The organism is Bacillota bacterium (genome assembly GCA_023511455.1).
Classification (GTDB): domain Bacteria; phylum Armatimonadota; class HRBIN16; order HRBIN16; family HRBIN16; genus HRBIN16.
In genome coordinates this window covers 1-57,671 of the sequence record JAIMBJ010000018.1, presented here as the reverse complement: position 1 = coordinate 57,671, position 57,671 = coordinate 1, and the positions used below count along the sequence as shown (strand labels likewise).

Below are 57,671 nucleotides of genomic sequence, written 5' to 3'. Positions count from 1 at the left end.
CCGGTCCTGCACGAACTCCGCGCCGAACGATTCCGCCTGCTGGTGCATCCGCCGAACCAGCTCTTCCCCGCTGATTTCGCCCAGAACGCCCGGGTAGTTGGCGATTTTGCTGGTGATACCCAGCGCGCCGTTGGCGATGCCCTTGTCAATGACCAGCGTCTTCAGGTTTGCCCGAGCAGTATAGATGGCGGCAGTGGCTCCCGCAGGCCCACCACCGATGATGGCTACATCATACACCCCTTCCTCCTGGCGAGGGGGCGGCATCAACTGAATGTCGAACTTCATCACATCACCTCGTTATCCGTTGCTGAGTTTCGCCAAAATGTTACCCGATTCCAGAATCAAATAAATGACTCGTGACTGAGTATCCACAGGCTTCGCGTCCTCTGTGTGTTTTGCCACAATATTAGATACGCAGGGATTGGAGGCAGATTCTTCAGTAACCGCTGAGCAGGCAGGTGGATTACACCACCACTCCTATCCCGCTGACCTTCAAGCCGGGAAACACCCTCGCCACGTTTGGGTTGCCCAGACGCTTCTGCACCACCTCCGCCAGCACTTCGCGGTAATCGGTGGTGACTCTCAAATCGCCGGGTTCCTCCAGCTGATGCGGTTCGAGACCCGGCCAGCGGGCAAACACTTTGCCGCCCCGAACGCCTCCACCCAGCACCAGCATCACGCCTGCCCGCCCGTGGTCGGTGCCCAGTCCGCTGTTTTCGCGCACACGCCTGCCGAACTCGGTCATCGCCACCAGCACGATATGGCGCATCGCGTCGCCCATATCGGTGGCGAAAGCTGCAAGGCTCTGGGCAAGGTCGGCAAGGTTGCCCGCCATCCAGCCGGTGGTGCTTCCCTGCGCCACATGCGTGTCCCAGCCCCCCTTATCCAGGCAGGCCACCTCCAGCCCCACCTGTGCTTTGATCAGGGCGGCGACCTGTTTCAACCCGCGCCCGAGGCCGCTATCCGGGTAAACGGCTCCGCGCGCTGGCTGGTAGCGCGTCGGGTCGACGCGCTGCAACGTTCGAAGCACCTCCAGGGTATCCTGAGCGGTCTGGCTCACCCCGCGTCGCCTGTTCTGCGCATACATCTCGTGCAGGATGTGCTGCATCTCTTCTGCCTGCGTGATGCCCATTGTCTTGGGCATGGCAAGGCGGAAATCGGAGAGGGTCTGCAGCACCACAGCATCGGTGCTACCACGCAACGACTCAGGCAATACGCTACTGAAGGCGACCGCTCGCAGGGGCGAGGACTGCTTGCGGGGTACACTCAACAGGTGGCGTGCAATCCAGCCGTTATTGATGCCCGCTTTCGCCTCGGCGACGCCGCGCTCCATGGCGGACATGGCTTCGAAGTGCGAGCGCGATTTCTCCATCGAACCGCAGGCGTGGACGAACGCCAGTTTGCCCTGCTCGTACAGCGGGTAGAGCGGTTTCAGGGCGGGGTGCAGGGCAAAAAGGTCATTGAGTGCGATGGCGTGTTCCTTCGCAGGGCGTCGGCGGTCGTTGGGGGCGGGTATCGCCAGGGAGGGTCGGTGACGGTAATAGGCGTCCTCTGCGTAAGGGATGACCATATTCAGACCATCCGCGCCGCCGCGCAGAAACAGGCACACCAGCACATCGCCCTTGCTCTCGGCGCGGGGTGGCTTAAAGGCGACTTGCGCCAGCGCGCTGTTCCCTCCGAGCAACCAGCCCAGCATGGCAGAGAAGCCACCAAGCAGGATTTGTCGCCTTATTGGTGAGTGGTCGTCGTCGCCCAGATACCTTTCCATCTCTACCCTCCGCTGATTCCGTCCTGTGCCAGGTCGTCATCATCGCCACTGAAACTGTGGCGACGCCAGGATTAACGCCGCCTGCTGCGCCAGTGTACCGTGCAACCTCTCCCGCAAGAGACGCAACGGCGGTGCGTCCGGCGGCAGGCAGAAAACGGTCTGCAGCAAAGCGTCCCCCGCAGGCATCTTACCCACCAGCGCAGGCAAGTCCACATACGTCCCGCGTATCTCGTTGGCGCACAGCGCAATCACAAAGTTCCACCTTGCCAGCAGGGTTCCCTTCCACGTCTCTTCGCCCTGCGGGTAGCCATCTGGCAGCGGCCACTGGTAGAGCGGTTGCCCCATCTTGTCCAGATGTTCCTGCAGGGGACGGTTGCCGTCGGTCAGGGCGTAAAGCGCGCGCAGCGCGGATACCATGTAGTCGAGAGGACGCTTGAACGCCGGCGGCGACTGCAAAAACTCCTCCGAGAGCAGTAACTCGCGCAGTACCTCGCTGATATCACCTCCGGTGCTCAGATACACCTCGCTGAGACGGCGTACGGTTGCTTCGGGGACTTGCGCTACAAAGTGCGCGCACAGCTTGGCGCAGAGATGTCGTGCGGTGGAGGGGTGCATCGCCAGCATCTGCAGTACCTGCTCGCCCTCATCTTCCCCACCACCAGCTGGAATACGCCGCCCCAGAATGTGCTTCTCGCCGTCATCATGCCAGGACGGGTCAAAGCGGAACCTGCCGCGCGGGCGCAGGAAACGCTCTTCCACCGTCCACCCGGTGAAGCAGCGGGCAACTTCCTGCACGTCCTTCTGGGTATAACCGCCATGCACGCCCAGCGTGTGCAGTTCCATCAGCTCGCGGGCATAGTTCTCGTTTGGGACGCCGCGCCGGTTGCGGTAGTTATCCAGATAGAGGAGCATGGCGGGGCTGCGAGCGGTTGCTTTCAGCAGGTCGGGAAACTTGCCCAGCGCGTGCCGCCGCAGCACGTCCCGCTCATACTGGGGCAGGTAGTACGCGCAAAGCCCTTTGCGGGCGTCCACGTTGAAATGGTCGCGCCAGAAGTCCACCATGCGCTCTTGCAGCTGGTAGCGGCTGTAAACAGCGCGCAGGATGGCGTGTTGCTGCAGCTGGCGGAGCACTTCGGGAACGGGCAGGTCGCCCAGCTCGGCGGGGGCAACCTGAAATATCTCGAAACCCCGCAATCGCAGTCGCACCAGCCATTCCTCGCCCTCCTCATTAGGATGCAACTGCTGCTCGAGATAGGCGACCCTGCCCATCTCCGCCAGCCGGTCCAGCTCGGTGAGGGTCACACCGAAGGTAACGCGGTTGAGCCAGATGGTGTCGTCGGGCAGACCCCTTCGCGTTGCCAGACCGGCGACAAGCGGTGGCGGAGCCATTGCCCGACGCAAAAACGACTGGCAACCGGAGAGCAACCCAGCCCCCGCCACCAGCCCAAGATGAAGGCACTCTCTGCGGGTCAGTTGCACTGTTTTCACCTTCTTCCAGCTAAGAGACGGTGGTGTTCGCCGGTTGAGAGCGCGCTAAAGCCGCTGAGCGGGTGAACAGAGCTTCCACTCCAGCGCCCACCGATGCGAAACCCATCAGCGGCCCCACCACGAACCAGCCCAGTAGCGGTACCAGCATTGCCAGTACGCAGAACAACGCACCGCGCGACAGCGCACCGTAGGGGGTCAGCGAGGGTTCCAGCTGTTTCAAGCGCTGCGCCACCAGAGCCGCCAGTCCACTAAAGCCGATTGCCGCTGTAAGCAGTAGCAGCAGGTAAATCATCCATCCTATCAGCTTCAGCAGACCATGCGGCTGGTTCAGTAAGGCTACAACGATAATGCCCAGCACCACTACGATGAAAGCACCCAGCAGGGTTACCTTCCCCGGACAATGTTCGATCCGCTCGCGAGCACGCGCCGTACGCTCACCGAACAGCACCGACACCGCTATCACCAATGCCCACAGGGAGACTACCGTCGCCACCACAATCCCGACTACCGCGAGAACATCGCCAATCGTTGCCATTTCTCATCACCTCACTATTGTAGACGTTGGCAGGTAGAAAAAGTTTCCTGCTCTGCACATAACCACTGGGTAGAGCCCTTATCCCGCGCTTAACCATCGCTGCAGGGTGCGTGCATCCTGCAGGAACGCCTCCGCAGAATCCCCTCGCACGAACTCCAGCAGTATCCAGTGTTCTCGCTGAGATAGGCGGACGACCTGAAGGAAACGGCTCCACGCCTTCTCGCCTTCCTGCAGCGCGCAACGCTCGCCCGAACTGCTCCACCAGAAGGCATGGACGTTCACCAGCCAGGGCATTAGCCTGCGCAAATCGCGCAGGTTTGGCAGAAGAGACTGTTCCACCCTCGGTTGCCAGTAGGTACGCATGGCGGGATGCGCAACTGCTTCCAGCAGTCGCCGCGCCGATTCCCCCGTATCGGTGAGTGTGTTACCGTGAAACTCATAGCAGATGGTGACCCCCTCGCGCGACGCACTTTGCGCGATGTGTTGCGAGTCCTCCACCACCTTCTGCCAGTACTCCGGCGACGCCTCATGCGAGCCCCGTTTGCCCGCCCACACGCGGATGACAGGTGCGCCCAGCTCTTGCGCAGTTGCCAGCACCTTTTCAAAGGGCAGTTCGTCCCCGTGCCCGGCGCGGTAGTAGGAACCATAGGAGCTGACCACCAGTCCTGCTTCACGCGTTTGACGCGCAACCTCACGCGCCTTTTGCAGGTCGCCGTGGGGTACGTGGATATCGCCGCCCCATTCGATGCCCTGCAAACCAGCCTGCGTCGCCAGGCGAATCACCTCTTGCGGCGGCAGCTTGCGAAAGGTGACCGAGCATACACCTGCTCGAAGCACGATACTATCCCTCCTTCTATCCGCCCGGAAGATCGCGCTCTGTCTCGTCCCCTTCTTGGGCGCGCCCTACAACCAGTTCGGCTTGACCACACCTTTGATGTAGCCATCCTCCTGCGACAACGCCATCTCGAACGCCCTGCCTATGTCCTTGAGGGCGAAGCGGTGCGTGACCATTCTCTCCATCGGGAAGATGCCTTTCTGCGCTGCCCATAAACCGCGGCGGATGTCTTCCTCCGGGTTCAGCGAGTAGGCGGGATGCGGATTGTGCACCACTGCACCGTTCGCCCAATGGCTGAGGTTATAAGTGGCGGGAACATTGTGCCACCCGACAAGCACCAGCTTGGGGCGCGGGGTACGCAACACGCGGCTGGCTATCTCCAGAGGCTCTGGTTTACCCGTGGCTTCAATGGCTACCTCCACACCACGCCCTTCCGTGATGCGCAGGGTCTCTTCGACCACATCTACCTCCTTCGGGTTCAACGTCACCGTTGCACCCAGCTCCTTCGCCAGCTGCAGGCGATGGGGGTTGGTATCCACCGCGATAATCTCCGCCGCGCCGTTGCCTACCAGTCCACACATGGTGAGCAAGCCCATAAACCCGCAACCAATCAGGAACACGCTATCGCCGAACTCGACAGCCGCCGAGCGGGCACAACGGGCGGCGCACTGCAACGGCTCGCCCAGTGCATGGTCTATCTCCAGCCCGTCGGGCACACGGGCAATCTGTGAAGGGTCTGTCGCTACATGCGTAGCGAAGCCGGGACCGGGCAAACTGGTCACCCGGTCGCCGACCTTCCATCCCCGCACGTCGCTACCTACCTCTTCGATAACGCCCGCGTGTTCGTGTCCCATCGCAAGGGGAAAGCGCATGCCCTGCCATTTGCCCAGGTAGAATACCATCTCGCTATGGCAGACCCCACACGCTTCTACCCGCACCCATACCTGATCCGGGCGTACTTCCACCTCCTCTTCCCGCAGTTCAAATCGCCGTGGTTCCACCAGCATCGCTGCCACACGTTTGCGCTTCATCTCAAACCTCCTCGCAAAAGTTGTATCAGCCGGGTTTGCCCTTTCTCTATCCGCCTGCCCACCGACCGCACGTTTTGCTCGACGACCTCCCCGGCAATCGGCTCGAATACGGTTGCAACATCCGGCAGGGAAATGTATGTCTCCTGTGTGGACTGCTGGGTACCGTGTAAGGACACGATGCCGTTCCCCGCACTCACTACCGGTAGAGCGTGTCCGCTGTACAGGTGTACACCTGCCTTCTCTGCCAGCGCACGGAGCAGATGGATACCTGCGCGTAGCGTGCCCAGGTACACTGACCAGCCCTCTCCTGTCCGTTTGATTGCCGCGGCAACATCACCGCTCTCGATGAAGGTCGCCAGTGTGTGAGCCGAAGCGTCCCGCACCACAAACCCGGGTGAGAGAGGTTCTCTCGTACCAAACTCCTCCTGGCCTTCCAGGTTCACCCCTGCTTTCTCCAGCACTGCGGCTGGTTCCGTGCGGGCTATACCCGACCGAATCTCCTCTTTCTGCACCACCTGGATACCTGTCAGGTTGGTGATGTGCCCGGCGGAGGCGGAACTGCCCCGGATGAAGCCGGGCGCGTAGAACCAGACCACCATCTTGCCCTTGCGCAGCAGGTCTTTCAGAGCACGGCGTTGCGGCTCGGTGGGAGCAAAGGCGTTGAGCATCAGATACATTCGGGCGTGCCCTGCGGCGCCCGCGCAGACATCGCTCAGCAGATAGAACCCCAGCGGTGCGCCGATGCGATACAGTTCATACCGCATTTGCGAGAGCAAGGGCAGCGTTACTGCATTACCGTAAGCCAGATGATAAAGGCTGGCTTCATCCACCACCACAGCGACTTGCGGCTGGTACGGATGTCGGTTGGGCAGCATCTTCTCATACAGTTTGTATAGACCCGCCAGATTTTCCCATATCTCCGTGCTGTCCAGCCAGCCCGCACCCATCAGGTCCATCCACCAGCACGCCGATCCCCTCGCGGCGATGTGCGCGAAATTGCGCTGGTGCACCGCCAGAGTATGTGCCAGCGTTTCGGCTCTGCCGAAGTTGTCTTCAGGCTTCGAAAGGTAAGTACGGGTGTCATCTTCATTCAGCCAGAGTTTGCCGTGCAGTTGCACCGAGTCGACCGGTGCCATGAACCCTCCAGCTCCCCCCGCTTCGCGGTCAAAATAGGAGATGGGAGAACAGAGGATATCCACGTCTTTGCATTTCAGCAGTCGTTGCAGCGCAAGGTGTCCCGATACCGCCGGTCCGCCAGGCAAGCCCGACAGTTCAAAGGTGTATCCGTAGAAAAGCACTACCAGCTTGCGTCCAGCCGTTTCCTCCTTGATGATGCGGGCAAACGCTTCGAGCGGCTCCACCATCACCTCTTGCTGGAAACGCCAGAACTGCACGAGGCGTTGCTGAGTGGCAGGGTTCAGAAACACACCGATGCCTCTGGCTTTGCGCTCCTCTGGGCTGGGTACGGTGGCATTGGGGTCGCGCAGATAGCGGCGGAAGGCGTGTCGCATTGGCGTTTCGAAGCTGGGCAACAGCCCTTCCCACACACGGTCATAGAACCACTCTGCCGTGTTCTGTCCGCAGGGGTGATAGCCAAAGATGTGGTCTCCGTAACGCGACTCCAGATGCTGAACCAGCAGGCGCAAGCGCTCGGTTGCCTCCTGTCGCCATATCCGCGACGCCATGCTCACATAACCACGCTCGCCGTTGTCGTAGAGCATCATCTCCTCGGGATGTTGTTTCGCCCACCATTCGGGCACGTAGCTCAAGCCGAAGCGAGGCAGCAGCAACGCCCGCGGGTTTTCTTTCAATATCGCCTCTATCTGTTCTTCATAAGGACGATAGTCTGGCGGCTCATGCGGTGGATTCCACGGGAAGGCGTGCACCACGAAGGAGACAAGATGTATTCCCGCCTGCGCCGCGCGGCGGATGGTGGACAAACCTGCCTCCGGCTTCTCCCCCATCAGGTTTACGAATACCATCAGTGGCGGTGTCGGCTTGCCGTTTATCAGCAAGGTGGGCACGCCTTTTCGCATAACGACTTGCGCGGTAAGAGGCATGGCTATACCTCCACTCGATGCGAAACAGTGTTCGCGACGTACGCCTGTTTTCCTGCCGCTTGCTTTCCCCGTGCAGGATGTGTTATGGTGAAAAAAACGGCAGGAGGGCACCATGATGAGGAATACACACACCTTATTGCTGCTGGTGGCCGGATTGACGCTGGCGGTAGCAACCCTGTGGGCGCAATCCAGAACACCCACACCCGCAGTCACCCGCACACAACGCATCGAGCTGGTAGACAAAGACGGCAGGATTCGCGCCGAACTGAAGACCTCCGGAGAAGATGCCCTGCTGGTGCTTTACGATGGACAGGGACGGCTGCGTACGGTTATCAACACCGAGAGCGTGGTGTTCTACGGGGTAGACGGCAAGATGAAAGCCAGGATCGACGCACAGAGCCTTTCGGAAGGAGCTAAAGAGAACCAGTGAATAGGCGATTCAGTTCGCCCACACGCTGGCTGCGCCTGTCCCTCGATGAGTACGTGGATCGGATGAAAGCCGGCTGGATTGGGCAGATGGTCGGCGTCGGTTGGGGCGGACCGACGGAGTTTCGTTACACCGGTGCCATCATCCCGGAGTAGGAGATACCTGCCTGGCGCCCCGAGATGGTCAACCAGTTCTGGCAGGACGACCTGTACGTGGAGATGACCTTTCTGCGCACGCTGGAACGGTATGGTCTCGGCGTGAACATCCGTCAGGCAGGTATCGACTTCGCGAACAGTCGCTACCCGCTCTGGCACGCCAACCGGCAGGGGCGCGAGAACCTGCGCAGAGGCATTGCCCCGCCCGATTCGGGACACCCGCAGTTTAACCCGCATGCCGATGACATCGACTACCAGATAGAGGCGGATTTCTCCGGTCTGATTGCCCCCGGCATCCCGCAGGCGGCGATAGACCTCGGCGAAGTGTTCGGCAGGTTGATGAATTACGGCGATGGGGTGTACGGCGGTCAGTTCGTGGGAGGGATGTACGCCTCTGCTTTCTTCGAAAAGGAGCCGGTAAAGATTGTAGAAGCAGGGTTGCAATGTATCCCATCGCGAAGTCAGTATGCGGAAGCCGTCCGTGATGTGCTTCGCTGGTATCGGCAGTACCCCCAAGACTGGCAACGCACGTGGCAGCTGGTGGAGCAGAAGTACAACCGCAACCCCGATTATCGCCGTTTTTCCTGTACCTGGGGCGATTTCAACATCGATGCCAAACTCAACGGGGCGTACATTGTCATGGGCTTGCTGTATGGACAGGGTGACATCGAGCGCACCATTATGATTTCCACCCGGTGTGGACAGGATTCGGATTGTAACCCTTCCAACGCCGCAGGTGTCCTGTTTACCACCATCGGCTACTCGCGCCTGCCCGAGCGGTTTAAATCGCATCTGGACACCAGAGCCTCCTTCGCCCACAGCGACTACACCTTTGAGAAACTGATAGATGTTTGTGTCAAACTGGCGCGTCAGGCGGTAGTGCGCTATGGAGGCAGGGTTGAACGTGATGGAAACGGCAGGGAAGTGTGGCAAATCCCCGTGAAGCCGCCGCGTCCCTCGCGGTTGGTGCAGTCGTGGGTACCAGAACCCCCTTCAGGCGTCCGCTACTCACCGCGCGAGATGGCGCGTATCGGCGAGTTGCCATGGGCACACGCGCTGGCGAAAAGCTTCGAGGAGTGGGCGCCGGGCTGGAGCCTGCACCACTGCGGGGAGGACATGGACCCCGGGCTGCGCCCTGAATGGAACGGCAGGAAAAACGTCTTCATGACCCATCCACTGAACAGGCAGACCCCCTGTGTCATCGCGCGTACGGTGGAGATTCCCGCCGACAGGAACGTTCTACTCAGGCTGACGGTTGGACACCATCCGGGAGGCGACTGGACACTGGTGGTGAGGGCAAGCGGCGAGGAACTGCTGAGGCAAACGGTGGGAGAGAAAACAGCACGAAACGGCTGGCTGGACGTAACGGTAGACCTTTCACGTTACGCAGGGCAGAACGTTCTCATAGAATTACTGAACGAGCCAAACGGCTGGAGCTGGGAAGCGGGCTACTGGGCAAAGATAGATCTCGAAACACGTTAACAGGGGGAGCCTTTAAGCTCCCCCTGTCCGTCACAACAGCCGTGTTCGCTGACAGACCTTACATCCTGTTCTGCAGGGCAAAGCGGAACTGATAGAGCTTCACAGTGGTGCCCCCTGCACCGCCAGCGCCGGGGCCGGCAGTGCGCTTCACATTGGCGGCATGTCCGTCGGCAAACGTGACATTCGCCGTCATGTTGTGGCGGAAGCGCAGGTTGCCCACCTTGCCGACCGCACTCCAAATCTGGATGGGGTTCGGCGCATCAGCATCGATGTTAGTGCCGTCCGGCAGTCTCCACAGCAGCACCGACTGCGGGTTCACCTGGTTGTCGTCCCAGTAGTTGGGCGGCGGAATCTGCCCGGTGGCAGGATCCTGCCACACTTCGGGCGTCCACCAGTTCCAGAAGGTGGAGGAGCAATAGCCGGCCCACTCGGGAACCTGACCGGTGTCGCCCTGCAGGATGGTCTCCGCGGGGCGCGGCATCGCTGCCTGCGACTTATAGTTGAGCAGGTCGTTGTAAGCGTACGCCCACGCATGGCGATACGTTGCAGAAGGGCAGGTGCGAATTCCGCCCTCGTTCAGGTCCTTGAGATACGGGTAGAGCAACTGCATGTACCAGACAGTGGTATCGCCCCCCTGACGGTAATCGTAGCCCGGCGGCATGACTTCGTCATAATCCTGAATGTACATCATGCACGCCAAACCGATTTGCTTGGTGTTGGAGAGGCACTGCGTCTGCCGAGCCTTCTCGCGTGCCTGCGAGAAAACGGGGAACAGGATCGCCGCCAGTATCGCGATAATCGCGATGACAACCAGCAGCTCGATTAAGGTAAAAGCCCTTGTGCGTTTCATGTTGCGAACCTCCCTGATAGAAATGGTGTTGTCAAATCACCGCCCTACCACTACAGGACGCGGCTAAGGGAGCGCGAACACGGCTGTTATGAAACGATTAAGTATTGTGCTTTTAGTATACATAAGGTTTCCAAAAGAGTCAATAGGGTGAAGGGTATTCTCAGTAAGATTTTTCTAAAAAAGCGCGCCGTAGTGCGGCAAACAGGTACAAATACTGCATAATGCGTTGGGCGTGGTATAATAAAAACCCAAAGGAGGTTGTTGCACGATGCCCACGCTGTTCGAGAAAATCTGGAACGCGCACGTCGTCCACGAAGAGCCCGGACGTCCTGCTTTGTTATACATAGACCGTCACCTGGTGCATGAAGTCACCTCGCCACAGGCTTTTGATGGCTTGCGCGAGGCGGGACGTCGGGTGCGCCGTCCCGATTTGACCTTTGCCACCATGGACCACAACGTGCCGACCGACAACCGGCTGGTCATCGAAGACCCCATCTCGCGCAAGCAGATTGAAACCCTGCGGCGCAATGCTGAGGAGTTTGGCATTACGCTTTTCGACCTCACCAGCGAGGATAACGGCATCGTTCACGTCATTGGACCCGAGCTGGGCATTACCTTACCCGGGCTGACCATTGTATGCGGTGACAGCCACACCTCCACGCACGGCGCGTTTGGCGCGCTGGCGTTCGGCATTGGCACGTCGGAGGTGGAACACGTGCTGGCCACACAGACGCTGCCGCAGATGAAGCCACGCACAATGGCGGTTCGTCTCGACGGCAAACTTTCTGTGGGCGTTACTGCGAAAGATATTATCCTGAGTATCATCGGACGCATCGGCACGGGCGGAGGCACTGGCTGCGTCATTGAGTATATGGGTGAAGCCATCCGCGCGCTGAGTATGGAGGAGCGGTTGACGATATGCAACATGTCTATCGAGGCAGGCGCACGTGCGGGCATGATCGCCCCGGACGAAACCACCTTCGCCTATCTGGAAGGCAGGCGCTTCGCCCCGCAGGGCAAGCAGTTCGAACGCGCCGTCGCCTACTGGCAAACGCTGCCCTCTGACCCCGACGCACGGTTTGACCGCGAGGTGCAGTTCGATGTTTCCACCCTCGAACCGCAGGTCACCTGGGGCACCAGCCCCGAGCAGGTGGTCGCCGTAACCGGATGCGTCCCCGACCCTGCTTCCTTCACCGACGAAACGAAGGCAAAGGCGGCGGAACGCGCCCTGCAATACATGGGGCTGAAGCCGGGCACGTCCATTCAGGAGATAAAGATAGACCGCGTGTTCATCGGCTCGTGCACGAACGGACGCCTGAGCGACCTGCGTGCAGCGGCGGCAGTGGTGAAGGGCAAAAAGGTGGCGCCGCACGTGCGGGCGATGGTGGTGCCCGGCTCGCAGCGCGTGAAAAAGATGGCGGAGGAGGAAGGACTGCACGAGATTTTCATCGAGGCGGGCTTCGAGTGGCGCGATTCGGGGTGCAGCATGTGTCTGGGCATGAACCCCGACATCCTGCAGCCGGGTGAGCGATCCGCCTCCACGAGCAACCGCAACTTCGAAGGCAGGCAGGGACGCGGTGGACGCACGCACCTCGTCAGCCCGCAGATGGCAGCTGCCGCCGCGATTGCCGGACACTTCGTGGACATTCGCGAGTGGTACCGGCAAGGCAAAATCGCTGAGGAGGTCCTGCGCCAATGAAACCGTTCGAAAAGATGACCGCGCTGGTAGCACCGCTGGACCAGCCCAACGTGGACACCGACCAGATTGTGCCCAAGCAGTTCCTGAAACGTGTGGAGCGCACGGGCTTCGGGCAGTTTCTGTTTTTCGATTGGCGTTTCCTGCCGGACGGGACACCGAACCCAGACTTCGTGTTGAACCAGCCTCGTTATCGGGGAGCGCAAATCCTGCTCACCCGCGAGAACTTCGGCTGTGGTTCCAGCCGGGAACATGCACCCTGGGCGTTGCTGGACTATGGCTTTCGGGTGATTATCGCCCCCTCCTTCGCCGACATCTTCAGGACGAACTGCTTCAAGAACGGGATTTTGCCCATCGAGCTATCGGCAGAGGTGGTCGACGACCTGTTCTATCGCGTGCAGAATCAGGAGGGATATCAGATTACGGTAGACCTGGAAGCGCAGACCATCACGGGGAGCGACGGTTTTACGTGCCGTTTCGAGATAGACCCGTTCCGCAAGAGGTGTCTGCTGGAAGGGCTGGATGACATTGGCTTGACGCTGCAGCACGAAGACAAAATCGCCGCGTATGAGGCAACCCACCGCGAGCCCTGGCAGGCGGCGGTCGCTGGACGGTGAATGCGCCATTGCCGCTGTGGTACAATTTAGCGTAGCAACGGCGCGGAGTGAGAGAATGGCATTGAACATCAGCGACATTGAGCAACTGATTGAGATTTTGCGCAGCGACCCCGACCTGCGGCGAAGGGTGTTTGTCGCGCTTGCAACAGATGAGTTCCTCGCCCTGCCTGCTAAGGTCGACCGGCTAACAGATGAAATTATTGCCTATCGGCAGGCGTCGGAGGAGCGGTTTGCGCGCATTGAGGCGGCTTTAGAACGCCAGACGGAGGAGTTAGCCGCCTATCGGCAGGCGTCGGAGGAGCGGTTTGCACGCATTGAGGCGGCTTTAGAACGCCAGACGGAGGAGTTAGCCGCCTATCGGCAGGCGTCGGAGGAGCGGTTTGCGCGCATTGAGGCGGCTTTAGAACGCCAGGCAGAGGAACTAGCCGCCTATCGGCAGGCGTCGGAGGAGCGGTTTGCACGCATTGAGGCAGCTTTAGAACGCCAGGCAGAGGAACTAGCCGCCTATCGGCAGGCGTCGGAGGAGCGGTTTGCGGATATATCCGCCGCATTGAATGAATTGATCCGCGTGGTAACGGAACACAGTGAATGGCTTCGGCGTCTCGACCAAGACGTATCGCAGTTGAAAGGATGGTATCTAGAGTACCATTACCAGAAACACATCCATGCCTACATGGGCACGGTATTGCGTCGCATCCGTGTCGTCGATCCTCCCGACGTGGAGGAACCGTTGCGTCAGGCTCTCTCCAACGAAGAGGTCGTGGACGTTTTCCGGGCGGATGTCTTAGCCCGCGGGCGACTGGCGAGCGCGCCTGACAAAGAGGTGTATTTGGTCATGGAGGTCTCTGCGGTGGTGGACACCACAGACGTTGCCCGCGCACGCCGGCGCGCCGACCTGATGAGCCGAGCGGGACTGGAGTGTCTGGCGGCTGTCGCAGGACAGGAACTCACCGAAGAAGCCCGTCTGGAAGCGCAACATTCGCGCGTCCTCTGTGTGCTGGACGGGAACGTCCAGGGTTGGGACGACGCGCAAGCTACCTTAGCGTCTCCCCAGCCGTAAACGCCCTCAGACCTGCAGGAGATAGAGCCATGCTCTCTGAAGACGCTTTTCTAAAAGCCCGTTCGCTGGCGGTGATTGGGGTGTCGCGTGACCCCGAAAAGTACGGATACAAGGTGTATAAGACCCTCAAGGAGAAAGGGCTGCGGGTGTTTGCCATCAACCCGCGTGCGACGGAGGTGGACGGCGACCCTGTTTACCCTAGCCTGCACGCGCTGCCCGAGCTTCCAGAGGCGATAGTCACCGTCGTGCCGCCCGAAGTGACGAAGGCAGTGGTCGAACAGGCGTTGCAGGCAGGCATCCGCAGAATCTGGATGCAACCCGGCTCCGAACACGAGGAAGCCATCCGGCAGGCAGAGATGCAAGGCGCAACCGTCGTGTACGGTGGACCGTGCCTCATGGTCGTTGCGAAGACACACCTGCGCTAAGGTGTTTTGGGAAGCATCCGCTCGCGAATGCGTTGTTCCGCCGCCTCATCCTTCAAACGACCGCTGTCGGTTAAAATGTGCGGGGTCACGAAGATGAGCAGCTCGGAGTTGATTCGGCTGGTCTTCGTGCCCTGGAACAGCGTGCCGAGTATCGGAATGTCGCCCAGAACGGGGATTTTGGTACGCGTTTTATATTCCTGCTGCTGTGTCAGTCCACCAATGATAATGGTCTCTCCATCTTTCACGCGCACAGTGGTTTGCGCCCGCCGAGTAGAAAGCACGGGCATCCCCGTCTCGCGGTCCAGCTCACTGATATTGCTCACCTCCGGCTCGATGGTGAGGGTGATTTCCCCGTTGCCGCCAGTCCAGGGACGCACCGAGAGCTTCACGCCCACATCCACGCCCTGAATGCGCTCTTGCTTGCCTCCATACGAGGTCACTTCCACCTTGATAAACTTCGTCTGCCCAATGAAGATGTCGGCATCCTGTCCGTTCACTGCCGCCATGCGCGGGTTGGCGCGTACGCGCGCTTTACCCTGTGCCTCCAGAGCGTTCAGCTTCACCCTGAAATCTTCCGGCAGGGTGCCGATGGTGCGATAGAGGAAATCGCCGGTGCCCGAATCCGAGGAGGCGGTAATCCAGCTATCGGTGAACGACAGCCCCAGCGAGGCGTCGAGGTCTTCGGTGGAGGCAATCTCTACCGCCAGCGCTTCGATCATAATCTGCGGCGGCGGCAGGTCTATCTTCTGGAAGTCCGAGCGGATTTTGTCCAGCATCTGCGTGGGAGCGGTCACCACCACCGCGTTTTGCGCCTCGTTCACGTGCAGGTAACTGTAAAGGAAGGTGGGCAGCAGCCCCGACGCCAACTGCGCCTTGATGTATTTCATCCGGAAAGACTCCGTGCCGGACAACCGGTAAGGCGCAAGGTCGGTGGGGACGCCGTCACTCACCATGTACACCCCGTTCACTTCCGAAAGAGCCAGCCCGTATGCGCTGGCGATACCGCGTATCATCTCGTCCACAGGCAGGTTCTCCACCGACATCGACACCTCGCGGTTGCGCACCGAGTCGTCCACGGCGATGTTGACCCCCGTCTTGCGGGCGATCTCCGCGAGAAGCAGATACAGTCGCGTTTTGACGCTGTGTATCGATAGCAGACCGTTCTCGTACTCCACCTGCAGCTGAGCGGCTGCTTCTGTGCGCGCGGTGTCGTTATTGGTCGTCTGCCTCCCCACCAGCGTGCGCTCGCTGCTGACGGTGATGATGACACTCTGCTGGTCGTTGCTGCGCTCGACATTCACACGCGACGGCTCGAACAGCGCAACCACCATCGACACGCCGATTCCCTCCACCGCGTTCTGCGGCACCGAAAGCTGGATATAGCTCACGGGGAACTTGCTGACGTCGATGAAGTTCTTACCGATTTGCGACTTGGCGTTGGTAAAGCGCAGGGCGATGCGGTTGCGCCGCCCCCAAAGTCCGCCTTCCGCCTGCCATTCCAGCACGCCGTCGGCGCGCACGGTAATCTGCACCCCGTTGCTCAGCTGGTCGGCACGTATCTCCGTGATATTGCAATAGGCAGTGGTTTGCGCCAGCGATGGAACAGCCAGAGCCACACTCAGCAGGGTAAGGAGTAAGGTTCTTCTCATCGGATGCTGCTAACCTCCCTGTGTGACGATGTGATGATGCGCGGAGTGACCAAGATAGCTAACTCGGTTGTGGTGCGTCGCTGGGTTTTGGCACGGAAAAGCCCACCAATCAGCGGCAAATCGCCCAGCAAAGGCACCTTGCGCGTGATGGCATCGTGCTGCTGCAGCTTCAGTCCGCCGATGAACAGCGTTTCGCCGTCGTGCAGCAGCACGGTGGTCTCTGCCCGACGTGTGGAGACGGTGGGCAAGCCGGTGACCACATCCAGTTCCGCCACAGCGGTCACCTGCGGAATGACAGTCGCCAGAATGACGCCCTCTGCACCCACCCAGCAGTTCATTTCCAGACTGACGCCCACGTCCACTGGAAACACACGCGTGATGAACGCCTGGGACCATTCCTCGAAGTAGTCCGCCTTGATGTAGCGCTGTTGTCCGCTGAAGATGCGTGCGCTTTGCCCGTTGAGTGCGACGGCGGTAGGGGTGGCGCGGATACGTACTCTGCCTTCCGCTGCCAGCGCACGCAGTCTGGCTTCGATATCTGTTCGAGGTACGCCAAATATCTGATAAGTGATATCGCCTGTGCCCGTGCTCACCCTCACCGTGTTATGCACATCCGCTGCTACGAGGCGCAGCACGGTTTCGCTGTCGTCCATATCGGTCATCTCGACGATGAGGGCGTCTATCTGCACATGTGGCACGGGCTGGTCTATCTTGCGGATGTCCTCACGCACCTTCTGCACGAGGGGCGGGGGACCAACCACCGTCAGCGAGTTCTCACCGGCGTTGACGCGCAGATACTTGAGCAGGAACTCCGGCAGGCTGTTTCGGGCGGACGCGGCGCTGATATAGTTGAGAGGGATTTTCTCCAGCGAGATCTCCAGATAGGTATTCAAGCTGCCAACGGCTCCTTCTCCCATAAACCACGCCCCGTTAACACGCCCCAGCTCCAGCCCATATCCGGTCGCGATAGCCTGCAACGCTTCCTCCGAAGTGACCTCCTGCAAGCACAGGCTGACCGCCCGCTCCAGATCGGGGTCTACAAGCACCACGATGCCCGTTTGGCGGGTGAACTCGCGCATCAGATCGCGCAGGTCGGCGTTGAGTGCGAAGATGCTCACGGTGTCGCCGTCAGCCTCTACCAACAGTTCGGACGGAGTTGCCTCGCCGGGCTTGCGTCTCTGGACAGGGGGCAGGGTGCGTCTGTCGCTGGTCACCAGGATGATGAGCGAGCGCTGGTCCGGTGTTTGCTGCACGCTAAAGGTAGGACCGGCGTAAGGCAGTCCGCTGAAGTCCCACTCGCTGTCTCCAATCCGCCCCGATCGCACAACCGCGGCGTTAAACAGCACCACTTTGATGTCCACCCCCAGTCCGTCCGGCGTGTCCGGGGGAAGGGATACTTCTACATGACTGACGGGATAGATGCCGACGTCGATGAAGCTGCTAACCTGCGAGCGCGCATTGGTCACGCGGAAGGGGATTTCCAGCACCGGCTTGCGTGGGTCGCCAGCACCCCGTTGCGCCCGGGTTTCAGCCACGTAGCGCGAGGGATCGAACTGCAAGCGCATCAATCCGTCGGCGCGGATGGTGACCTGCACCGCGTTGCCGATGCGCCGGCTCTCCACCGCCACGATGTTGCAGTAAGGCATCCGTCGCTGCTGGGCTTGCGCAGCGACCATCAGCGCGAATAACAAGGCGAGACACAGCAGCCTACCGCGGTGCATTCTTCTCCTCTTGCAGGAAGCGTTTCTTCAGCGCTTCTTCCTGCTCGGTGGGCAAGTGTCCGGTCTGCGACAGGATGCGTGGAGTGATGAAGATAGCCATCTCGGTCACCGACTCCTTGGTATCCTCGGAGCGGAAGAACTGTCCAATCAGGGGAATGTCGCCGAGAATGGGAACTTTGGTTTTGGTGGACATCAGCTCACGCTGAACCAACCCGCCGATGATGATGGTCTCGCCGTCACGCACGCGCACGGTGGTGTTGGCGCGGCGAGTGCTTTTGTCGGGCAAGCCGGTTTTGGGGTCAGGCGCGCTTAACACACTGATCTCAGGCTGTACGTCCACAATAATCTCGCCCTCGCCACCCGTCCACGGCGTGATGTTCAACCGTACGCCCGCGTCGATGAAGTTGGTCTGGCGGAAGAAGTAGTCGCCTTCTCCCCTGCCCCCGCCGATGCTGACCGGTGTGCTGAGATACCTCTGTTTGCCGATGAAGATGCTCGCTCGCTGTCCGCTGACGGTGGCGATGCGCGGGTTGGCGTGTACGCGGGCTTTGCCCTGCGTGACCAGCGCGCGCAGGCTGGTGAAAAACTCGGTGCGCAGGGTGGCTACCGAGCGGAAGACAACCTGCCCCAGCGGCGAATCCACGGTGACACTGCGCTCGTCGTTGCTCCAGCCCCACTGCGCCCGAAACTCTCGCGCGGCGGAGTCGGTAAACTCCACCATCAGCACGTCGATCATAATCTGCGCTGCGGGGATGTCGAACTGCTTGATGTCCTCGCGGAACTTCTTCAGCACCTCCGGCGGGGCAGACAGGATGACCGCGTTCTGCTCCGCATTGGTCTTCACATGGTCCTGCAAGAACACGGGCAGCAGCGACTTGGCGTTAGGCGCCAGCACATACTGCGTGGTGATGGTGTCGATATCGCTGAGCAGGTAGGAGGAAGGACTTCTGGGAATGCCTTCGCTGAGCATGAAGATACCGTTGACTTCGCGATAGGAAAGCCCATACGCTGCCGCGATAATCTCCAGAATGCGCGTTACCGGCATGTTGACCAGATTGATGGTAACGGTACGCCGCACCGTATCGTCCACGATGAGGCGGATGCCCGTCTCTTTGGCAAGGCGGGTGAGCAACTCCTGTGCGTCTACCCCAACCGCGAACACCGATACCCCTTCCGGTCCAGCAGCCACTTCGAGCGAGGGCTGCGCGGCGTTGTTCTCCACAGGTGGGGAAGATGGCGGAGCAGGAGCGGGGGAAGTGCCCCGACGTTGCGCCACCTCTTGTGCAGACAGTGTTGTCAACAGCCCGACCAGCAATAGCAGATTGACGGCGAAGCTGCAAAGCCGAGTCCACATATCCTGCTGTACTCCTTCTGCAAACTGCAGGTTTATTTAGGCACGATGCTGCGGAAAGCCTGCTGTATTTAATGACGTCAGCGGGAGAGAGTGGTTTCGCTCAGAAAACCTTCTGCTCGATGCCCAGTCGCTCGCAGAGGCGAAGAATCTCCTCCGTAGTTAAGCCCTCGCCCTGTTCGCCGCAGAGCAGGTTGAGATACTCGTAGCGTGCGCCCGTTTCGGCGTACTCGATGCGGTCCAGGGCGCGTTTGACGGAGGCGTCCGAACGTGCCATCACCCCGTGCTTAGCCCACACCACCACGCGATGGGTGCGCAGCTTTTCCATCGTCGCCTGCATCAGCTCGTCGGAGCCGGGCAACAGGAACGGCACCAGACCTACACCCTCCGGCAGCTGCACAATGCTCTCTGGCTGCCAGCGCAGGATATGCTGGTTCAGGTAGCGCTCGTCCTGATAGCGCGGGATATGGCTCAGGTAGGTGAGGTGCAGGGGTTGCGCGTGAATGAGTGCATGGAAGTTCGTGCCGGTGCGCACTACCTGATCGCGATGCACCGCCAGATGGGAGTTGAACTCGCTGGTGAGCCGTTCGAACAGGCGTTTCGGGGAGGTGTAGAGGGTCGCGGTATGTCCGTCGGGGTTGACCTGCACCGCACCCAGGTTCGCCTCGGGGTCGGAGCCGATTTCGCGCAGCCGCCTGCCAGAGCCGGTCACCAGAAACAGTCCATCCGCCAGCTCGGGCACGGGGGTGGGTATCGAGATGGTTTCCTGTAGCGGGAACTGGCGGCGTGGGTCGATGCTCCAGCCGATGTATACCGAGATGTTTCCTGCCGCGCCTTCGCTGGCTTCGATCTCCGCGAGACGGTGTCCCGCCTCGCCGATTAAGCCCATCAGCTCGGTGAGGGTAGGAAATGGGGGTTCAACAGGCATTGCCTCAGTCTCCTATCCGTTTTACGAGGTCAAGTCGTTCTGCATACACGCGCTGGGCAAGCACCACGACACCGTTATCCATCGTTACCAGTCTCCCGGCATTGTGCTGGCATAAACCCAGCAGATAAATGTCTGTAATCTGCCCATAGCCCTGTAGGAGGCTCAGGTCGTATACGGTTTCGTTCAAAATGCTCAGCGAGTCCTGCCAAAACACGTGCGAAGCTGCGCTCGAGCGGACAGGGGCACGGAGAAGTTCTGCAGCTTGAGATACACTAATCCTTAGCCCAGGATACTGGGGGCGCGACAGCACCCGGATGGTTCCGTTTTCTGTAAGAGGACACGTTGCCCAGCCTTTCTGTCTTGCCTCGCGAAACCAAGCCATTGCCTCGCGGTGGAATTGATGCTCCGCGTCGAGCAAAGCCACAATCACATTGACATCTGGCAAATCAATCATCTTCTTCTATCAGTCTTTTGATGAGGTCCGGAGAGACAGGTTCTTTTAGACCACGCTTGGGTAGTGTGGGCACACCATTGTCCCAGACGATTTGGTCGAGTGAGCAAACTTCTTTCTCTTGCCCTGTGTCAAGAGCAGCGCTTTCTGCCTGCGTTGCCTCGGGCACGATAAGTATCAGGGTTTGATTGTGGAGGTCCTTCCGCTCTTCCAGAAACGAGATGATCTCAGCGGCGGAACCTTGTTTGACCTGTATCATGTGACTCACCACCAGAAACATCCTTCACTTTCGGTGAAATAACGTCCCGCTGGATATGCTCGCGGCTTACGACGTCATATTCAGCCGCTTCTGGAACGCAGCCTCCCAGCCCATTAGCCCTCCGTCCAGCGCGATAGCCACATCCAGCTCCCGTGCACTATCCTCCACCGCTGCCGCCAGCAAGCGTTGCCGTGCTTCCGGGTTGTCTTGCAGAGCCTGAATGAGCGCGTCGATGTCATAAAGATTGGTCTGCCATTGGGTGCTGTCTCTCTGGATTGTCCGAATGATGCCCGGTTGTATTATACCATTGGGACGGCTATCGCTCCACCAGTTCCCCAAGGAACCCCCAGAGGTGCCCCTCCACTGCTCGCACGCGCACGGTTTGACCGATGAGGTCGCGATTGCCTTCGAAGTTCATCGTCTTGTTCTGGCGGGTCAAGCCGGTGAGCTTCGATGGGTCTTTGGGGCTGGGGCCTTCCACCAGCACTTCATACACATTGCCCTCCTGCGAGCGGTTTATCTCGCAGGTGATGCGGTTTTGCAGTTCAATCAGCCGCTGCAGGCGCTCCATCTTCACCGCGCGGGGGATCTGGTCTTCTCGCTCGGCGGCTTTGGTGCCTGGTCGCGGGCTATAGGCGAACATGAAGGCGGAGTCGAAACGGATGCGCTCTACAAACTCGATCGTGTGCTGGAACTGCTCTTCGGTCTCACCCGGGAAACCAATCATCAGGTCGGTGGTGATGGCGATGTCGGGCACGGCGGCGCGTAGCTTGTGCACGATGGCTTCGTATTGTTCCACCGTGTACCCGCGCTTCATCTCGCGCAACAGGTCGTTATCCGCTACCTGCAGGGGCAGATGCACATGCTGGCACACTTTGGGAAGCTCCGCCATGGTCTCTATCAATTCATCAGTGAAGTCGCGCGGGTAGGGCGAGGTGAAGCGGATGCGCTCGATACCGGGAATATCATTAATCAGGCGCAGCAACTTCGCGAAGGGCACCTTCCCCTCCAGCAGGTTCTTGCCGTAGGAGTTGACCGTCTGCCCCAGCAGGGTCACCTCTTTGGTACCGTGTTCGGCAAGGTAGCGGATTTCCGCCAGAATGTCCTCGGTAGGACGGCTGCGCTCGCGCCCGCGCGTGAGCGGAACCACGCAGAAGGTACAGAACTTATCGCAACCGTACATGATGGGTACAAAGGCGCGCAGTTTCGGCTTGCGCTGCGTGATACGCTGCGGGATGTCGGTAACAATCGCCCCTTTGCGAGGGGGCAGTTCCAGCGCCGTCATCAGCTTCCGGGAGCGACGTACCTCCTGCACCAGTTCGGGGATTCTGGCGATGTTCGCGGTGCCGACGATAAAGTCCACATGCGGCGCCTCGCGTTTCAGCTCGTCCGCGCGCACCTGCACCATGCACCCGCACACGCCAAGGATGCCGTCAGGATGACGCTCCTTCCATTTGCGCAGTTCGCCCAGCAGGCTGAACACTTTGTCCTCCGGCTTGCGGCGCACCGAGCAGGTGTTGAGCAAAATGACCTCCGCCTCCTCTTCGTCCTGCACGGGGCGGTATCCGAGCCTCTCCAGATACAGCCCCATCTGCTCGGAGTCCTCCTCGTTCATCTGGCATCCCCAGGTGTATATCTTGTAGCCCGGCCTGGTCTTTTCCAGCACCTGCGACATCGCTTTCAACCTCTTTTTTTCTTTCTCTGGCAAAAATATTATAGCACAGGGGAACCGCAAAGGATATTTAGAGTGTATAATAATATCAAGGTCTCACAGCTTTAACAACACAACAACCACACAGGGAGGCGAATGATGCACAAGCGTTTGATGGCGATGGTCGCGGTACTGGCACTGGGAGTTGCTACCGTGCTCTGGGTGTCCGCGAACCCGCAGGAGAAGGCGTCGGTGAAGCCCGCGGTGATGAAGTCGGGCAGCTCCTGTTGCCCGAAGGAGAACAGCACGAAGGCAACCCTCGCAGCGCAGACGGATAAGAGTCAGGTGAAGCCGGTTGCTGCGAAGGAAGAAGGCAAGGGTGCATGTCCTTACATGGCAGGCAAGGCTAGCGTAGCAGCGTCCAATGGTAAGGACAAGGCCAACGTAGCGGCGTCCAATGGCAAGAAGGACTGCTCCAGCTGCCCCGAGACGAAGGCAACCCTGGCTTCGAAGGAAGGAAGCAAAGATTGCAGTGGTTGCCCCTACATGAAGTCAAACGGCAACGCTCCTGCCGCCAAGGCAAAGCCTGCTCCAAAGGCAACCCAGGCGAAAGCAACCTCCACCAAGAAGACAGCGAACAGCCTGTAGGTTTGCCCGGCACACATCCACGTTTTGGGATACGGGAGGGAAACGTCACCCCTCCCGTATCACTTTCCGCCTGTTCCGGGCTTCGCAGGCTGTGCGGATGTGTTCGGTTTAGGGGTTTCCTCTTTTTTCTTTGCCCGCTCTGCCGCCAGCTCCGCCGCACGCCGGCTTGCCTGCTCTACCAGAGGCTTCACCTGCTGCGCGGGGATGACAAAGACGCCGCCCGTGCCCGAGCTACCGCCACCCGAAAGCAGGCGCATCACCATGGTGAATCCCATCGTGTCGCCGCCCTCATCCTTCACCTCAGGGGCAATGGTGGTTAACACGCCGACCAGCTCGCCGTTCAGGGTGAACACCGGCAAGCCCAGCTGAGAGATGTCACCCAGCAACATCCAGGCGCGGCGCGGCTTGACGATTTCTCCACAAACCTGTCCCAGCGCAAAGTAGGGCGCGTAGTCGTAACCTTTGGTGAGGCGCGAAACCGTGATGACCTGCTGCCCCAGCCTGGCATCTACCCCACTGCCGAAGTCCACCGGAGTTAACTGCCTGTCGCCCAGCCCTTCCACCTTGATGAAAGCGAGGTCCAGCTTGGCGTCGGTCGCTGCGAGGAAGGCGTCGTACTCCCTGTCCTCGTTACCGAAGATAACTTTAATGGAGGTCGGGGTCATCTTGTAGTCCATACCAGCAGGCATCGCCTCTCCAGCCAGCATCTCCATCATTCGTTTTGGCGAGAAGGGCGAGTTGGAAACCATAATGAGCCCGTCGGGCGTTATGACCACGCCCTGCAGGCTCATTTTGGACTCCTCCTCCATGCTCTCTCCGCCCATTCTCATGGTGGTCTTCAGCACCACCTTGACGGTGGCAATGGAAGGCGCTACCTTCTCTACCACAGACTGCACGCTAACCGCCTCGTTTTGCGCAGTGGCAGTGCTGACCATCCACAGGCTGAGGAGCACAGCCAAAAGCCATTTGCCCATGGTAATATCCTCCTTTGTATCGTATCGTGAAAACCCCACCTACGAACGGCTCGGCAGGGTCGAAATGACTTGCCGCGAACTACGGCAACAGCTTTGCCCAGTCAGGCTCGATGAAAACGAAATGGGTGCGTCCATCGCGCCGCAGGAAGATGCGGGTCACCTTCGGACGCTCCCGCACTACTCGCGCCATCACCTCTTCGAAAGCGCGTGTGTCGGCAATGGGCACACCGTTGATGCTCAAAATCAAGTCGTCGGCACGAAGCCCTGCCAGATGCGCCCAGCCACCCATCGTGCATTCGACAACCAGCACACCATTCTGGTCGCGATTCCAGCGGTTTTCCATGCGGTCCATCGGCGTGATGTCGCGTACCACAAACTCAAACTCCTTCTGGCGCACCCGTCGGGCGGTCTCGCCAGAGGCGGGTGTCTCTTCCAGCGTCACCGATACCCTTTGTGTCTTCTCACCGCGCAGGATGGTGAGTTGTACCTGTTCACCCACAGACAGGTCTTCGATAACCCTGCGCAGTTCGTCCGCGTCCTGCGGGCGCGAAGCCTCCAGGTCGGTGTCGTTCACGGCGAGAATGATGTCGCCCACACGCAACCCTGCCTTCCCTGCCTCCGTCCACGGGTATACCTCGGTAATGCGAAAGCCTCGAGCCTCCGTCACGCCCATCGCTTTTGCCAGCTCCGCGGTCACTACCTGCGTCTTGACCCCCAGCCAGGGTCTTGCCAGCTCGCCGCCGATGGTGTCCGGGGGTGGTGTCGTTAAGCGGGCTACGGTGACCAGATGCTCCTCGCCGCGCCGGAAGTGAACTATCGCTTCTCCACCGTTTTTCACCGCCGCTGTAATCGCTTTGCGCAGGGCGGTCAGGTTGGGAGTAGCAATACCGTTGACCGAGGTGATGATGTCGTTGCGCTTCAGGTTCGGGCGCGCGCTGTCGAACGGGTAACCGGGGCGCACACCGGTTACCAGTACACCCTGCTGCGTTGCCAGTTTGCGCGCCACCATCATCGCGCGGGTAATGTTTTGCGCGGTAATGCCCGCCTCGCGAAACTCCTCTTCCTCCCCACGCGCACGTTCCCACCGCGCGGTCACAGCGGTTACAGTACGCTCCTTACCCTCACGCAGCAGGCGGATTGTAACCCGCTTTCCCATCGGCAGAGAAGCCACCTTTTGATGGAAGAGGGGTATCTCTTCAAAGAATCGAGCGTTTACCGCTACTCCATCTATGGACAGAAGGATGTCGCCCGGCTGAATGCCCGCCTTCTGCGCGGGCGAGTCGGGGAATACCGAGGAGACCAGCACGCCGGTTTTGCGACCCAATTTTTCCACTGGCAGCACCGTTACACCCAGCCAACCACGCTCGATGCGCCCCGTCTTCAGCACCTGTTGCAGAACCTGCCGCGCCAGGTTAGACGGGATGGCGAAGCCCATGCCGCTGCCACCCAGCTCGTTAATGCCCACCACCTCGCCGTTGAGGTTCACCAGCGGCCCGCCCGAGTTGCCGGGCAGTATCAGCGCATCGTGCTGGATCCAGCGCGTCAGTAAGCCGGTGCTTTCGCCCTCATCCAGCTGCAGCTCCTCGATCTCGGTCTGCGTGAAGTCGGTGAACACGCGCCTCGTGTTAGAGACGATGCCCAGCGTCGCGGACGAAGAAAGCATCAGCGGATTGCCCATCGCCAGCACGTATTCGCCCACCTTCAGCGCGTCCGAATTGCCCAGCGGCGCATGGGGAAACCGGCGTTTGGGGTCGGCACGCAGTTTCAGGATACTCAGGTCGGTCAATGGGTCATGCGCGACGACGGTGGCTTCCAGAGTTTCGCCAGTGGTCAGGGAACAGGTAATGCGAGTGGAGTTGCCCGCCACGTGGTAATTGGTCAACACGTGTCCCTGCGGCGTGACGATGACCCCACTGCCGCCCGAGGGGGAACGTTGCGCCCGTCCCTCGCTGAAGTAGCGCGTGACCGCCAGAATGTTGACCACCGCCGGATACACCCTGTCCCGGGCGCGCTCGATGTCGCGCCGAAGGGCATCAGGATATACCCGCTGAGCAGTGGTAACCGATTGCAGGCAACAGAAGCAGGCGATTAGTATAAACACTAAAGGCACACGACAGACGTTTGCAGGCATTCATACCCTCCCGCTCCAGCATCCGGGTTCTCTCGTTGAACCTCAGCTGTATTCCCAGTATTATTTTCCAGTACCCCGCGCGTGTTTCCTGTGCTTGCAAAGGATTCTACCACGCAAGGGGCTAAGCGTGAAGGGGAGCAAACGACAACTGTGGGAGGCTGACATGGATTTCGACCTGTTGAAGCGACTGTGTGAGACACCGGGCGTTCCGGGTAGAGAGGACCCGATTCGCGAGGTGGTTAAAGACGCGCTGGCGCCGCTGGTAGATAGTATGGAGGTAGACGTGATGGGCAACGTGGTGGGCGTCAAGCGCGGCAACGGCGCACGCAAAGTGATGCTGGCGGCGCACATGGACGAAATTGGATTTATAGTACGGCACATCGACGATAAAGGTTTCGTACGACTGCAACCGCTGGGAGGGTTTGATGCCCGTCAGTTGTTTGCGCAGCGCGTGCTGGTGCATACGCGCAAGGGCGAGGTGCTGAAGGGCGTGCTCGCCTACTCCACCAAACCCGCCCACATGCTGACCCCCGAGGAGATGAACAAAGCCCCGCAAATCGAGAGCTTCTTCGTCGATTTGGGCATGACCGCCGAGCAGGTGAAGGAGAAAGTATCGGTTGGCGACATGGTAACGATGGACCGCACCACCGAGTCCAGCGGCGACACCCTGTTCGGTAAGGCGAAGGACGACCGTGTGGGCGTGTTTGTGATGATCGAAGCCCTGCGCCTGTTGAAAGACAAGCGTACGGAGGTGGACATCTACGCCGTCGCCACGGCGCAGGAGGAGGTGGGCTTGCGCGGTGCAACCACAGCGGCTTACGCGATAGACCCCGACATCGGCATCGCTCTGGACGTGACGCTGGCGAACGATTACCCCGGCCCTTCCGACACCGAGACGGTGACCAAACTGGGGCAAGGGGTGGCTATCAAGATTATGGACGGCAGCCTCATCTGCCATCCGAAGCTGGTGGAGCATTTCCGCGAGATTGCCGAGCGCGAGCAAATCCCGCACCAGATGGAGATTCTGCCTCGTGGAGGCACCGATGCGGGCGCACTGCAGCGCAGCCGTGCGGGCACAGTGAGCATCACCATCAGCGTGCCCACTCGATACGTGCATACCGTGAACGAGATGGTGCACCGCAAAGACGTCGAAGCGGCAGCCACGCTGGTGGCGCGCTATCTGGAAGAGGCACACACGCGGGACTACCGCTTCTAAGAGGAAAGCGGACGAGTGGTCAATCCGCAGCCTCGCCGTCGTACATCAGCAAGCGGCGCTCGCCCTCCAGAGAACGCGCCTCGGTGAGTTCCTGCGTCACCTCCAGGGTGCCCAGGTACTCGCCCTCTTCGTTACGCACGGCGTAGTAGCAGATATATACCAGCCTGCCGCGCAGGTTAATCCAGAATCGCGCACGGCTTTGCTTGCCCGACTTGAAGTCGCTGAGTATCTGATCAACGATGTGTACGCTCTTGGGCGGGTGGCAGTACTGCACCTTGCGTCCGAGGATGGCTTTGGAACGGCTAAAGATGCGCTCCTTTCCCGGACTGAAGTAGCGCACCGTGTCGTCCTTGTCCACGAAGGTGAGGTCGAAGGGCAGAGTAGCCATCACCGCGATGAGCTCTTCCAGGGTAAAGCTGCCGGTTGGCATACGGATGCGCCCTCCAGAAGCAGCTGGTTGCCGTATCGGCATCTGGACGCCGCCCTCGGGCACCCACTCGCCCTCTGGAGCAATGAGGCAGTAGCCATACTCGTCGCTCTGCAGGTAGATTTCGTACCAGTCCTGCTCCGTTAGCAGGCTAAGAGCAACGGGGAACAGTATCTTCTCCTCCTTGTAAATCATCTCCGCGATGGCGTTTATCGCTGGCAGCACTGCCTGCTGGATACAGTCTTTTGCCTGCGCTGCAGTGAAGGCAGGCTGGCTTTGCAACACGGAAATCGCCTCGCGCAGGAGCTGACGCGCCTCATCATGCTTCCCCCACATCACCGCAGGCGGACCCATCAGGTTGTTCTTCTCGAAGTAGGGGAACAGCAGATACTCCTTTCGCAGGTAATGCTTGTGCACATCGGTCAGGTCATTGAGCTTCTGCTGAATGGCGCGCACGTAATCGGTGCTTTCCTGCTCGTCGGGCAACGCTTCCACCTGCTGCACCAGGGAGCGCACCTGCTCTATCACCTGACTCAGTGCGCGATTCTCTTGCAAGAAGGTATGCAGTGGGTGCCCAGGGGGCATCTCGATTGCCTGCTGCCTGTCCAGTTGCGCCCGCAACACGCGCGTGTGGGCATCGCACAGCTGCTGGATACTCTGCGGAGGAATGCCCTCCTGTATCAGCTGCATCTCGGCAGTGAACACGTCGCTGTAATCCAGGTCGGGAAGCAGCTGCTCTATCTTCGTCTTCACCTCGGCCTCGTCTGTGCCCTGGTGAAGCTGCCGGATCAACCCTTTGAGGGTCTCAATTCGCCTCTGGCGGTTGTTGATGAGCTCGCTCATGGGAACTTCCTCCTGTATCTAATGAGATATTCAGATATAAAGATTATTTTATCTAATAATAGAATACCACAAGATGTGTGGGAATGCAATAGCGAATCGGGGTGTTCAAAAATATAGAATGTAGCCGTGGGCTTGTGCGTTAGGGAGTTACGCAGTTACGACGGATGCCTCCGCGCACAGTGTTTTCAGTGACGACAGAGACACCTTCCTGTTATTGAACACTCACAGATTCATTGCCCGTTGCTGCCTTCGCCAGTGTGTCCGCACGCTGGTTCTGGGCGCGGGGGATGTGCTGTATCGTCACGCTTTTGAACAGCCGTAACAGCGCACGGACACGGTAGTAAAGGGGTTGCAAATGTGGGGAGTGTACACCGTACTGCCCGCTGAGCTGACGTGCCAGTAACTCGCTATCGGTATACACCTCCACGGTATCCGCACCAAGCGCACGCGCCTCCTCCAGACCGCGTATCAACGCGCGATATTCTGCCACGTTGTTGGTGGCGATGCCGACCGATTCGCTGATTTCCTTCACTGGCTCGCTGGCGTCATTGCACAGCACCACGCCGATACCCGCTTTGCCGGGATTGCCCCGCGATGCGCCGTCGATGTATACCTTCACAGCCCCAGCTCCTCCGCGATGGTGGACATGGCGTTGATGACGTGCTGCACATGCTCATCGAACGGCAAGCCAATCTCCTCTGCCCCCTTCAGCAGGTCCTCGCGGCTGACCGCCCGCGCAAAGGCTTTGTCCTTCATCTTCTTGCGTACTGCGCTTACGTCCACCTGTGCCAGCTTTTTGCTCGGACGCACCAGCGCCACCGCCGTCACGAAGCCGGTCAGCTCGTCGCAGGCGAAAAGGGTGTGTTCCATTCGCGTCTGGCGGGGAATGCCCGTGTGGTCAGCGTGCGCCCCCACCGCGCGAACCACTTCCTCCGGATAGCCGCGCTGACGCAGTATCTCCATGCCCACAAAGGGATGCTCTTCCATGGATGGGTGCTGCTCGTAATCCATATCGTGCAACAGACCGACGATGCCCCAGAGGTCCTCGTCCTCGCCCCACAGACGGGCATAGTAGCGCATACATGCTTCTACCGCCAGCGCGTGGCGGCGCAGGTTCTCGGACTGCGTGTACTCGCAAAGCAGGTTCCAGGCGTCCTGACGATTCATTCTATCCTGACCTCACCCCAGTGTGCCCAATCCCAACCGTAGTCGCCCAGCGAGTCGCCCACCAGCCGCAGAAACACCGCCTGGCCTTGCCATCGATTCAGCGGCACCTCAAACGGCATCCACCCCTCGCCGGGAAGCACGGTTCGGTTCCACATCTCTTTGCCGTTTACCTCCACGCTGAAGCGCACGCCGTTGGATTTACCCTCTGCCCCGTCCCGGATGCCCGCAAATCCGCGCAAGACCGCTGGTTGCCAAGGCAGCCTCAACAGGAAGGCGACATACGACTTGCCGTGGGGTGGAGGGTGGGCGGAGAAGCCGCGCTTGGCCACACCTGAACAGACGCCTGTGCCCACACCCGCCTGCAGGAACCCTGTCGGTGCGGCCACCGCGCCCTGCAGTTCCAGCCCGCTCTGGAATGTGACCTGCGTCAGGTCTACCGGAAGAGCAACCGGTTTCGGTTCCGCGTAGACTAAGACCAGCGCGCCTCCGTCGGCAGGCAGCACGAAGCGGTAACGCCGCGACGCCACCGACTGCCAGCGCGCCACCGCGCCGTTCAGGAACGCCAGACGCGGTTGTTGGGGAGAGTAGACCTCCACCGGCATCTGTTGCGTCGGCAGTGCCGCCACGCGCGGGCGTGTCCAGTATCCCCAGTCGAAATCGGGGGAACCTTTGGGACCTGGGTGTGCCTCCAGTCGCAGGCGGATGCGCTGTCCGCGAAGCGCACTCAGGTTCAACGTGAGTTCCTGCGGGGTGTTGCCCATGACATGCTGCTTCGCCGACAGGGATCCGCGTGTGCCAAAGGCGGTTACCGAGAAAGTGATGCCATCGCTGCGTTGGGCGGCATCCGGCGAAGTGTAGCCTATCCCACTTCGGAACACACAGGTGCGGTCGGCGGGTAGAGTGACCGTATACTCCAGCCAGACACTCTTCCCAACGTGCCGACGGTACGGTGGGTGCATGAAGATGCCATCGCCGTGGGGGCGTGCCACCGCACCCGTCTCGTGTTCCACGATGTAACCTTCGCCCAACCTACCGGCGACTTCGTGCCGTATCTGCTCGCGCAGGTCGTGGAGAACGACAAGCACCTCTTCGTGCGGCTGGAAGCCGAAGTGCGCCCACTCCGCCTGCTGAACAGTAGCGGCGGCAAGCATGAGCTTCTCCGGCATATGATGCACGTGCAAAGCGTTCAGGTCGGGCGGATTACTCACCCAAACGTAACTCGTATCGGGGTTCAAGCCCAGCATCCCCTGCTCGTTATAGGCGTGCCAGTGGGGAATAGAACCGCCAACCCGTGCCTGGCTTACGCCCTCAATACGCCGCGCGATGATGCGACGCACGCCACCCTTTTGCGCCTCCAGGCAGACGCCGGTTGGCTCGCGGCGGTAGCGGGCGATGCCGCCATCCACAGTGCGGTAAGCGAATACAGTATTCGCATCCCAGCGGGCGGGGGTGTAATCGGGCACAGGACGGTGCTGCTGGAACCATCGCGCCTCGCCCCAGAGGATTTGCATGGTGGTATCGGGCTGAGTCGCCTGCTCACGCGATAGCCACCCGAAGGTGGGCAACACGCCGAACCGTTCGTATGCCGTGCGCCACGCCACATAAAGCTGCCACATCTGCGGGCTTACCATTCCGAGATAGCCGTACAGGCGGGTGTGAGGCACCAGTAAGCTCGAGCTCACCGGGTGCGCCATACGGACGTAGCGCATCTCCGCTTTGGAGTCAGCCGCGTTGATGCCCCACGCGTGCCGTTGCGCGAACTGCTCATAGCGGAAAGAGACTTCGTTCAGCCCTTCACCGGACAGCGCCACGTCGGGCAGGGCGTCCCGCAGCTCGCGGTGCAACGCCATATTGCCCTGCATGGCGTTCATATCGTCGATAAGACCATTGCGGTCGTTGTAGATACATAGCGTTTGGTCCAGATGTAAGGCGTCGGGTTTCAGCAGGCGGCACAGATCCACCATGCGCTGCACAAACAACTCCCGCCACGCCTTCGCCGCTGGATTGATGTAGGCGAACTTGATGGGCGGCTCGGCGCGCTGCCAGTCCCAGTATAGCGGGTCGCCGGTGAACGGGTCGCGGAAGTGATAGGCTTTCATCTGTTCGTACACGGGGTTTTCCGGCGTGCAGCCGAAGTAGTTCACGTGCAACATGATTCGAAAACCCAGCCGACGCAACTGCTCCATGCGGTGCGGCATGTCCGGAAGCGGCGTGTAGTCGGGGTAGTTGCGGTCGTAGCCGTCTTTGCGCCAGTCCGGGATGTAGACTAGCGTTTGACGCGGGTTCAGCCGTTCCGCCAGCGCCCGCATTTTGTCCATGTCGTCGCCGTTGTCGATGATGACCGTCTGGATATCGTCCACCCAGCCGGGTTGCGTGCGTCGCAGCGCAGCCAGCCCGAAGGTCTCCTCCGCCCACCGCCGGTACATCGCCGCGCCGTGCAGCCAGCTGCCCGAATAGGCACAGATGCGCCACCGTACCGACTCTGCCTGCTGGATTTTGTCGAAGGGGGCGGTACACCACGTCTCGAAACCCACCCAGAACTGCCTGCTGCGGTGCTGTACAAAGAGACGCTTGAAGTGTTCCGCGTTGTCCTCCGCGTAAATCAGGAAGCCGCCCCGCTTGCCCTGTACCAGCACAAATTGCGCTTCCCACTCCATCGGGTAGTTGAACTGCATGGGCTGGAAGTCGCTGTCTGCGCTCAGGCGCAGACCGCTGTAGCCTGGTACCAGCAGCTCGCAGGTGTCGGGTATCACCAGCTCCCACTGCAAGCCCACCAGTCCGGGCAGGGTACAGTCCGCCTTCTGCGTCACCAGCACGTCGCCCTCTGGCTGTGCGCGCAGGCGAGTCTGCAACAGGTTGCCCGTGCCCTGCTCGCGCCAGCGAAGCTCCACCAGCAGCTCCTGCCCCTGCAGGCGATGTTCCACCTGCGGACGGTCGTTCCACACCTCCCCGCTTTTGAGATGACGCACACCCGTCAGCGGCGGCGCTGCCGGCACGGAGAAGGTTTCGCCCGCTTTGCGGTTGGCCAGCAGATGGATGATACCGCGCTCCACGCCGATTTCCATCTGCGGCGTGCGTAAAACATGGGTTGGCACTGTTTGCTTCCCTCCTTCCTCCCGCAAATAATGATTTCGATGCTGACGGGGCGGATGTCCTGTAACAGGAAGTGCCCCATCCTGTTGCGAATCAGTCATGCCAGAGACTACACGAAGGAGATTTCAGCGATGAACTGGCAGGCGAAATGGATATGGCATCCGGGCGAAGACGCGCCCCGTAACTTCTTCTGGGCGGTGCGCAAAGCGTTTACGCTGCCCCAGCGCTTTTCGAATGCTGTTTTGCATATCACCGCCGACTCGCGCTACTCGGTGTGGGTGAACGGCAAGTATCTCGGACACGGTCCCGTGCGGGCGTTCCCGCATCGCTGGCGCTACGATACTTACGACATCACGCCGTACGTCTGTGTGGGTGAGAACGTGGTGGCTGTGCTGGTGCACCACTTCGGGCATTCCACGTTCCAGTACCTGCAGGCGCGCGGGGGCTTGCTGGCGCAGGTGGAATGCGACGGCAAAGTGGTTGCTGCCACAGATGAGACATGGAAGGGCATTGAACACCCCGCTTACGAACGCCGAATGCCCCGCATGGCCTGCCAGCAGGCATGGGCGGAGATGTTCGATGCGCGGAAGGACCTGCTACACTGGACGCTGGCAGGTTACGACGACCGCGCGTGGCAAAACGCCGCTGTCGTCGGTGAGGTGGGATGCGCGCCGTGGAGGGAGGTGTTGCCGCGCGATATCCCCTTCCTGACGCAGGAACCGGTGCAGCCCTCGAGAATCCTGCGTATCCAGACGGTGCGCCCCCCGAAGCAGGTGTGGACCTTCGACCTCAAGCCGAACTTCCTGCCCGGAGACCTTACCGCCAACCCGCGCGGTTTCGTGGGAGTGGTGGCAACGGTTTTGCACTGCTCCCAACCGATGACCGTCCGGTTGCGTTCGGTATTTAACGGCTTCCGCGTAGTGCGCATCGACGGCAGGGAATACACGCCTCAGCAGGCAGCGGAGGGAATGTCCATCACAGAGGGCGACCACCTGCTGGTCGCCGATGTTTCCGCCTCCTTCTACCACGAGTGGTTCTTCGGTGTCGTGTTCGACTATGAGCAGGGTGAGTTGACCGTGCGTTCGCCGCTGGGCGACGCGGGCGCGTATCCTTTCGTCAGCATCGGCGCGTTCGCGTCGCCAGAAGACGCAGGCTTTCAATCCGCCTGGCGGGCGACCTCCCCCCAGCAAATCGCCGCTCATCCCGCCGCCCAGCCTATCCAGTGGGCGCACACCGCTGCCGCCAACGTGTTTGCCGAGACCGTGTTCGCCGTGCCGATGGCAGCCCCTCTGCAGGTAGAACATCCTTACAGCCTGGTTTCCGCCAATCCAGACGACACGGTGATCTACCCACCGGCAAACGGTGACGTGGAGCTGCTGATAGACTTCGGCAGGGAGCTGGTGGGCTTCTTCGAGATGGAGCTGTGCGCCCCCGAAGGGACTGTCATCGACCTGAACGCCTTCGAGTACATGGAAGACGGGCGTATCCAGTGGACATACGGACTGCACAACACCTTCCGCTACATCGCCCGCGAGGGCTGGCAGATCTGGCGGTCGGTGGTGCGGCGCGGCTTCCGTTACGCCACGCTCACCATCCGCTTCCCCCAGGGGGCGACCGAAGCGGTGCGCTTACGCGGCTTGCGCTGTTACCTGAACACCTACCCCTATGCTTATCAGGCGCAGTTCCAGTGCAGCGACGCCCTGCTGAATGACATCTGGGAGATTTCGCGCCACACGGTGCGCCTCTGCAGCGAGGATACCTTCGTGGACTGCCCGTCCTATGAGCAGACCTTCTGGGTGGGCGACGCCCGCAACGAGAGCCTGTTCAGCTACACTGCCTTCGGCGATGCGCGGCTGGCACGGCGTTGCCTGTTGCTGGCTGGCGAGTCGTTGTGGCGTTCCCCATTGGTGGAAAGTCAGGTGCCCAGCGGCTGGGAGGATATCCTGACGGCGTGGAGCCTGCTGTGGACGATTGCCTGCGAGGAGTACTATCGCTACACGGGCGACCGCGCTTTTCTGGAGGAGGTCTACCCCGCCGTGCGCCAGCAGAACCAGAACATCCACGAGCGTTTCATCAACGGGCAGGGGCTGCTGGAGATAGAAGCGTGGAACATGCTGGACTGGGCGCCGATGGACACGCCTCGCACGGGCGTGGTTACCCATCAGAACATGTGGCTGGTGGAGGCATGGCGGCGCAGTGCGAAGATGGCGCGTATTCTCGGCAACGATGCCGAAGCCGACCTTTACCTGCGCTGGGCAGAGGAGCTGAAAGCCGCCATCAACGCGCACCTGTGGGACGCTGAGAAGCAGGCATACATCGACTGCATCCACGCCGATGGCAGGCGCAGCGCGACCATCAGCCAGCAGACGCAGACGGTAGCCTATCTGTGCGACATCGTGCCCGAAGACAAGCGTGCCCTGTTTGAAAAATACCTGACCGATGTGCCCGAAGGCTGGGTGCGTGTGGGCAGCCCGTTCATGATGGCGTTCACCATCGAGGCGCTGGAGAAGGCGGGCGACATCGGGCGCATCCTGCAGCTGATACGCCGCTGGTGGGGCATGATGGTTCATGCGGGCGCGACCTCCTGCTGGGAGACGTTCCCCGGCTTTCTGGGGCAGGAATGGCTCACCCGCAGCCACTGCCATGCGTGGAGCGCGGCGCCGGCGTTCGCTCTGCCGTCGTATGTGCTGGGGGTGCGCCCGCTGGAGCCCGGTTTTGCGCGGTTCGAGGTGCGACCATACCTGGGCGACCTGGAATGGGCGAAGGGTGTGGTACCCACGCCGCATGGCGAGGTGAAAATCGCGTTGTTCCGCGAGGGTGAAGAGATACGTGTGCAGGTTACTGTCCCGCGCGGGACGGTCGCCGTGATCGCGGGGAAGGAGTACGGTGAAGGTCAGCACGAGGTCAGGATGTAACCGCCATGAAAAACCTGCCATGCATTCTCATTTTGGTCAACCTGTCGCTTGGCGCGGCTGCTGCACCGACCATCGGCATCCTGCAGTTTGGACAGGGCAAACCCGCCCTGCAGAAAGCCGTTCGGCAAGCAGTGCCGCAGGCACAGGTGGTGCTGGTCTCCGCGGAAGACTTCGCCGCGGGGCGCGTGCCTCTAGCGGTCTCGGTGCTGGTCGTTCCGGAGGCGCATCGCCTGCCCGCCATCGTGGGGGAGCCGTTGCAGCGGTGGATACAGGCACGCAAAGGGGTGTTGTTCCTGAGCGACGCGACGCCGCTGCAAACATGGCTTTATTCGGCAAGAGGACGCTGGGTGGAACGCGACGAGGCACTGAAAACCCTGTCCACGTGGCGTGCGCTGTGGCAGGCGTCCTTGCCCCACGCATCCGAATGGCGACGCAGCACCGACTCTCCACAGATAAACACCTCCTGGTCACTGGTCGATACTCCCTACGGCAAGGGCTGGCAAATCCGCGTGCCGAGGTTGACCGGCTGGTGCACCTATGACATCCGCGTCGAGCAGCCTTTCCGCGACGGCGAGAGTCTGATGCGCTTCTGGGCGAAGGGAGACGCCAATACCCGTGCCCTTTCCATCGAGTGGCGGGAGCGCGACGGCTCGCGCTGGGTAGCAACCGTACCGCTCACGTCACAGTGGCGGGAGGTGGTACTCTCTCCCGAACAGTTCGCTTACTGGCACGATAACCCATCGAAAGGGCGAGGCGGCAAGGGCGACCGCCTCCAGCCGCAAAACGCCGTCGAACTCTCAATCGGGCTGGCGCACAGCTTCGCCGCATACCCCGCAAACACGCCGCTGGAAGCGACCATCGCGGATATCCGGATCGGCAGGCAGACGCAATCGCTGCCGGCGCCGGTGGAGTTCAATTTGGAGGGCGTCGCCCCATGGTACAAGTTCTACACCGACTCACGCGGGCGATTATGCAGTGTGATGCGCTACCGCGCGATGGGCATCGGTGGAGACGCACCGGGCAGACGTATCGTGACGCCGCTGGGCGAACGCTGCTGCCTGTTCATCAGCGCACGGGGCGACACCGAAGGGGCGATATGGGCTTGGCTGCCCACCAGAGAGGCAATCGCTTCGAATCTGGCTGCGGTGCTGCGTCCCATGCTGCGAGGCTGGCATCTGCTGCGGGCGGGCACGGAGAAGTTCGGATACTGGCAGGACGAAGCGGTGCAGTACGGCGCGGAGGTGGCAAACTGGCGCGCACAACCCGTCTCCCTTCAACTGACCGCCGAGATGACCAGCAGCGGCAAGGCTACGGTGCGCCAGCAAATGACGGTGCAACTGCACCCAGGCGAACGGCGCAAGGCGCTCTTCCCTTCCACGGCTTTGCCTGCAGGCGAGTGGAAGGTGCAGATAACCGCATCGGCTCAAGATGGCACGCGCGATACGCTGGCGCACGCTTTCCACGTGATCGATAAACCCGCTTCGGTACCGCCGATTCGGGTGCAATCCGGCAGGTTCTACCGCGGCGAGGAACCCTTCTACGCGCATGGCGTTAACTTCTGGCCGCTCTGGATTGCCGGACAGGCCCCGGACCAGTACTGGGGACACTGGCTTGCCCCATACCAGTACGACCCTGAGGAGGTCGAACGTGCGCTGAAGATTGCCAAACAGGTGGGGTTTAACGTGCTGTCGGTGCAATACACACACATCTCTCACGCTCCGCAGCTGGTGGACTTTCTGGAGCGCACGCGACGGTACGGGATGTATGTCAATGTGTTTGTCACCGCGGCACACCCGTTCGGCTTCGACCCGAAGATGCTGCGCGAGTTGATCGAGGCGGCGCGCCTGTGGCAGTGGGACAACCTCTTCGCCTATGACATCGCATGGGAGCCTTCGTGGGGACAACATACCACACGCAAGCGGCACGACGAAGCGTGGCGAGCATGGATTATCGAGCAGTACGGCTCTATCGAAAACGCCGAGCGCGACTGGGGCTATTCCCTGCCTCGCGAGGACGGCGTGGTTACCAACCCCACCGACGAGCAAATCCTTAACGACGGCGAGTGGCGGCGCATGGTGGCGGCATACCGGCGGTTTCTGGACGACCATGTGAACCGTGCCTACTGGCGCGTGGTGCGCTTTATGCGCACACTGGACGACCGTCACCTGATTGGCGTACGCACCGGCTACGGCGGCAACGGCAGCCCGTGGGCAGACCTCTGGATGCCCTACGATCTGCTTGCGGGCGCGCCGTTTCTGGACTTCGTGTCGCCAGAGGCTTATTCATTGACCGAAAACTGGGAGAACTTCCGCGCCGGAGGGTTCATCACCGCCTATGCCCGCTGGGCAGGCAACGGCAAGCCCGTCTTCTGGGCAGAGTTCGGTGCGACCATCTACCCGCACACCAGCCCTGAGCGCATTGCCTACCAGCGCAATGTGTACGAATGGATGTACCGCATGGTCGAGGAATCGCGCGCGGATGGCAGTGCGGGCTGGTGGTTCCCCGGCGGCTACCGCACGACCGAGAACAGCGATTACGGCATCATTCATCCCGACGGTAGTCTGCGCCCTGCGGCGCGGGTCGCGCAGCAATGGGCGAGTCGACTGGCACAACTGCCTCGCCTTGCCGACACACGCGAGGTGCATACCATCACCATCGACCGGGATTTGCATCCGCGCGGATTCTCGCAGGTTTGGGCGCGCCACCGGCAGGAGTACCTGCGGGCGGTGGAAGCGGGCAAACAGGTTCAGGTTCGCACCGAAGGCACCGGCGCTACCAGCGAAGATGTACCCCTGATTGCCGTCGGGAACGTGCCGTGCAACGGCAGCAACCCGCCCAAGTTCCTCAACGCGCAAATCCTGCAGGTGCAGGCGGTGCTGGCAGACGGCAGAGTGCAGGAAGTGGACGCAGAAACCTCCCCTCCGCCCAACGCGCAACGCCTGCGCATCACCGTGATGAACACGGGAGACGCGGCGTGGTCGCCCCCGGGCAGGCGACGGGTAGAACTGTCCACCCCGTGGGGAGCGCAGTTGGTGACACAAGCCGTGCCGCGCTATGAGACGGTGGTGCTGGATGTGGACACAACCGCCAGAATCGCTAGGGAGCCTGCCTTGCGGATGCAGCTGGTCACGGAAACGGGGAAAGCCTTACCCTTTGGTGAGCGGCGCACCTTGAAATAGGTATACAAAAAGTGATATAATTGTAGTGCTATGGCAAGAGCCCATACGCCGGCACTGATGTCGTTGTGTGGCTGCGGGACGTCCCCATAGCGGGTGCCCCGCTGGGGAGGGATATTTCACTTTATTCAGGAGGAAGCACCAGAGATGGCTTTCAACGTCAAGCGGTACTTGATTAAGGTGCAGGGAGGGCGCTACTACCTGCCCGTAGCGGCGCGGCTGGTCTGGTTCCGCGAGGAGCATCCGGAGTGGCGCATCGAGACCGAGCCGCTGGAGATCGACGCGGAGCGCGGTATCGCTATCTTCCGGGCGCGGGTGTTAGACGAGCAGGGCAATGTGCTGGCGACCGGCACAAAGATGGAGACGCGCGAGGGGTTCGCGGACTTCATCGAGAAGGCGGAAACCGGCGCCATCGGTCGTGCGCTGGCGGTGGCGGGGTTCGGCACGCAGTTTGCGCCCGAGCTGTCGGAAGGTGGGGTCGTGCATCCGGTAGATGCGCCGGTTGGCGCGTTGCGCGAGCGGGAGGAGCGTCTTCGCGAACTGCGCTGTTCTGACTGCGGCGTCACCATCACCGAGGGCGTGTACAAGTTGTCCGAGAATCGCTACGGTCGCCCGCTATGCGCCAACTGCCAGAAGAAGCATACCCCCCTTGCTCAGCCCAGGGGGTAAGACAGCAATGCGGCATGGACAGGGAGGTCCGTGTCGCGTTGCTTGTCGTATGTTTGATACTCCACCTGTATCTCTCGCCGCTTCAGTTGCGATTTTGGCTTCTGCGACTCATCAGAGCTTGATCAATAGCATTTACCCACTTTCGGAAGTACTCCCGTATTCTCGTTCCGTGTGGGGTGTAACGCCCCAGAACCTGAATGCGCTGCGGATCTGTGGGATCCGGCTTATTCTCGACTATCCATCCTCCTTCAGCGGTGAGAACCTTGGGGTAAGCTAAGCCTACTATAGCGCGGAGCAGTTGCAAACGATGCAGATCCACATGCTTGACCGGAGGCAGCTTGTCGAACTGCCAGCGACGTTGTTTCGCCTGCAGGTAGACGCGCATAGACTCTTCCCCAAGGATGGAGCCCATCTGCTCTTCGAACATCTTGTGTAGCCCCGGCACTGGGCAGTTATCAAACAGAATCACCATGTACGGGTTTGGATCCAACTGGTATGCTTTGCGGGCGTACTCTCCCCAGCGGCGGAAAAGTGCATCACGCTTTATGAAGTCGTCAGTATCATAGGCCAAATAAAGGTATAGGATGGATGCCTTGAAGTAATCCATTGCTGTAGGGGACTGCTTCAAAACCTCCTCGTAGGAACGGGATAGTCTCTTCCGCTCCTCAGCAGTTGTTGTTTGCAGCCAACCAAAGGCTGCCACATAACTGCGGTTGTCTTTCTTGAGCAACTCTTCAAAGGCACTCCGGGCCTCTTTCATCTTACGCTGCTCGAGCCACAGGCAAGCCTGCTGCAGTTCGGCAGGCGCAATTTGCGAAAGCTTAAGAACGTGAGGTACCACCCACCCCGGTGCTGGTTGTGCCTCAACACTGTACGAAATACCCCATGTAAGCACAAGCAGCAAGAGCATCTTTTTTCTCATAGGTTATCTCCTCTCTGTTGCGCTGTTGCCACATAGCAGAAGCAGCAATCCCTCCACCTTATGTACGCAGTGCCCTCACGGTGATGACACTGGCTCCACGCGGACGTAGAGAAGGATGCGCCCACTTGCCAACTGTTGTCTGTCCCACCCGTCCCATCTCCTACGCGGAGAGGGGCTTTCCCTTTCCTTTCGCAGGGAAGGGGGCAAGGGGGTTAGGTTATCTATCCCTCCAACCACCAATTTCGAACACCGTCAGCAGTTAAAGCCGTTCTTCTCCACAAAAGCCAGCCTGCCAGAGCAGGGTGCCGTTTGCAGGGGCGCGGCTTCAGCTGCTGACGCTGACTGATCCCAGCTGCTTCTTGAGCCAGGCAAACGCGCTGGCTTGCATCTCCAAGTCGAACTTGTGCCCGCCCGGGTAGAACTCGCCCACGTAGTTTTTCGGTGCGCCCACGCGGCGGTAATGTGCGCGGATTCGGCGGTCTGCCGCACGCATGCCCTCAGGGGTAAACAGGGAGTCGTCGATATCATACTGCACCATCAGCGGCGACGGTGCACGGCAGGCGGCAATGTCTGACCAGTCGCCGTAACGTGCCCAGCCCCAAGGCAGCACCATCCAGGTGTGGGTCACCACGTTGTGGTCGAGCGTCTGTTCGAAGGTGTTCATCATGCCCACGATGACCGCGGCGCGGATATATTCGCACGTCGCCTGCAGCAGGGCGGAGCGCGCCCCTCCTCCCGATAGCCCAATGCAGCCGATAGCGTCCGACTGCACGTCTTTGCGCGAACGCAGGTAGTTCACCGCCACGCGGTCTTCGTAGCTCACCACACCCGCCAGCGTGGTACCCAGCAGGTGGCAGTACTTCTCGACGAGATGCTCGTGCTGCGCCGCAATGCTGTTGTAACGGGCAATCATCTCCGCCGTTGGGTTCTCTTCGTCCCAGCTGGACAGCAACTCACGGGCATTGGCATCGGTTTCAGCGATGGTCTCCAGCGGAAACTTTCGGCTGCCCCACAGGAAGGTGTCGGACACCAGCACCACGAAGCCCTCTTTTGCCAGCGCGTTGGCAAAAGCCCGCCCTCCGTAGTACTCCTCACGGAACGGTTGCAGCATGAGGTGCGTCTCGTCGGGGCCGTCAGCGATTTTCTCCTTACCGTAATACTTGAAGCCGCCGTGGTCATGCAGGGCAAGCACGCCTGGCAACGGCTCCTTCGCCCCTTCGGGTTTCAGTACCCAAGCCACCGTGCGCGGACCATATCCCACCGACCAGGAGACCTCCTCACCCAGCAGTCCATCGCGCTCCCAGCGGCGCTCCACCTTCACCGCGCGCGGACGTTCCTCCTCGAAGTGAAAACCCAGCATCTCTCGCAGCCGCTCCTGCGTCTCTTTGCCCGGTGGGGGGACAGGATACAGCTTGTGTGCCTTATTCGCGGCGTCGAACCAGTCGCTGTAGACACCCAGATGCTGATAAGTGCGTGCCATGACCACCCTCCTTCGGTTTTTCACGTGCATTGGAACGCGATGTATTCAGTGTTTCGGCTGATGTGGACAGTCATCCTCCATTGGAGCGCGAAGAGATAAACGGCTCAGCCGGGCGTTGCTTGACCCAGACAATGGGTGACAACCTCTTCTTAACAATCGAGACCGTCGAAAGTAGATTTTTGTGCGCCTTTTCTACGCTTGACATTATGATACAATACTCGCGACGCAGTATGGAGGAGGAAAACGGTGCGTTTGATGACAAAAGCGTTCACTCTCATTGAACTTCTAGTGGTGATTGCCATTCTCGCTATCCTCGCAGCGATTCTGTTCCCCGTTTTCTCGCAGGCGCGAGAGAAGGCACGGCAAGCCAGCTGCCTCTCCAACATGCGCCAGCTGGGCATCGCGCTGACCATGTACATGGAAGATTCGGATGGGCTGAGTTTCTTCTTCGGGCATAACAGTCGGCTGAGCAGGTGCTATCCCGCCGCCCCGCTGGGCGCAACGCGCGAGAACCGCTGGTGGAACCAGATTTTGCCTTACACGCGCATGGGCGGAGCGTTACTGGTGTGCCCTTCCGACGCAGGCAGAGTCCCGCATATTTTGGAGAACGGGCAGGACGGTAAGCCCTACGTGCCGCGCTCCTACGTGGCAAACCGCGCCGGGGAGTGTTTGCCTCAAGCAGCCATCGACAACCCGGCGGACATCGTGATTGTCACCGAGAAGGGCGACCCGTTTGACGACTCGTGGTACGAGCCCCCCAAGAACCTGTATGACAAGCCCGGCTATGGACAGCCCGTGCTGGCAATGCGTCGGCATTCGGGTGGGTGTAACGCGATGTTCTTTGACGGTCACGCCAAGTGGCTGAGTCAGGGCACATGGCTGTCGAACCCGTGTGGCGAACCCTACTCTGGCGTTGAGCTTATCCGTCGCTACCCCATTCCCGGTGGGGACTTCTGGCATCCAAACTGTCCGCAGTAAGGGTTCAGGGGGTCGTGCAGGTCTCCACGCCCGGTCACGGGAAACGTTGTGGTTGTCCCACGTAGCGTGTGCGATGTCAAGTACCAGGTGGAAGGCGAGGCTCCTGTCGAGCCGTCATATACCTCCCGGCCTGAGAGGATGTCGGCTCTCCCGGAGGTTCGCCCTCCCTGCAACATAGGAGATGCCTCCTTCTTCTCTCTTTGAGTTTCCTTAGCCCGCTGTGGTATAATCTGCGAGTGGTCAGCTTGCCGATAATAAGGGAGGGATACTCAGGATGAAGCAAGGCATCCATCCAGAATACAAAATCGCGACGGTAACCTGCGCCTGCGGGAACACCTTTACCACCCGCTCGCTCAAGGAGGAGATTCACGTCGAAATCTGCTCGAAGTGCCACCCGTTCTTTACGGGTAAGCAGAAGATTGTGGATACCGGCGGGCGCGTGGAGCGGTTCCTGCGCAAATATGGACTGCAGGGCTAGCGAGATTCCACTGCCCACAGGGAGGGCGCGATGAACCAGAATCTGCAATACGGCGGGCAAGCCGTCATCGAAGGCGTGATGATGCGCAGCCCGCGCTATTTTGCCGTAGCGTGCCGCCACCCCAATGGCGACATCGTGGTGAAACTGGAAGACCTTGCCAATTCGTGGCTGGCGCGGTTGAAGTGGTTGAATCGCCCCTTCCTGCGAGGGACGCTCGCCCTGCTGGACGCCATGGCGCTGGGCATCCGCGCCCTGCGCTTCTCTGCCGATGTCCAGCTCGAAGAGCAGACGCAAACCGTGCAGCAAAAGCGCATCAACGACCTCGCCATCGGCTCCACTATGGTGGTGGGGCTTCTGATTGGGCTGGGGCTATTTGTAGCCTTACCGACCACCCTCACCCAGCTGCTGCCGTGGAAGAATCCCGTATTGTTGAACATGCTGGACGGCATCCTGCGCATCGCGCTGTTTCTCGGATACGTGGTGGCGGTGGGGAACCTGAAGGAGATCCGGCGGGTGTTTCAATACCACGGTGCGGAGCATAAAGCCATTAACACCCTGGAAGCTGGTCTGCCCCTCACGATGGAAAACGCGAAACAGCAGTCGCGCATCCATCCCCGCTGCGGCACCAGCTTTGTGATGGTGGTTTTGATTCTGGCGATATTTGTGTTCTCGCTCACCGGTCGCCCACCCATCTGGTTGCGTATCCCGTTGCACATTGCGTTGTTGCCGCTGGTGGCGGGTGTTGCCTACGAGGTCATTAAGTTTGCAGGCAGATACAAGGAATCGCGCTGGACGCGCTGGCTGCTGGCGCCCGGGCTGTGGAGCCAGCGAATCACCACGCGCGAGCCGGAGGAGGCGCAGATCGAGGTCGCCCTGCGCGCACTGCAGGCGGTGGTGGAACAGGAGCAACGGGTGAATGAGGAGCCAGTTGCAGTGGCGTAGGCTCACTCGCTGAAAGTCTGCACCCTGAAGACATACACCTCTATCGGTTCTGCATGGCGGATACCCGCCTTTTGTCGCGCAATCGCCAGCATCCTGCGTACTGTGCGCCCCTCATGTGGAAGCACCACCGCACTGCGCTCGCCGTTGCGTACCAGAACCCCATGCTCACGTGGGCGGACGCGAGTGGGGTCGGCGGGTTCTGGAGGACTATCCACGATACTCAGGATGATTTTCAGGTAGCGCACCTCGTCCGGGCGCAGGGGCGGAAAGCGGACATCGCGGGTGCACACGCCCTGCGCCGCCGCCACAATCTCGTCCGCCAGATGGCGGTGTTGAGGTTCGAGAGTGCCCCAGCAGGCGCGCAGTTGACCGTCACGAACCAGAGTGATGAAGGCTCCTGCCCGTCGCGTGGTGAGCTCCACCGGCAGGTCGCGAGGCAGGCGGTACGCCTTGCCGCGAACGGATGCTTCCAGAGCCCCGCGTGCCAGACGCAGGGCAACTGCCCAGGACAGAATGCTCCTCAAATTCCACCCCGCAAAACCTGCATTTCTGCGATTTTTCGAAAAATTTCCGCCGCGGGGGCAAAAATTCCTTGACAAACACGGACTGCTATGATATATTGAAACTACTAAAACGCGTTACTTACATAGCACAGTAAAGAGATACCTAAGATACCACAGAAAAAGCATGAACTATTCATTTGAGTTGTAATTGAATGACAGTATTATCCTCTTTTATTGCAGTCAATAACGGCATAAGACATCTCGCCCTGCTCCAGCCGTGTCTGTAAAGAGTAGAAAGGGCTAAACAATGGATAAAACGCTTGAGTAAGGGAGGTGATATGACACACCAGATTGCTGAATAGTCATCGCATGTCTGATGTAGTTCTATTCAGCCCGTGGATGGGCCGTCGGCCCGGGTAACTGCTCAAGAAACTTCAAAACTCAAAATGCTGGGAGGGTGCAAACATGAAACGACACGCCTTTACGCTCATCGAATTGCTGGTGGTTATCGCGATTATCGCGATACTGGCGGCGATTCTGTTCCCCGTGTTCGCACAGGCACGGGAAAACGCCCGCAAGGCGAAAAGCATCAGTAACCTGAAGCAGCTGGCGTTGGCGCACCAGATGTATGCGCAGGACTACGATGAGACGCTCTGCCCCACTATAGGAGGGGGGCATCCGGATGGCGGTCTCTGGCACTGGCCGGAACTGGTGTATCCCTACACCAAGAACGGTGGTGAGAAGCGACGCAACCCGGATGGCAGCTGGTTTGACCCTTACCACCCCGATAACTGGCGAGAGTTCGCCAGTATCGTCGTGTCGCCGGCGTGGAGCAAAACCGCTCCGTCGGTGGACGGCGCAGGGGTGCGTCTGTCCGATATCTGCGGCGGCGACCCGAACAACTGCAAGACAACTCCGCAAGCGCCCATCTTTTCCTATGCTATGAACGGTTCCATCTCGCATGTCTTCTGGGCTTACGACTGGGGTTGCCCGCAGGGCTGGTACAACTGTAGCGAGGACCTGGCGCAGCCGGGACGATTGGCGAGCTTCGCCGAGCCAGCTCAGTTGATCCTGCTCAACGAATCGTTCGATGAGACCGCCAATAACACGGGTGAGTTTGGTCCTACCTTCGGCTGGCGCAAAGCACAGGACCGCTACAACGGCACCACTGTCGTGGCGCTCGTCGACGGGCATGTGAAGACGGTGAGGGGGTCTAACCGAATGTACAGCACCGAGACGTATCCCGGCCACAACGCCTGCTCCAACTCGTGGGGCAACATGAACCAGGAGATGCCTGGTTCGCCTATCGCCGGCTGCGTGAAGAACAAACCGGATGCCCAATTCTACTTTGCGCCGCGCAGTGGGCGGTAATCCGTGACTGAGAGGGGGCAGGCGTATGCCTGTCCCCTTCTCGATGGAGGCTACAATGGACAGACAGAAAATGGCGTTGCTGGTGCTTGGGGCAGTCGTCGTGCTGGCTGTGGCGGTGGCAGTGTGGAGTTTGCGGCAAATGCCGGGAGGCAAGGTAACCCCTGAGGCAGCCCGAAAAGCGACCGCGCTGGAACATCAGATTGGAGCAGTTCAGAGCAACCCCAACGTACCGCCCCAGGTCAAGCAGTGGCTGGAGTATAACGCCCGCCAGCAGCAGGCTCCTGCAGCAAACTACGGGCGTTAACACAGAGAAGAAACCCTTGCTGCTTTCGGCTGCGGTACGATAATATACAAACAGGAGGAGCCATGAGAACGGCTAAAAAGTCGCCTACGATTCGAGAGGTTGCCGAGGCGGCAGGGGTTTCCATTTCTACCGTCTCCAATGTGCTTTATGGCAAGCAGGGGTTTTACTCTCAGGAGACGGCGCAGCGCGTGTGGGCTGTGGTGGAGCAGCTGGGCTACCGCCCCAACCGCCTCGCGCGCAGCCTAGCCCGCCGGCGCACCTTCACTATCGGCGTCGTGGCGGAAAGACACCTCGGTTTCGTGTCCCATAACGCCTACTTTGGGTTGATACTGGACGGCATTCTGCACAAAGCAACCGAGCACGAGTACCAGGTGAAGATTGTCCGGGTACCCGCAGACAACCCCGAGAAGGCGATGGACTACATTGTGGATGGATCGGTGGACGGGGTGGTTCTGGTCGCCCTTTTCGCAGACAATCCCGTCCTCCGGCTGATGGAGAAGAGCGACGTTCCCACCGTAGTGGCAGGGAGTATCCCTCCGACGGTGAAGCTGCCCTGCGTGGACGTGGAAGACATCGCGGCGACCTATCAGGCGGTACGGTGGCTGATCGAGCTGGGGCACCGGCGCATCGGCATCATCACGGGCGACATGAGGCAGTGGAGCGCACGACGGCGCGAGCAGGGCTATCTGATGGCGCTGCGCGAAGCAGGCATCGAACCCAACGCGGCATGGCGTTTCGAAGGCGACTACCGTATCGAGTCGGGAGAGGTGGGCATCGTGCAGCTGTTACGCACTGACCCACGTCCGACCGCGGTGGTGTGCGGCAACGATAAGATGGCTATCGGCGCCCTGCATGTATTGCGCGAATTGGGCGTGAGGGTACCAGAGGACATCTCCCTCATCGGCTTTGACGACTCCGAAGAGTCCGCCTTTATCTCTCCGGCATTGACCACCTTTCGGCAGCCCATGTTCGATATCGGTTTGAAGGCAGCCGAACTCCTACTGCAGCAAATCGAGACGGGCACACGCATTTCACACAAGCTGCTGCTACCTGCGGAGCTGGTCGTGCGCCAGACGGTTGCGCCGCCCCCGCCCAGTTACGGTAGCTTCTCCAGTGCCTCCAGTGCTTCGCGGTAGACTTTCAATCGCTCACCGTTCCGCGTCAGCACCAGCCAGACAAGCATTTCTTTGCACTCTTCAGCCTCCATGCGCCACTCTTCCATCGCCGTCAGATGCGCCCCCTGCCTGCCGCAGTCCATCACCTCCACGTATCCTTCGTCGGATGGCTGTACCAGCAGCAGTGTCGCCCCCGTTTGACCATGCTGTACCGCCGCCCATCTGCCGCTGCGGATATCTACCGAATAGTCGCTCCGACGTCGTGTTGCTTCCTGACCACCGCGCTCGTAAATCGCCAAAGCCTCTTCACGTTGTCCCGAGGGTTGACACCAGACTGCCACGCCAAACGAGGCGCGTCTCTCAGCCGTGGTGAGGTTGTATATGCGCAGCCGCACGGCGAGCAGGTTGCTGCCGGGCAACGTCAGGTACTCGCACTCCAGGCGTAACCAGCGCCAGTCGCGGTGCCGCGGCTTTGTAGCCACCCGAACCCCCTTCCACGCGAAACCTCTTTCCCCGTTGACTTCCACCGGCTCCGCTGTGAACAGGGCGTCGTCCAGGATACGGCTCCACAACTCGTCACACACCGGATGGATGCCCCCAAACCAGGGATTGAACCAGAGGAACGGTTGCGCCTCGGGGTATGCGCTGAGCAGATGGTTTGCACCGTCCGCTTCCAGCGACACCAGCGAGCCGCCGAAGTGCGGCGCGACCTGCAAACGCATCTTCCCGTTGTCCACGACGTACACCTCGCCGTCCTGCTGAACGGAAAACGCACAGCGCGAATCGCCCGCTTTCAGCACCGGAAGAGAGAACTCGCGCGAGGTGGTCTCTGTATCCAATACCGCCTGCACCACAAAGGCATCGTTACCCGCAAGCATGGTCACCATCTGAATCCGCTCATGGAAGGGACGCTTCAGATTCACGTTTTCCAGCACGAACTGCGCTTTCCGGAAGGTAGCCAGCGGCGACTGTAGGCGGAGTGTGCCGGTCAGCGATTTCAGTCGCCGGTGGTACACGCTCAGTGTCACGTGTGCCTCATCTTCCAGTAACAGCAGGGGTACAGGTTCGAGCCGAACCTCGGTAAGCGGAACCACAGGAAGCGCGGAAGGTATGTCATCCTCCAGTTCGGCAAGCCTCCCCCACCATCGGCGTACGTCCTGCCAGCTTCCGGCTTCCGGCAGCAGGTACATGGCAGGCAAGAAGAAGCCATTCTGTGGAGGCACATCCGACACCATGAGGTCTTGAGATATCTGCTGGGGATTTATCTCCTGTTCATGGCACTCTTCCCATATCACTCCCACAGCGCGCCCATCTTCCTCCCACGCAATCCACGGCTCAGCGTACTCTGCCTCGCTTAAGGGCAGGTCGGTATAGCCCAGCGGGAACTCGCCCCAGCCCTCTATCGGTTCGTGAAGGATGCCCTCTTTCAGAGGGATGGCTATCCGACGGCTTCGTGGAGCACCCGTCGTAACCCGCACCTTACCGGAGAAGGGCTTTTCGCCGATATTGACCACTCGCCACTGCACCCGCAGCACCGACGATGCAGTGAGGGTAATCCACTTCTCCAGTATCAGCTGGGGATCGTCGGCGGTCGGCATCTCGATGACGAGGGTCGACGCCCCGGCAGACTCCTTCAGGCGTGCGGAGAAGGTTCTCGGTATCTGCTGCCATCCTTCGAAAGGCGGTCCGAGCGAACCTGCATCCTGCCATATCACCTCCCTGTCCAGCAGGCGGTGACGAACCCGCAGTGTACCTCCCTGCAACGAAATGCTGACCGTCAGTGTGGTGTTCTCCAGCACTGCCTCATTCGATTCGGGCAGGATACTGCCCAACACTTTGCCGGTATCCAGCACTCGCAGGGCAATCTGTTTGGGGCGACAGCGAAGAGGTGCTTCAAAACCGACTTCCCGCGCCTTCTGCTCGTCCAGCGCCTCTTCCACCATAACCTGCAAACGAGGGGTGAGAACGCCGGATTCGTAAGGGGTTACCACCATGGTGACCGCGCTCCAGCTCTCTGCCTCTATCTCAAAAGGCATCTGCGGGGTTCCTGTGATTAGCCCCGGAAACTGTTCCAGCAGTACTCGCCCCCTGATGGGGAAAGGCAGGTAGCTGCGCAGGTTGACCGTTACCCTCTCCGGCTTTCCAAAGCGAAGACCGCAGCCGTTGAACAGGATGTCTATCGCAGGCAAGATGCGTACGCCGCTGCCCAGCTCTATCGTCATACCATCCAGCAGAAGCGTGGAGCGGATTTTAGAGGCGGGGCGGTTCGCATCAGAGGGGCGAGCCTGTGGGTGCAGACGGTATTCACGCTCCAGTGTCAGACGCTCCCGTATCACTGCTCCCTCCTGTACCTCCAGCAGGATGCCTTCCTCGCCCCGTGCAATGATACCCACTGTCATCGGGTGAGGTTGTCTGTTCTCTATCTCCCAGCGTGCTGTGGCTCTCAGTCCCGCCGCCAGCCTTGCGCAACCTGTGGAACACGAGACCGACAGCCGGTTGGTTTCCACCGCCGTTACCGCTTCCGCCTCGCGGTCTATCACCACCCGCAAAACCTCGTTGTCCGCTTCCCACTCGTAGATATAAACGGGGACGTCCTTCCATCGCTGGTCATCGGGTTGCACCGACAGGTCGCGCCGGAAGGTTCTGTACCAGTCGTGTCGGGCAAAGAACTCCTGAGCGATGGGCAGAGTGAGGATAGTCGGGATGAAGTTTTGCATGTACACGCTGGTATCGGGCTTCCAGAAGAAGCCGGTCTTCTTGTAGAGCGGCACCGCCTGCAAGTTGCCAGGCCAGGTGTGCAGAGTCAGCTGCTTGTAGCCCAGCTCCACGGTACGCTTCAAGATGGTGAGAATGAGGTCACGCCCCAACCCCTTACCTTGATGCGCCGGGGAGACGTTCAAAAGGTCGATATATGCTACCTCTTTTTGCCCTTTCTGGGCATAGAGGTCGCCATAGCCGACGAGCCGTCCGTCATATTCCACCACGAATATCGCCAAACGCGAAGCGTTTCCCATCCAATGCTGGACGTGCTTCGCAGTGAGAGGTACTCCGTGAGTGAAGCCCTCGGGCCAGGCTTTGTCCGATTCGTTCCACATCTCGGCGAGCTTGCGGGCGTCTTCAGGGTCATCCCGCCGATATTCACGGATGAGGTATTGCATCTGTGTGCCTCCGGACAATCTGGCGAAATCCTGTGGATTCAAACCTTTAGCAGTGTATCGGTTACCGGGGAGATTGTCAAGGAGAGGAAGGCAGTAATACCCAGCCGGTCATCGCAGGCACCCTGAGGGACAGCCGTCCGTTGCGCTCCACCGCAAAATGGGATGATGTCTTGCTTTCATCAGAGCGCAGCACGATGCGAAAAGCGCGTACCTCAGTGGGCACTTGCAGTCGAACGCTGGCTGGCTTCTCTCCGTTATTGATAACCACCAGCACCTGCTGTTTGCCCTGCCTGCGCAGGTAGGCGTACACGTTCTGTTTATCATCGGTGAGCAGGGTGTTCCACTCGCCACGCCGCAGGGCAGGCAGCTGCTTGCGCAGGCGGATCAGGGCGGCGACGTAATCGCGCAATGCCCTGCCTTCCGCAGAGGGGTTCCAGTCCATCGGGCGGCGGTTATCGGGGATGTTGCCGCCTTCCATGCCCACCTCATCGCCGTAGTAGATGGCGGGTGCGCCGGGCAAGGTCATCTGCAGCAGGAATGCCAGTCGCACCGTGCGCCAGTCACCGCCGCACGCGGTTCGCAAGCGATGTGTGTCGTGGCTGCTCAGCATGTTGTACATGCCGCAGGTCACCGCGCGAGGATAGGTCATCGCGAGCAGGCGCAGCTTCTCATCCAGCACGGACGGCGCAATGCGCCGGTATGCCACCCAGTCCAGCACCACCCCGCGCCAGGGATAGTTCATCACCGCGTCGAACATGTCTCCCCGCAGCCAGTGGGTGGCGTCGCCCCAAATCTCACCGATGATAACGGCATCGGGACGCACCCGCTTGACCTCCCGCCGAAACACGCGCCAGAAGTGGTCGGGCACTTCGTTCGCCACGTCCAGCCGCCATCCATCCAAGGGGACTCGTCGCATCCATCCGGTAATTATGTCCAGCAGATAGCGGCGCACCGCGGGATTCTCGTGGTTCAACTTGGGCACATAGGGGATGTTCCACCAGGCGGAGTAAGGAGGCGGGTTCTCAATCCTCACTGGAAAACGGTGCACCGTGAACCAGTCGCAGTAGGGAGACGCTTCCTGCTTCTCCAGCAGGTCCCGAAAGGCGAAGAAGAACACGCCCACATGATTGAACACTCCATCCAGCACCAAACGCATTCCCCGTCGTTTCAGTTCACGCGAGAGGGCGAGGAACGCTTCATCGCCGCCAAGGTGGGGGTCTACCCGGGTGTAGTCGTCGGTGTCGTATTTGTGGTGGGTCACGGAGGTAAACACAGGCGTGAGATACAGCGCGGTCACGCCCAGCGCGTGCAGATAGTCTACCTTTTGCACGATGCCCCACAGGTCACCACCGAAAAACTCGTCCGTGCGTCCCGTCTCGTCCAGCGGCCGGGTGGGGTCGGGGTCGTTGGACGGGTCGGCGTTCAGGAAGCGGTCAGGCACAATCTGATAGAAGATAGCATCCGCCGTCCACGCTGGCACCTGCACACGGGGCACGCGATTCGGCTGGAGCAGAAACCACCGGGCAGGCTTGCGGTCGGTCGCCCCTTCGGGAGACAGCCAAACCCGACGCGCGCCGTCCTGCACCCAGAACAGATACTCCGCCGGGCGCATAGGCACACCGAGCCGATAATACTCGAACAGCGTATCTCGCGCCACGCGGGGCATCTGCCGGGTGACGAAGCGCTTGCCTTCCCGCAGGGTTATCTGCACCTTCTGCACGTCATTGCGGCGCGTGCGCAAGGTGATTATGGCGTTCGCCCCATCTGCGTGCAGGTAAAGCAGTTCCGTCGGCTGATGTCGCAGCGCAGAGCGCGTCACGTTGCCGTCTCCCAGGAGAGCGGGCGGATTGACCACCCTACCCTCGACGATGAGCAACGAATTGATGTTGCCCATGCCGTCGTCCACATTTTGGGTGGCGTTGGGGTCGGTGCGCCAGTCAGTGCCGTTGACCACGAATTTGTACTGGTAGACGCCGGGCATCAGGTGCAGGGTGAGCGTCCACAGTTTGCCATCGTCGCTGCGCATGGGGTTACGCTGGAACTGCCAGTCGTTGAACGTGCCTGCCAGATAGACGATTTGCGCGGGCTGCTCCAGCTTCAGGCGGAAGGTGACGGGGATTCCTTCCTGTGCCCATACACAGGAAACAATCAGCAACCAGAACAGGGTGGCGAGAAGGCGGTATCTGCTTTTCATCTTCTACGTGGTCTGCCTTTCCACCAGATGACAGGGCACGATGTAGCGGCGCTGAGGCACTTCCCGTCCTTCAACCAACTTGACCAGCACATCGGTCGCCATCTGCGCGAGGGCGCGGATATCCACCGCCACCGAGCTGAGTGGGGGATCCACGTACTGGCAGAATGGCGAATCGTTAAAGCCGATGATTGCCAGCTGCTGCGGGATGCACACGCCTCGTTCCTTCGCTGCCCGCAGCGCACCGATGGCGACCAGGTCATCTACCGCCACCACCGCCGTCGGAGGGTTGGGAAGGCTCAGCAGTCGGCTCATGGCACGGTAGCCATGCTCCTCGGAGAAATCGCCCCACACCACCAGGTCAGGAGAGTACTTCAACCCAGCCTCTTCCAGCGTGCAACGGTATCCCGCATGGCGGTCTTCACAGACGAATATCCCGCGAGGTCCGCTGATGTGGGCAATCCGCTCATGCCCTTTGCGGATGAGGTGCTCCGTCGCCATCCGCCCCGCTCCCACGTTGTCGTTATCCACCGAGTAGACGGCGTCGGTGGGTTCGTAGCGACCGATAAGCACGAAGGGGAAGCCCTCCTGCAACAGACGGGGCATGCGTTCGTCCTGCGTCTGGGGTTCCACGAGGATGAGCCCGTCCACTCGCCGCGTCCGAAGCAGTTCCTCGTAAATGGCGCGTCGGGACTGGATGGCGCGGGCGGCGTCGACGCAGAGATGATAGCCCGCTTTGCCACCGAATTCGATGAGCGCGGCAATCAGTGCGCTGAAGAAGGGGTCACCAGCAAGCCGTCGGGGCGAGCGGTGCACGACCAGCCCCAGAATGCCGCTGCGCTGGGAACGGAGCGACTGTGCGCGGGCATCGGGCACGTAGCCGTGCTTCTCGATGACCGCCAGCACCCGCTGGCGCAATTCCTCGTTGACGCGCGGGTCTCCACGCAGCACCCGCGAGACGGTCGCCTGCGACACCCGCGAGAGCCGGGCTATCTGGTTTTGCGTCAGTTCCGGCATCGTTCAGGATTGGAATACGTATTCCGCTAAACAGTATATCCAGGTCAGGGCAGCATGTCAAGGCTTGCTATCGGTATAATATTCCTGTTATCAGCAGCGCGGAGGAACTGGCATGATCGAACGCTATACCCGCCCCGAAATGGCGAGTATCTGGGACATCGAGCACCGCACACAGAAATGGCTGGAGGTCGAGCTGGCGGTCTGCGACGGGCTGGCGGAGTACGGCTACATCCCCCGCGAGGCGGCGCAGACCATCCGCGAGCGTGCCCGTTTTGACCTGCAACGCATGGCAGAACTGGAGAAGGAGACCCGCCACGATGTGATGGCGTTTGTGCGCAATGTGGAAGAGAACATCGGACCCGAAGGGCGCTACGTGCATTACGGCATCACCTCGTACGACGTGGTGGATACTGCACTGGCGTTGCTGCTTCGCGATTCGTGCGACCAGCTGCTGGCGCGCGCCCGCCGTCTCGCGGAGGTGATTGCCCGTCTCGCTAAAGAACACAAATATACTCCAATGATTGGGCGCACGCACGGCATCCATGCCGAACCCATCACCTTCGGTTTCAAACTGGCGGGCTGGTATGACGAGATGCAGCGCAATCTGCAACGGCTGCACTTCGCCCGTGAGATGGTGAGCATGGGCAAGGTGTCGGGAGCGGTAGGCATCCACGCCAATGTGGACCCGCGCGTAGAGGAATACGTTTGCGCGAAACTGGGGCTGAAGCCTGCGCCCGCTTCCACGCAGATTATCTCCCGCGATGTGCACGCCACCTATCTCAGTACGCTCGGCATCCTCGCCGCCTCGCTGGAACGGTTCGCCACCGAGCTGCGCAACCTGCAGCGCACCGAAATCCTGGAGGTGCAGGAGTACTTCGCGCCGGGGCAGACCGGTTCGTCCGCCATGCCGCACAAACGCAATCCCTGGAACTGCGAAACCGTGTCGGGGCTGGCGCGGGTGGTGCGCGGATATCTCATCCCCGCACTGGAAAACATCGCCACCTGGCACGAGCGCGACCTGTCCAACTCCAGCGTGGAGCGCATCATTCTGCCCGATGCCAGCATTCTGGTGGACTGGATGATGTGGAAGTTGACCGATATTCTGGAACATCTGGCGGTTTTCCCCGAGAACATGAAACGCAACATGGAGAAGTTCGGCGGGCTGGTGTTCAGTGAGCATGTGATGCTGGCGCTGGTCAGCAAGGGACTGTCGCGGGAACAGGCGTACAAACTGGTGCAACGCAACGCCGCGAAGGCGTGGGAGGGTGTAGACTTCCAGCAGAGCCTGAAACAGGACGAGGAGGTGCGCCGGGTGCTGAGCGAAGAGGAGATTGACCGTTGCTTTGACCTGCAGCACCACCTGCGTCACCTGGATGTTACCTTCCAGCGTCTGGGGCTGGAATAGACGGTCGGTGTGTGGAGGATCCATTGGCCATGGTCGGTTGCCGTGCTTCTTTTGCCATCACAGAACGTCCCGGCTAAACGGAAAAGCCCCCTGACCGTTCGGTCAGGGGGCTTCATTAGCTCCTGGCGACGTCCTACTCTCCCAGCGGGTTGCCCCGCCAGTACCATCGGCGCTGGAGGGCTTAACGGCCGTGTTCGGGATGGGAACGGGTGTTTCCCCTCCGCCATGGTCACCAGGAAACATCTGGTGTGAGCCACTGGAGAGCTGCACAGGGGTTGGCATCACGGGCAAAGCGTGAATATGGTCAAGCCCTCGGACTATTAGTACCGCTAGGCTGAACACGTTACCGTGCTTACACCTGCGGCCTATCCACCCGGTTATCTTCCGGGGTCCTTACCGGGTTACCCCGTGGGAGGTCTCATCTTGGGGCGTGCTTCGCACTTAGATGCTTTCAGCGCTTATCACGACCCGACATAGCTACCCAGCGTCTGCCCCTGGCGGGACAACTGGTACACCAGAGGTCGGTCCGTCCCGGTCCTCTCGTACTAGGGACAGCCCCCCTCAGACCTCCTGCGCCCACCGCGGATAGGGACCGAACTGTCTCACGACGTTCTGAACCCAGCTCGCGTACCGCTTTAATAGGCGAACAGCCTAACCCTTGGGACCTAATCCAGCCCCAGGATGCGACGAGCCGACATCGAGGTGCCAAACCTTGCCGTCGCTGTGAGCGCTTGGGCAAGATAAGCCTGTTATCCCCGGGGTAGCTTTTATCCGATGAACCCTGGCCCTTCCACTCAGCGCCAGAGGGTCACTAGGCCCTGCTTTCGCATCTGCTCGAGAAGTCTCTCTCACAGTTAAGCTCCCTCTCTACCCTTATGCTCTCCGTGTGATTTCCAACCACACTGAGGGAACCTTTGGACGCCTCCGTTACCTTTTAGGAGGCGACCGCCCCAGTCAAACTACCCGCCTGTGACTGTCTCCGAACCGGATGACGGTTCGGGTTAGCGTTTCAGATGGTCCAGGGTGGTGTTCCATGGGCGCCGAAGCTCCCACCTACGCTCTACAAGACAACCCAAAACGCCATCACAAGGTGTAGTAAAGCTCCACGGGGTCTTTCCGTCCTACTGCGCGTAACCTGCATCTTCACAGGTACTACAATTTCACCGAGCATCTCGCCGAGACAGTCCCCAAGTCGTTACGCGTTTCATGCGGGTCGGTATTTAGCCGACAAGGCATTTCGCTACCTTAGGACCGTTAGAGTTACGGCCGCCATTCACCCGGGCTTCCATTTGGGGCTTCGGGGTTGCCCCCTGACCCCTCCTGTTAACCTACGGGCATTGGGCACGCGTCAGCCCCTATACATCGGCTTTCGCCTTAGCAGAGACCTGTGTTTTTGGTAAACAGTCGCCTGGGGTGCTTCGCTGCGGCCTCGGCTCATCACCAAGGCGCCCCTTGTCCCGAAGTTACGGGGCCCGTTTGCCTAGTTCCTTGGCGGGAGTTCTCTCGCGCGCCTGAGTATCCTCTACTCGCCTACCTGTGGCGGTTTGCGGTACGAGCGGATGAAGTTCAACGACCGTCAGGGCTTTTCTCGGCTCCCCTCCGTTCCAGTTCGTTCACGCCGAAGCGATCCCTTCCCGCCTAAAGCGCGATCCTGCGCGTTTTCGCCGCGCCACGCACTCTAAGCGCCCACAACAACCAACGGTGTGGGATGGAACTTCAAGAAGCGTCCCCCTTGGTCTCCCTTCATCCGGGGACGGAATATCAACCGTCTTCCCATCGGCTACGCCTTCCGGCCTCACCTTAGGTCTCGCCTAACCCCCCGACGACGAGCGTTGCGGGGGAAACCTTAGGCTTTCGGCGCACGGGATTCTCACCCGTGTTCTCGCTACTTATGCCTGCATTCGCACTCCAGTGCGCTCCAGCAGTCCTCACGGTCTGCCTTCACGGCACACCGGACGCTCCCCTACCGCGCCCCCGAAAATATCGGAAGCACCCACGGCTTCGGGACACGGCTTAAGCCCCCTTACATTGTCCGCGCAGGATCACATTCGGCCAGTAAGCTGTTACGCACTTTTTAAAGGATGGCTGCCTCCAAGCCAACCTCCTGGC

Annotated in this window: 46 protein-coding genes, 2 rRNA genes and 1 pseudogene (1 of these 49 running past the window's edge); 19 read left to right on the top strand and 30 right to left on the bottom strand. The window is 60.3% G+C overall.

Annotation, left to right across the window (positions count from 1 at the left end):
• From K6U75_10785 to K6U75_10755, 7 genes are all read right to left on the bottom strand, one after another.
• Nucleotides 1-237: the beginning of an FAD-dependent oxidoreductase gene (locus tag K6U75_10785; protein MCL6475522.1), read on the bottom strand. 702 nt of this gene lie to the left of the window's left edge; only the first 237 of its 939 coding nucleotides appear in the window; it begins with the start codon at nucleotides 235-237; the stop codon falls past the left edge of the window.
• A gap of 226 nt (nucleotides 238-463) precedes the next feature.
• Entirely contained in the window at nucleotides 464-1,768 is a 1,305-nt protein-coding gene (locus K6U75_10780; protein MCL6475521.1) for a DUF1501 domain-containing protein, read from the bottom strand.
• 39 nt (nucleotides 1,769-1,807) lie between these two features.
• Nucleotides 1,808-3,247, bottom strand: coding sequence for a DUF1800 domain-containing protein (locus K6U75_10775; GenBank protein ID MCL6475520.1), 1,440 nt, complete (start codon nucleotides 3,245-3,247; stop codon nucleotides 1,808-1,810).
• 19 nt (nucleotides 3,248-3,266) lie between these two features.
• A complete protein-coding gene (locus K6U75_10770) occupies nucleotides 3,267-3,791 on the bottom strand; it encodes a hypothetical protein (protein ID MCL6475519.1) in 525 nt (174 codons plus the stop codon).
• 78 nt (nucleotides 3,792-3,869) lie between these two features.
• A complete protein-coding gene (locus K6U75_10765) occupies nucleotides 3,870-4,628 on the bottom strand; it encodes a sugar phosphate isomerase/epimerase (GenBank protein ID MCL6475518.1) in 759 nt (252 codons plus the stop codon).
• A 66-nt stretch (nucleotides 4,629-4,694) separates the two neighbouring features.
• Entirely contained in the window at nucleotides 4,695-5,657 is a 963-nt protein-coding gene (locus K6U75_10760; protein ID MCL6475517.1) for an alcohol dehydrogenase catalytic domain-containing protein, read from the bottom strand.
• Nucleotides 5,654-7,717: a hypothetical protein gene (locus K6U75_10755; GenBank protein MCL6475516.1), complete on the bottom strand. Its 2,064-nt coding sequence runs from the start codon at nucleotides 7,715-7,717 to the stop codon at nucleotides 5,654-5,656. The genes K6U75_10760 and K6U75_10755 overlap by 4 nt, the downstream gene beginning before the upstream one ends.
• Nucleotides 7,718-7,829: 112 nt before the next feature.
• Between K6U75_10755 and K6U75_10750 the strand changes: the two genes are divergently transcribed.
• Genes K6U75_10750 through K6U75_10740 form a run of 3 tightly spaced genes read left to right on the top strand, consistent with a single transcriptional unit; the run spans nucleotide 7,830 to nucleotide 9,781 of the window.
• Complete coding sequence (locus K6U75_10750; protein ID MCL6475515.1) at nucleotides 7,830-8,147, top strand: hypothetical protein; 318 nt, start codon at nucleotides 7,830-7,832, stop codon at nucleotides 8,145-8,147.
• The gene (locus K6U75_10745) at nucleotides 8,144-8,299 is read left to right on the top strand and encodes a hypothetical protein (GenBank protein ID MCL6475514.1); all 156 of its coding nucleotides are present in this window, start codon (nucleotides 8,144-8,146) and stop codon (nucleotides 8,297-8,299) included. The genes K6U75_10750 and K6U75_10745 overlap by 4 nt, the downstream gene beginning before the upstream one ends.
• A gap of 24 nt (nucleotides 8,300-8,323) precedes the next feature.
• Nucleotides 8,324-9,781 carry an ADP-ribosylglycohydrolase family protein gene (locus tag K6U75_10740; GenBank protein MCL6475513.1) on the top strand — a complete coding sequence of 486 codons (1,458 nt, stop codon included), beginning with the start codon at nucleotides 8,324-8,326 and terminating at the stop codon, nucleotides 9,779-9,781.
• Between the two features lie 58 nt (nucleotides 9,782-9,839).
• On the opposite strand, the gene K6U75_10735 is transcribed toward K6U75_10740, so the two are convergent.
• Entirely contained in the window at nucleotides 9,840-10,631 is a 792-nt protein-coding gene (locus K6U75_10735) for a DUF1559 domain-containing protein (GenBank protein MCL6475512.1), read from the bottom strand.
• 268 nt (nucleotides 10,632-10,899) lie between these two features.
• Here K6U75_10735 and leuC point away from each other — a divergent pair, with 268 nt between their 5' ends.
• The 4 genes from leuC to K6U75_10715 are packed head-to-tail and all read left to right on the top strand — an operon-like array spanning nucleotide 10,900 to nucleotide 14,429.
• Nucleotides 10,900-12,330: a 3-isopropylmalate dehydratase large subunit gene (gene leuC, locus K6U75_10730; protein MCL6475511.1), complete on the top strand. Its 1,431-nt coding sequence runs from the start codon at nucleotides 10,900-10,902 to the stop codon at nucleotides 12,328-12,330.
• Nucleotides 12,327-12,944, top strand: coding sequence for a 3-isopropylmalate dehydratase small subunit (leuD, locus tag K6U75_10725; GenBank protein ID MCL6475510.1), 618 nt, complete (start codon nucleotides 12,327-12,329; stop codon nucleotides 12,942-12,944). Before leuC ends, leuD begins: the two co-directional genes overlap by 4 nt.
• Before the next feature lie 55 nt (nucleotides 12,945-12,999).
• Entirely contained in the window at nucleotides 13,000-14,004 is a 1,005-nt protein-coding gene (locus K6U75_10720; protein MCL6475509.1) for a hypothetical protein, read from the top strand.
• A gap of 29 nt (nucleotides 14,005-14,033) precedes the next feature.
• The gene (locus tag K6U75_10715) at nucleotides 14,034-14,429 is read left to right on the top strand and encodes a CoA-binding protein (protein MCL6475508.1); all 396 of its coding nucleotides are present in this window, start codon (nucleotides 14,034-14,036) and stop codon (nucleotides 14,427-14,429) included.
• On the opposite strand, the gene K6U75_10710 is transcribed toward K6U75_10715, so the two are convergent.
• The 8 genes from K6U75_10710 to miaB form a co-directional block, all read right to left on the bottom strand.
• Nucleotides 14,426-16,078 (bottom strand): hypothetical protein, encoded by a 1,653-nt coding sequence (locus K6U75_10710; GenBank protein MCL6475507.1) that lies wholly within the window; start codon nucleotides 16,076-16,078, stop codon nucleotides 14,426-14,428. The two genes, K6U75_10715 and K6U75_10710, sit on opposite strands and share 4 nt — an antisense overlap.
• Nucleotides 16,075-17,799, bottom strand: a complete 1,725-nt coding sequence (locus K6U75_10705) for a hypothetical protein (protein ID MCL6475506.1) — start codon at nucleotides 17,797-17,799, stop codon at nucleotides 16,075-16,077. The genes K6U75_10710 and K6U75_10705 overlap by 4 nt, the downstream gene beginning before the upstream one ends.
• The gene (locus K6U75_10700) at nucleotides 17,786-19,153 is read right to left on the bottom strand and encodes a hypothetical protein (protein ID MCL6475505.1); all 1,368 of its coding nucleotides are present in this window, start codon (nucleotides 19,151-19,153) and stop codon (nucleotides 17,786-17,788) included. The genes K6U75_10705 and K6U75_10700 overlap by 14 nt, the downstream gene beginning before the upstream one ends.
• A gap of 100 nt (nucleotides 19,154-19,253) precedes the next feature.
• The gene (gene rhaD / locus K6U75_10695) at nucleotides 19,254-20,078 is read right to left on the bottom strand and encodes a rhamnulose-1-phosphate aldolase (GenBank protein MCL6475504.1); all 825 of its coding nucleotides are present in this window, start codon (nucleotides 20,076-20,078) and stop codon (nucleotides 19,254-19,256) included.
• A 4-nt stretch (nucleotides 20,079-20,082) separates the two neighbouring features.
• Entirely contained in the window at nucleotides 20,083-20,532 is a 450-nt protein-coding gene (locus K6U75_10690; protein ID MCL6475503.1) for a VapC toxin family PIN domain ribonuclease, read from the bottom strand.
• Nucleotides 20,525-20,788, bottom strand: a complete 264-nt coding sequence (locus tag K6U75_10685; protein ID MCL6475502.1) for a hypothetical protein — start codon at nucleotides 20,786-20,788, stop codon at nucleotides 20,525-20,527. The genes K6U75_10690 and K6U75_10685 overlap by 8 nt, the downstream gene beginning before the upstream one ends.
• A 66-nt stretch (nucleotides 20,789-20,854) precedes the next feature.
• Nucleotides 20,855-21,127 (bottom strand): hypothetical protein, encoded by a 273-nt coding sequence (locus K6U75_10680; GenBank protein MCL6475501.1) that lies wholly within the window; start codon nucleotides 21,125-21,127, stop codon nucleotides 20,855-20,857.
• On the bottom strand, nucleotides 21,105-22,463 hold the full coding sequence (miaB, locus tag K6U75_10675; protein MCL6475500.1) for a tRNA (N6-isopentenyl adenosine(37)-C2)-methylthiotransferase MiaB: 1,359 nt from the start codon (nucleotides 22,461-22,463) through the stop codon (nucleotides 21,105-21,107). Before miaB ends, K6U75_10680 begins: the two co-directional genes overlap by 23 nt.
• Nucleotides 22,464-22,598: 135 nt before the next feature.
• On the opposite strand from miaB, the gene K6U75_10670 reads away from it, so the two are divergent.
• A complete protein-coding gene (locus K6U75_10670) occupies nucleotides 22,599-23,087 on the top strand; it encodes a hypothetical protein (GenBank protein MCL6475499.1) in 489 nt (162 codons plus the stop codon).
• Nucleotides 23,088-23,146: 59 nt separating this feature from the next.
• Here the strand turns inward: K6U75_10670 and K6U75_10665 are convergent, their stop codons facing one another.
• Entirely contained in the window at nucleotides 23,147-24,061 is a 915-nt protein-coding gene (locus K6U75_10665) for a serine protease (GenBank protein ID MCL6475498.1), read from the bottom strand.
• Nucleotides 24,062-24,140: 79 nt separating this feature from the next.
• Nucleotides 24,141-26,192 carry a PDZ domain-containing protein gene (locus K6U75_10660; protein MCL6475497.1) on the bottom strand — a complete coding sequence of 684 codons (2,052 nt, stop codon included), beginning with the start codon at nucleotides 26,190-26,192 and terminating at the stop codon, nucleotides 24,141-24,143.
• A 163-nt stretch (nucleotides 26,193-26,355) separates the two neighbouring features.
• On the opposite strand from K6U75_10660, the gene K6U75_10655 reads away from it, so the two are divergent.
• Nucleotides 26,356-27,408: a M42 family metallopeptidase gene (locus K6U75_10655; GenBank protein ID MCL6475496.1), complete on the top strand. Its 1,053-nt coding sequence runs from the start codon at nucleotides 26,356-26,358 to the stop codon at nucleotides 27,406-27,408.
• Between the two features lie 19 nt (nucleotides 27,409-27,427).
• On the opposite strand, the gene K6U75_10650 is transcribed toward K6U75_10655, so the two are convergent.
• From K6U75_10650 to K6U75_10635, 4 genes are all read right to left on the bottom strand, one after another.
• Nucleotides 27,428-28,678, bottom strand: a complete 1,251-nt coding sequence (locus tag K6U75_10650; protein ID MCL6475495.1) for a DUF438 domain-containing protein — start codon at nucleotides 28,676-28,678, stop codon at nucleotides 27,428-27,430.
• A 211-nt stretch (nucleotides 28,679-28,889) separates the two neighbouring features.
• On the bottom strand, nucleotides 28,890-29,297 hold the full coding sequence (locus K6U75_10645) for a ribonuclease HI family protein (GenBank protein ID MCL6475494.1): 408 nt from the start codon (nucleotides 29,295-29,297) through the stop codon (nucleotides 28,890-28,892).
• The gene (locus tag K6U75_10640) at nucleotides 29,294-29,845 is read right to left on the bottom strand and encodes an HDIG domain-containing protein (protein ID MCL6475493.1); all 552 of its coding nucleotides are present in this window, start codon (nucleotides 29,843-29,845) and stop codon (nucleotides 29,294-29,296) included. Before K6U75_10640 ends, K6U75_10645 begins: the two co-directional genes overlap by 4 nt.
• Nucleotides 29,842-32,940 carry a DUF6259 domain-containing protein gene (locus tag K6U75_10635; GenBank protein ID MCL6475492.1) on the bottom strand — a complete coding sequence of 1,033 codons (3,099 nt, stop codon included), beginning with the start codon at nucleotides 32,938-32,940 and terminating at the stop codon, nucleotides 29,842-29,844. Before K6U75_10635 ends, K6U75_10640 begins: the two co-directional genes overlap by 4 nt.
• 84 nt (nucleotides 32,941-33,024) lie before the next feature.
• Between K6U75_10635 and K6U75_10630 the strand changes: the two genes are divergently transcribed.
• The 3 genes from K6U75_10630 (at nucleotide 33,025) to K6U75_10620 (ending at nucleotide 39,698) form a co-directional block, all read left to right on the top strand.
• Entirely contained in the window at nucleotides 33,025-35,853 is a 2,829-nt protein-coding gene (locus K6U75_10630) for a glycoside hydrolase family 78 protein (protein ID MCL6475491.1), read from the top strand.
• A 5-nt stretch (nucleotides 35,854-35,858) separates the two neighbouring features.
• On the top strand, nucleotides 35,859-39,032 hold the full coding sequence (locus K6U75_10625; protein MCL6475490.1) for a hypothetical protein: 3,174 nt from the start codon (nucleotides 35,859-35,861) through the stop codon (nucleotides 39,030-39,032).
• 144 nt (nucleotides 39,033-39,176) lie between these two features.
• Nucleotides 39,177-39,698: a hypothetical protein gene (locus K6U75_10620; protein MCL6475489.1), complete on the top strand. Its 522-nt coding sequence runs from the start codon at nucleotides 39,177-39,179 to the stop codon at nucleotides 39,696-39,698.
• A gap of 82 nt (nucleotides 39,699-39,780) precedes the next feature.
• Here the strand turns inward: K6U75_10620 and K6U75_10615 are convergent, their stop codons facing one another.
• The gene (locus K6U75_10615; protein ID MCL6475488.1) at nucleotides 39,781-40,620 is read right to left on the bottom strand and encodes a hypothetical protein; all 840 of its coding nucleotides are present in this window, start codon (nucleotides 40,618-40,620) and stop codon (nucleotides 39,781-39,783) included.
• Nucleotides 40,621-40,945: 325 nt separating this feature from the next.
• Nucleotides 40,946-42,100 (bottom strand): alpha/beta hydrolase family protein, encoded by a 1,155-nt coding sequence (locus K6U75_10610; protein MCL6475487.1) that lies wholly within the window; start codon nucleotides 42,098-42,100, stop codon nucleotides 40,946-40,948.
• A 246-nt stretch (nucleotides 42,101-42,346) separates the two neighbouring features.
• Between K6U75_10610 and K6U75_10605 the strand changes: the two genes are divergently transcribed.
• From K6U75_10605 to K6U75_10595, 3 genes are all read left to right on the top strand, one after another.
• Nucleotides 42,347-43,078, top strand: coding sequence for a DUF1559 domain-containing protein (locus K6U75_10605; protein ID MCL6475486.1), 732 nt, complete (start codon nucleotides 42,347-42,349; stop codon nucleotides 43,076-43,078).
• A gap of 274 nt (nucleotides 43,079-43,352) precedes the next feature.
• On the top strand, nucleotides 43,353-43,556 hold the full coding sequence (rpmE, locus tag K6U75_10600; GenBank protein ID MCL6475485.1) for a 50S ribosomal protein L31: 204 nt from the start codon (nucleotides 43,353-43,355) through the stop codon (nucleotides 43,554-43,556).
• Nucleotides 43,557-43,586: 30 nt separating this feature from the next.
• A complete protein-coding gene (locus tag K6U75_10595) occupies nucleotides 43,587-44,498 on the top strand; it encodes a DUF1385 domain-containing protein (GenBank protein MCL6475484.1) in 912 nt (303 codons plus the stop codon).
• Between the two features lie 2 nt (nucleotides 44,499-44,500).
• Here K6U75_10595 and K6U75_10590 read toward each other — a convergent pair whose 3' ends face one another.
• Entirely contained in the window at nucleotides 44,501-45,022 is a 522-nt protein-coding gene (locus K6U75_10590; GenBank protein MCL6475483.1) for an AMMECR1 family protein, read from the bottom strand.
• A 444-nt stretch (nucleotides 45,023-45,466) separates the two neighbouring features.
• Between K6U75_10590 and K6U75_10585 the strand changes: the two are divergent.
• The 3 genes and pseudogenes from K6U75_10585 (at nucleotide 45,467) to K6U75_10575 (ending at nucleotide 47,812) form a co-directional block, all read left to right on the top strand.
• Nucleotides 45,467-45,649, top strand: a pseudogene (locus tag K6U75_10585) (DUF1559 domain-containing protein).
• Between the two features lie 778 nt (nucleotides 45,650-46,427).
• Nucleotides 46,428-46,676, top strand: a complete 249-nt coding sequence (locus K6U75_10580) for a hypothetical protein (GenBank protein ID MCL6475482.1) — start codon at nucleotides 46,428-46,430, stop codon at nucleotides 46,674-46,676.
• Nucleotides 46,677-46,738: 62 nt separating this feature from the next.
• Nucleotides 46,739-47,812, top strand: coding sequence for a LacI family transcriptional regulator (locus K6U75_10575; GenBank protein MCL6475481.1), 1,074 nt, complete (start codon nucleotides 46,739-46,741; stop codon nucleotides 47,810-47,812).
• On the opposite strand, the gene K6U75_10570 is transcribed toward K6U75_10575, so the two are convergent.
• The 3 genes from K6U75_10570 to K6U75_10560 form a co-directional block, all read right to left on the bottom strand.
• Nucleotides 47,773-50,949 carry a GNAT family N-acetyltransferase gene (locus tag K6U75_10570; GenBank protein ID MCL6475480.1) on the bottom strand — a complete coding sequence of 1,059 codons (3,177 nt, stop codon included), beginning with the start codon at nucleotides 50,947-50,949 and terminating at the stop codon, nucleotides 47,773-47,775. The genes K6U75_10575 and K6U75_10570 overlap by 40 nt on opposite strands.
• A 76-nt stretch (nucleotides 50,950-51,025) precedes the next feature.
• Entirely contained in the window at nucleotides 51,026-53,143 is a 2,118-nt protein-coding gene (locus K6U75_10565; protein ID MCL6475479.1) for an alpha amylase N-terminal ig-like domain-containing protein, read from the bottom strand.
• Nucleotides 53,144-53,146: 3 nt separating this feature from the next.
• Nucleotides 53,147-54,157: a LacI family transcriptional regulator gene (locus K6U75_10560; protein MCL6475478.1), complete on the bottom strand. Its 1,011-nt coding sequence runs from the start codon at nucleotides 54,155-54,157 to the stop codon at nucleotides 53,147-53,149.
• 112 nt (nucleotides 54,158-54,269) lie between these two features.
• Here K6U75_10560 and purB point away from each other — a divergent pair, with 112 nt between their 5' ends.
• The gene (gene purB / locus K6U75_10555) at nucleotides 54,270-55,562 is read left to right on the top strand and encodes an adenylosuccinate lyase (protein MCL6475477.1); all 1,293 of its coding nucleotides are present in this window, start codon (nucleotides 54,270-54,272) and stop codon (nucleotides 55,560-55,562) included.
• A gap of 120 nt (nucleotides 55,563-55,682) precedes the next feature.
• Here purB and rrf read toward each other — a convergent pair.
• Both rrf and K6U75_10545 read right to left on the bottom strand, forming a co-directional pair.
• Nucleotides 55,683-55,799, bottom strand: a 5S ribosomal RNA gene (rrf, locus tag K6U75_10550).
• Nucleotides 55,800-55,862: 63 nt separating this feature from the next.
• Nucleotides 55,863-57,671 (bottom strand): 23S ribosomal RNA (locus K6U75_10545); the annotation flags it as partial.

Coding starts and splice junctions, on each gene's coding strand:
- K6U75_10780 (MCL6475521.1), bottom strand. CDS start 1,768: ATGGAAAGGTATCTGGGCGACGACGACCACTCACCAATAAGGCGACAA.
- K6U75_10770 (MCL6475519.1), bottom strand. CDS start 3,791: ATGGCAACGATTGGCGATGTTCTCGCGGTAGTCGGGATTGTGGTGGCG.
- K6U75_10760 (MCL6475517.1), bottom strand. CDS start 5,657: ATGAAGCGCAAACGTGTGGCAGCGATGCTGGTGGAACCACGGCGATTT.
- K6U75_10755 (MCL6475516.1), bottom strand. CDS start 7,717: ATGCCTCTTACCGCGCAAGTCGTTATGCGAAAAGGCGTGCCCACCTTG.
- K6U75_10750 (MCL6475515.1), top strand. CDS start 7,830: ATGATGAGGAATACACACACCTTATTGCTGCTGGTGGCCGGATTGACG.
- K6U75_10740 (MCL6475513.1), top strand. CDS start 8,324: ATGGTCAACCAGTTCTGGCAGGACGACCTGTACGTGGAGATGACCTTT.
- K6U75_10735 (MCL6475512.1), bottom strand. CDS start 10,631: ATGAAACGCACAAGGGCTTTTACCTTAATCGAGCTGCTGGTTGTCATC.
- leuC (MCL6475511.1), top strand. CDS start 10,900: ATGCCCACGCTGTTCGAGAAAATCTGGAACGCGCACGTCGTCCACGAA.
- leuD (MCL6475510.1), top strand. CDS start 12,327: ATGAAACCGTTCGAAAAGATGACCGCGCTGGTAGCACCGCTGGACCAG.
- K6U75_10720 (MCL6475509.1), top strand. CDS start 13,000: ATGGCATTGAACATCAGCGACATTGAGCAACTGATTGAGATTTTGCGC.
- K6U75_10715 (MCL6475508.1), top strand. CDS start 14,034: ATGCTCTCTGAAGACGCTTTTCTAAAAGCCCGTTCGCTGGCGGTGATT.
- K6U75_10710 (MCL6475507.1), bottom strand. CDS start 16,078: ATGAGAAGAACCTTACTCCTTACCCTGCTGAGTGTGGCTCTGGCTGTT.
- K6U75_10705 (MCL6475506.1), bottom strand. CDS start 17,799: ATGCACCGCGGTAGGCTGCTGTGTCTCGCCTTGTTATTCGCGCTGATG.
- K6U75_10700 (MCL6475505.1), bottom strand. CDS start 19,153: ATGTGGACTCGGCTTTGCAGCTTCGCCGTCAATCTGCTATTGCTGGTC.
- rhaD (MCL6475504.1), bottom strand. CDS start 20,078: ATGCCTGTTGAACCCCCATTTCCTACCCTCACCGAGCTGATGGGCTTA.
- K6U75_10690 (MCL6475503.1), bottom strand. CDS start 20,532: ATGATTGATTTGCCAGATGTCAATGTGATTGTGGCTTTGCTCGACGCG.
- K6U75_10685 (MCL6475502.1), bottom strand. CDS start 20,788: ATGATACAGGTCAAACAAGGTTCCGCCGCTGAGATCATCTCGTTTCTG.
- miaB (MCL6475500.1), bottom strand. CDS start 22,463: ATGTCGCAGGTGCTGGAAAAGACCAGGCCGGGCTACAAGATATACACC.
- K6U75_10670 (MCL6475499.1), top strand. CDS start 22,599: ATGCACAAGCGTTTGATGGCGATGGTCGCGGTACTGGCACTGGGAGTT.
- K6U75_10665 (MCL6475498.1), bottom strand. CDS start 24,061: ATGGGCAAATGGCTTTTGGCTGTGCTCCTCAGCCTGTGGATGGTCAGC.
- K6U75_10660 (MCL6475497.1), bottom strand. CDS start 26,192: ATGCCTGCAAACGTCTGTCGTGTGCCTTTAGTGTTTATACTAATCGCC.
- K6U75_10655 (MCL6475496.1), top strand. CDS start 26,356: ATGGATTTCGACCTGTTGAAGCGACTGTGTGAGACACCGGGCGTTCCG.
- K6U75_10650 (MCL6475495.1), bottom strand. CDS start 28,678: ATGAGCGAGCTCATCAACAACCGCCAGAGGCGAATTGAGACCCTCAAA.
- K6U75_10640 (MCL6475493.1), bottom strand. CDS start 29,845: ATGAATCGTCAGGACGCCTGGAACCTGCTTTGCGAGTACACGCAGTCC.
- K6U75_10625 (MCL6475490.1), top strand. CDS start 35,859: ATGAAAAACCTGCCATGCATTCTCATTTTGGTCAACCTGTCGCTTGGC.
- K6U75_10620 (MCL6475489.1), top strand. CDS start 39,177: ATGGCTTTCAACGTCAAGCGGTACTTGATTAAGGTGCAGGGAGGGCGC.
- K6U75_10615 (MCL6475488.1), bottom strand. CDS start 40,620: ATGAGAAAAAAGATGCTCTTGCTGCTTGTGCTTACATGGGGTATTTCG.
- K6U75_10610 (MCL6475487.1), bottom strand. CDS start 42,100: ATGGCACGCACTTATCAGCATCTGGGTGTCTACAGCGACTGGTTCGAC.
- rpmE (MCL6475485.1), top strand. CDS start 43,353: ATGAAGCAAGGCATCCATCCAGAATACAAAATCGCGACGGTAACCTGC.
- K6U75_10595 (MCL6475484.1), top strand. CDS start 43,587: ATGAACCAGAATCTGCAATACGGCGGGCAAGCCGTCATCGAAGGCGTG.
- K6U75_10580 (MCL6475482.1), top strand. CDS start 46,428: ATGGACAGACAGAAAATGGCGTTGCTGGTGCTTGGGGCAGTCGTCGTG.
- K6U75_10575 (MCL6475481.1), top strand. CDS start 46,739: ATGAGAACGGCTAAAAAGTCGCCTACGATTCGAGAGGTTGCCGAGGCG.
- K6U75_10570 (MCL6475480.1), bottom strand. CDS start 50,949: ATGCAATACCTCATCCGTGAATATCGGCGGGATGACCCTGAAGACGCC.
- K6U75_10565 (MCL6475479.1), bottom strand. CDS start 53,143: ATGAAAAGCAGATACCGCCTTCTCGCCACCCTGTTCTGGTTGCTGATT.
- K6U75_10560 (MCL6475478.1), bottom strand. CDS start 54,157: ATGCCGGAACTGACGCAAAACCAGATAGCCCGGCTCTCGCGGGTGTCG.
- purB (MCL6475477.1), top strand. CDS start 54,270: ATGATCGAACGCTATACCCGCCCCGAAATGGCGAGTATCTGGGACATC.